At 53.9% G+C, this 43,399-nt stretch carries 43 protein-coding genes; 13 read left to right on the top strand and 30 right to left on the bottom strand.

All coding sequences use genetic code 11. The annotated features are described in order from the left end of the window. Positions 1 to 69: 69 nt before the first annotated feature. The 3 genes from ald to DEP07_RS05080 form a co-directional block, all read right to left on the bottom strand. Positions 70 to 1,194 carry an alanine dehydrogenase gene (ald, locus tag DEP07_RS05090; RefSeq protein ID WP_173596686.1) on the bottom strand — a complete coding sequence of 375 codons (1,125 nt, stop codon included), beginning with the start codon at positions 1,192 to 1,194 and terminating at the stop codon, positions 70 to 72. Between the two features lie 129 nt (positions 1,195 to 1,323). Continuing rightward, on the bottom strand, positions 1,324 to 2,568 hold the full coding sequence (locus DEP07_RS05085) for a PucR family transcriptional regulator (protein ID WP_122964378.1): 1,245 nt from the start codon (positions 2,566 to 2,568) through the stop codon (positions 1,324 to 1,326). A gap of 94 nt (positions 2,569 to 2,662) precedes the next feature. Then, a complete protein-coding gene (locus DEP07_RS05080) occupies positions 2,663 to 3,217 on the bottom strand; it encodes a helix-turn-helix domain-containing protein (RefSeq protein ID WP_122964377.1) in 555 nt (184 codons plus the stop codon). Positions 3,218 to 3,722: 505 nt separating this feature from the next. Between DEP07_RS05080 and DEP07_RS05075 the strand changes: the two genes are divergently transcribed. Then, entirely contained in the window at positions 3,723 to 4,709 is a 987-nt protein-coding gene (locus DEP07_RS05075; RefSeq protein ID WP_281868624.1) for an ornithine cyclodeaminase family protein, read from the top strand. Positions 4,710 to 4,757: 48 nt separating this feature from the next. On the opposite strand, the gene DEP07_RS05070 is transcribed toward DEP07_RS05075, so the two are convergent. Together DEP07_RS05070 and DEP07_RS05065 are read right to left on the bottom strand one after the other, a co-directional pair. Continuing rightward, positions 4,758 to 5,111, bottom strand: a complete 354-nt coding sequence (locus DEP07_RS05070) for a response regulator (RefSeq protein WP_122964375.1) — start codon at positions 5,109 to 5,111, stop codon at positions 4,758 to 4,760. Between the two features lie 122 nt (positions 5,112 to 5,233). Continuing rightward, complete coding sequence (locus DEP07_RS05065; protein ID WP_281868625.1) at positions 5,234 to 5,428, bottom strand: hypothetical protein; 195 nt, start codon at positions 5,426 to 5,428, stop codon at positions 5,234 to 5,236. A gap of 189 nt (positions 5,429 to 5,617) precedes the next feature. Between DEP07_RS05065 and DEP07_RS05060 the strand changes: the two genes are divergently transcribed. Both DEP07_RS05060 and DEP07_RS05055 read left to right on the top strand, forming a co-directional pair. Further along, entirely contained in the window at positions 5,618 to 6,628 is a 1,011-nt protein-coding gene (locus DEP07_RS05060; RefSeq protein WP_122964373.1) for a BMP family ABC transporter substrate-binding protein, read from the top strand. A gap of 5 nt (positions 6,629 to 6,633) precedes the next feature. Further along, positions 6,634 to 8,457: a sensor histidine kinase gene (locus DEP07_RS05055; protein WP_122964372.1), complete on the top strand. Its 1,824-nt coding sequence runs from the start codon at positions 6,634 to 6,636 to the stop codon at positions 8,455 to 8,457. A 10-nt stretch (positions 8,458 to 8,467) separates the two neighbouring features. Here DEP07_RS05055 and DEP07_RS05050 read toward each other — a convergent pair whose 3' ends face one another. Together DEP07_RS05050 and DEP07_RS05045 are read right to left on the bottom strand one after the other, a co-directional pair. Continuing rightward, the gene (locus tag DEP07_RS05050) at positions 8,468 to 9,295 is read right to left on the bottom strand and encodes an alpha/beta hydrolase family protein (protein ID WP_173596768.1); all 828 of its coding nucleotides are present in this window, start codon (positions 9,293 to 9,295) and stop codon (positions 8,468 to 8,470) included. 5 nt (positions 9,296 to 9,300) lie between these two features. Then, the gene (locus DEP07_RS05045; protein ID WP_173596682.1) at positions 9,301 to 10,191 is read right to left on the bottom strand and encodes a LysR family transcriptional regulator; all 891 of its coding nucleotides are present in this window, start codon (positions 10,189 to 10,191) and stop codon (positions 9,301 to 9,303) included. 118 nt (positions 10,192 to 10,309) lie between these two features. On the opposite strand from DEP07_RS05045, the gene DEP07_RS05040 reads away from it, so the two are divergent. Then, the gene (locus DEP07_RS05040; RefSeq protein ID WP_280648590.1) at positions 10,310 to 10,744 is read left to right on the top strand and encodes a rhodanese-like domain-containing protein; all 435 of its coding nucleotides are present in this window, start codon (positions 10,310 to 10,312) and stop codon (positions 10,742 to 10,744) included. Positions 10,745 to 10,900: 156 nt separating this feature from the next. Here DEP07_RS05040 and ssuE read toward each other — a convergent pair whose 3' ends face one another. From ssuE to DEP07_RS05015, 5 genes are read right to left on the bottom strand one after another with little or no spacing between them, the layout of a single operon-like run. Next, entirely contained in the window at positions 10,901 to 11,473 is a 573-nt protein-coding gene (gene ssuE, locus DEP07_RS05035) for an NADPH-dependent FMN reductase (protein WP_287102208.1), read from the bottom strand. Continuing rightward, entirely contained in the window at positions 11,458 to 11,616 is a 159-nt protein-coding gene (locus DEP07_RS05030) for a hypothetical protein (RefSeq protein WP_173596679.1), read from the bottom strand. The genes ssuE and DEP07_RS05030 overlap by 16 nt, the downstream gene beginning before the upstream one ends. 17 nt (positions 11,617 to 11,633) lie before the next feature. Further along, positions 11,634 to 12,488, bottom strand: a complete 855-nt coding sequence (locus tag DEP07_RS05025) for an ABC transporter permease (RefSeq protein ID WP_173596678.1) — start codon at positions 12,486 to 12,488, stop codon at positions 11,634 to 11,636. Between the two features lie 15 nt (positions 12,489 to 12,503). Then, positions 12,504 to 13,277: an ABC transporter ATP-binding protein gene (locus tag DEP07_RS05020; RefSeq protein WP_242774405.1), complete on the bottom strand. Its 774-nt coding sequence runs from the start codon at positions 13,275 to 13,277 to the stop codon at positions 12,504 to 12,506. Next, positions 13,274 to 14,452, bottom strand: coding sequence for an LLM class flavin-dependent oxidoreductase (locus DEP07_RS05015; RefSeq protein WP_287102207.1), 1,179 nt, complete (start codon positions 14,450 to 14,452; stop codon positions 13,274 to 13,276). The genes DEP07_RS05020 and DEP07_RS05015 overlap by 4 nt, the downstream gene beginning before the upstream one ends. A gap of 391 nt (positions 14,453 to 14,843) precedes the next feature. On the opposite strand from DEP07_RS05015, the gene DEP07_RS05010 reads away from it, so the two are divergent. Together DEP07_RS05010 and DEP07_RS05005 are read left to right on the top strand one after the other, a co-directional pair. Continuing rightward, positions 14,844 to 16,187: an LLM class flavin-dependent oxidoreductase gene (locus tag DEP07_RS05010; RefSeq protein ID WP_287102206.1), complete on the top strand. Its 1,344-nt coding sequence runs from the start codon at positions 14,844 to 14,846 to the stop codon at positions 16,185 to 16,187. A 41-nt stretch (positions 16,188 to 16,228) separates the two neighbouring features. Further along, positions 16,229 to 17,263 carry an aliphatic sulfonate ABC transporter substrate-binding protein gene (locus DEP07_RS05005; RefSeq protein ID WP_287102205.1) on the top strand — a complete coding sequence of 345 codons (1,035 nt, stop codon included), beginning with the start codon at positions 16,229 to 16,231 and terminating at the stop codon, positions 17,261 to 17,263. Positions 17,264 to 17,527: 264 nt separating this feature from the next. On the opposite strand, the gene DEP07_RS05000 is transcribed toward DEP07_RS05005, so the two are convergent. The 5 genes from DEP07_RS05000 to DEP07_RS04980 form a co-directional block, all read right to left on the bottom strand. After that, entirely contained in the window at positions 17,528 to 17,941 is a 414-nt protein-coding gene (locus DEP07_RS05000; RefSeq protein ID WP_063230894.1) for a S1 RNA-binding domain-containing protein, read from the bottom strand. Between the two features lie 128 nt (positions 17,942 to 18,069). Further along, positions 18,070 to 19,188: an acetate/propionate family kinase gene (locus DEP07_RS04995; protein ID WP_122964361.1), complete on the bottom strand. Its 1,119-nt coding sequence runs from the start codon at positions 19,186 to 19,188 to the stop codon at positions 18,070 to 18,072. A gap of 60 nt (positions 19,189 to 19,248) precedes the next feature. Next, the gene (locus tag DEP07_RS04990) at positions 19,249 to 19,755 is read right to left on the bottom strand and encodes a VanZ family protein (protein WP_122964360.1); all 507 of its coding nucleotides are present in this window, start codon (positions 19,753 to 19,755) and stop codon (positions 19,249 to 19,251) included. Positions 19,756 to 20,051: 296 nt separating this feature from the next. Beyond that, positions 20,052 to 23,309, bottom strand: coding sequence for an efflux RND transporter permease subunit (locus DEP07_RS04985; protein WP_287102204.1), 3,258 nt, complete (start codon positions 23,307 to 23,309; stop codon positions 20,052 to 20,054). Then, positions 23,302 to 24,540 carry an efflux RND transporter periplasmic adaptor subunit gene (locus tag DEP07_RS04980; protein ID WP_242774349.1) on the bottom strand — a complete coding sequence of 413 codons (1,239 nt, stop codon included), beginning with the start codon at positions 24,538 to 24,540 and terminating at the stop codon, positions 23,302 to 23,304. Before DEP07_RS04980 ends, DEP07_RS04985 begins: the two co-directional genes overlap by 8 nt. Before the next feature lie 326 nt (positions 24,541 to 24,866). Here DEP07_RS04980 and DEP07_RS04975 point away from each other — a divergent pair, with 326 nt between their 5' ends. From DEP07_RS04975 to DEP07_RS04965, 3 genes are all read left to right on the top strand, one after another. Beyond that, on the top strand, positions 24,867 to 25,559 hold the full coding sequence (locus DEP07_RS04975; protein ID WP_122964357.1) for a CoA transferase subunit A: 693 nt from the start codon (positions 24,867 to 24,869) through the stop codon (positions 25,557 to 25,559). Positions 25,560 to 25,607: 48 nt separating this feature from the next. Next, positions 25,608 to 26,264, top strand: coding sequence for a CoA transferase subunit B (locus DEP07_RS04970; protein WP_063230888.1), 657 nt, complete (start codon positions 25,608 to 25,610; stop codon positions 26,262 to 26,264). 190 nt (positions 26,265 to 26,454) lie between these two features. Beyond that, the gene (locus DEP07_RS04965) at positions 26,455 to 27,150 is read left to right on the top strand and encodes an alpha/beta hydrolase (RefSeq protein WP_122964356.1); all 696 of its coding nucleotides are present in this window, start codon (positions 26,455 to 26,457) and stop codon (positions 27,148 to 27,150) included. On the opposite strand, the gene DEP07_RS04960 is transcribed toward DEP07_RS04965, so the two are convergent. Continuing rightward, positions 27,113 to 28,333 carry an MFS transporter gene (locus DEP07_RS04960; RefSeq protein WP_122964355.1) on the bottom strand — a complete coding sequence of 407 codons (1,221 nt, stop codon included), beginning with the start codon at positions 28,331 to 28,333 and terminating at the stop codon, positions 27,113 to 27,115. The two genes, DEP07_RS04965 and DEP07_RS04960, sit on opposite strands and share 38 nt — an antisense overlap. A gap of 125 nt (positions 28,334 to 28,458) precedes the next feature. On the opposite strand from DEP07_RS04960, the gene DEP07_RS04955 reads away from it, so the two are divergent. Further along, positions 28,459 to 29,379 carry a LysR family transcriptional regulator gene (locus DEP07_RS04955; protein ID WP_281868639.1) on the top strand — a complete coding sequence of 307 codons (921 nt, stop codon included), beginning with the start codon at positions 28,459 to 28,461 and terminating at the stop codon, positions 29,377 to 29,379. An 81-nt stretch (positions 29,380 to 29,460) separates the two neighbouring features. Here DEP07_RS04955 and DEP07_RS04950 read toward each other — a convergent pair whose 3' ends face one another. Then, positions 29,461 to 29,973, bottom strand: a complete 513-nt coding sequence (locus DEP07_RS04950; RefSeq protein WP_173598541.1) for a hypothetical protein — start codon at positions 29,971 to 29,973, stop codon at positions 29,461 to 29,463. A 30-nt stretch (positions 29,974 to 30,003) separates the two neighbouring features. Beyond that, positions 30,004 to 30,393: a hypothetical protein gene (locus DEP07_RS04945; protein WP_274874375.1), complete on the bottom strand. Its 390-nt coding sequence runs from the start codon at positions 30,391 to 30,393 to the stop codon at positions 30,004 to 30,006. A gap of 321 nt (positions 30,394 to 30,714) precedes the next feature. Between DEP07_RS04945 and DEP07_RS04940 the strand changes: the two genes are divergently transcribed. From DEP07_RS04940 to DEP07_RS04930, 3 genes are all read left to right on the top strand, one after another. Beyond that, on the top strand, positions 30,715 to 31,284 hold the full coding sequence (locus DEP07_RS04940; RefSeq protein ID WP_122964351.1) for a TetR family transcriptional regulator: 570 nt from the start codon (positions 30,715 to 30,717) through the stop codon (positions 31,282 to 31,284). Positions 31,285 to 31,345: 61 nt separating this feature from the next. Further along, complete coding sequence (locus DEP07_RS04935) at positions 31,346 to 31,684, top strand: DMT family transporter (RefSeq protein WP_063230881.1); 339 nt, start codon at positions 31,346 to 31,348, stop codon at positions 31,682 to 31,684. Continuing rightward, positions 31,684 to 31,998: a DMT family transporter gene (locus DEP07_RS04930; RefSeq protein WP_122964350.1), complete on the top strand. Its 315-nt coding sequence runs from the start codon at positions 31,684 to 31,686 to the stop codon at positions 31,996 to 31,998. Before DEP07_RS04935 ends, DEP07_RS04930 begins: the two co-directional genes overlap by 1 nt. Before the next feature lie 149 nt (positions 31,999 to 32,147). Here DEP07_RS04930 and purU read toward each other — a convergent pair whose 3' ends face one another. From purU to DEP07_RS04880, 10 genes are all read right to left on the bottom strand, one after another. After that, the gene (gene purU, locus DEP07_RS04925; RefSeq protein WP_287102203.1) at positions 32,148 to 33,044 is read right to left on the bottom strand and encodes a formyltetrahydrofolate deformylase; all 897 of its coding nucleotides are present in this window, start codon (positions 33,042 to 33,044) and stop codon (positions 32,148 to 32,150) included. A gap of 112 nt (positions 33,045 to 33,156) precedes the next feature. Further along, on the bottom strand, positions 33,157 to 33,828 hold the full coding sequence (locus DEP07_RS04920) for a TetR/AcrR family transcriptional regulator (RefSeq protein ID WP_122964348.1): 672 nt from the start codon (positions 33,826 to 33,828) through the stop codon (positions 33,157 to 33,159). Positions 33,829 to 33,845: 17 nt separating this feature from the next. Beyond that, positions 33,846 to 34,985 carry an ABC transporter permease gene (locus DEP07_RS04915; RefSeq protein WP_287102202.1) on the bottom strand — a complete coding sequence of 380 codons (1,140 nt, stop codon included), beginning with the start codon at positions 34,983 to 34,985 and terminating at the stop codon, positions 33,846 to 33,848. Continuing rightward, a complete protein-coding gene (locus DEP07_RS04910) occupies positions 34,982 to 35,740 on the bottom strand; it encodes an ABC transporter ATP-binding protein (RefSeq protein WP_173596665.1) in 759 nt (252 codons plus the stop codon). The genes DEP07_RS04915 and DEP07_RS04910 overlap by 4 nt, the downstream gene beginning before the upstream one ends. After that, entirely contained in the window at positions 35,737 to 36,927 is a 1,191-nt protein-coding gene (locus DEP07_RS04905) for an HlyD family secretion protein (RefSeq protein WP_122964345.1), read from the bottom strand. The genes DEP07_RS04910 and DEP07_RS04905 overlap by 4 nt, the downstream gene beginning before the upstream one ends. A gap of 276 nt (positions 36,928 to 37,203) precedes the next feature. After that, complete coding sequence (locus DEP07_RS04900; RefSeq protein ID WP_287102201.1) at positions 37,204 to 39,402, bottom strand: DNA topoisomerase III; 2,199 nt, start codon at positions 39,400 to 39,402, stop codon at positions 37,204 to 37,206. A 287-nt stretch (positions 39,403 to 39,689) separates the two neighbouring features. Next, positions 39,690 to 40,424, bottom strand: a complete 735-nt coding sequence (gene pyrH, locus DEP07_RS04895; RefSeq protein WP_122964343.1) for a UMP kinase — start codon at positions 40,422 to 40,424, stop codon at positions 39,690 to 39,692. A 249-nt stretch (positions 40,425 to 40,673) separates the two neighbouring features. Further along, positions 40,674 to 41,192: a DUF402 domain-containing protein gene (locus DEP07_RS04890; RefSeq protein WP_122964342.1), complete on the bottom strand. Its 519-nt coding sequence runs from the start codon at positions 41,190 to 41,192 to the stop codon at positions 40,674 to 40,676. Positions 41,193 to 41,299: 107 nt separating this feature from the next. After that, a complete protein-coding gene (locus DEP07_RS04885) occupies positions 41,300 to 42,706 on the bottom strand; it encodes an amino acid permease (protein WP_173596664.1) in 1,407 nt (468 codons plus the stop codon). 110 nt (positions 42,707 to 42,816) lie between these two features. Continuing rightward, entirely contained in the window at positions 42,817 to 43,290 is a 474-nt protein-coding gene (locus DEP07_RS04880) for a DinB family protein (RefSeq protein ID WP_217022196.1), read from the bottom strand. Between the last annotated feature and the right edge of the window lie 109 nt (positions 43,291 to 43,399).

The following is a 43,399-nucleotide window of genomic DNA, read 5'->3' as shown; positions in this document are numbered from 1 at the left end:
CATGCTGGGCGCACCAAAAAAACTGCTTGCCAAAATTTCTGGCAAGCAGTTTCGTTTATGGAAGCGCGATTAGTTTTTCACCAGCAATACTTCTTCTACAGAAGCGTATGGCAGGTTGTGAGCATCTGCAACCGCTTTGTAAGCCACTTTTCCGTCGATGACGTTTACGCCTTTCGCCAGAGCGCGGTTGTCGCGGATCGCTTGTGCGTAGCCTTTGTTCGCCAGTTGAACAGCGTATGGAACCGTTACGTTCGTCAGCGCCAGAGTGGAAGTGCGAGCTACCGCACCAGGCATATTCGCTACTGCGTAATGGATCACGCCGTGTTTTTCATAAGTCGGGTTGTCATGCGTTGTGATGCGGTCGATCGTTTCGATGGAACCGCCTTGGTCGATTGCCACGTCTACGATCACGGAACCAGGCGTCATTTCTTTTACCATCGCTTCTGTTACCAGGCGAGGAGCGCGTGCGCCAGGGATCAGAACAGCGCCTACGAGCAGGTCTGCTTTTTTCACTGCGCTTGCGATGTTGAAAGAGTTGGAGATCAAAGTTTGTACGCGGCCTTGGAACAGGTCATCCAATTGGCGCAGACGATCTGCGTTCACGTCGATGATCGTTACATTTGCACCGAGACCAAGCGCCATTTTCGCAGCGTTCGTACCTACGATACCGCCACCGATGACAACGACTTCGCCTTTTGGCACGCCAGGTACGCCACCGAGCAGCACGCCTTTGCCGCCGTATTGTTTTTCCAGGAATTGCGCACCGATTTGTACGGACATGCGGCCCGCAACTTCGGACATCGGCATCAAGAGCGGCAATGCGCCGTTGTCGAGCTGGATAGTTTCGTACGCGATTGCGATTACTTTTTTATCGAGCAGCTCACGAGTCAATTCAGGCTCTGGAGCCAGGTGGAGGTACGTGAACAAGATCAGACCTTCACGGAAGTAGCCGTACTCGGCAGGAAGTGGTTCTTTTACTTTCATGACCATGTCAGCGGCCCACGCATCTGCTGCGGTCGCGACAATCTCAGCGCCTACTGCTGTGTAGTCTTCGTTGGTGAAACCGCTGCCAAGTCCTGCACCTGTCTCTACGCGAACAGAGTGTCCGTTTTGTACGAGGGCTGCTACGCCTGCTGGCGTGATGGCAACGCGATTCTCGTTATTTTTAATCTCTTTTGGAATGCCAACGATCATGATAGGTAGTCCTCCTTGGAAACGCCGATTTAATGAGAATACTAACATTGTACAGCGTTTACACGGGGCGTTTCCTTGGGGATTCCTTTAATTTTGCCATCCTTCTGTTTGTGAAAATCCACAAACGAACTACTGTTCCTGATCGAGCTTCGCCATTTTCAACTCCAGGTAGAGGGCGGCCCGCTGGTTCATGTTCTCCAGATCGACCCGCATGATCTCCTCAATCCGCCGCAATCGGTAGCTCAATGTGTTGATGTGGATGTGCAGGCGCGAGGCGGTCACGTTCACCTTGCCTGCCGCGTCCAGAAACGTCTCCAGCGTCTGCAACATCGCCGTCTGATTGTCCCGGTCGTATTGCCTGAGCTTTTCCAAGCGCTCGTTTTCATAGCCTTGCTCCGCCTCCCACTGCTTCAGTTGCAGGAGATAACGGTAAATGCCCAGCTCGTGATAGCCGTAAATGCCTTCGTTTTCCTGGGGAAACAGCTTCTTGATCTTGAGCGCGTGCAGCGCCTCCCTGTAGCTTTTCACAATCTCTGTATACGTCGACTGATAGCCGAGTCCGTAGCCTGCAATCACCTGTCGTCCTTCTGTGACATGGGCTTCCAGCTTGCCGAGCGAGTCGGCCAGAAACTGCTCGACTTTGCGGACGAGGACTTCACGCACGTCTTTTTTGACACTGCCGTCAAGGCCGATCAGCAAAATGATCTGCGAACCGTCGACAACCCACAACAGCTTGTCGCGCATGAGCAACGGGTACAAATACTGGTCGAGCCGCGCACCTGCCGCTTCAATAATGCAAATCAAATAAGCGGTCGGAAGCTGCATTTGCAGGCTGTCAGCTTTTTGCCGGATCGTGCTTTCGCTTTTGTGGTTGCCGAGCAACAGCTCCCACAAAAACTCCTTGCGCCGCTGCTCCTCCGCCTTGCGCTTCCCTTGCCGCTGCATGAGCCTTGAGACGGCTACCCGTGCCGCCTGACGCAAAATCTCGTCATCCTCGCGCGTGATCGGCCGATTCACTTCCTGCGCCCATATGTACCCGAGCACGTCACTGCCGCGCCTGATCGCGATCGCCACACGCTTGCCCAGGCCGACCTCATCCTTGGCCGGAATATGTACAGGGTCGTCTTGCGTCAACAGCTCCTGGAACACGCCGTCCTTCCACAGGCGGGTCAACACCTTTTCCGGCACCCGCCTGCCCATGATGGTCGACCAGCGCGCCTGATCGGTGCTGTCTCCGTGGGAGCTGTAGGCAATCAGTTTGTGATCCGCATCTTCAACCGTAATCGGGTTTTGCAAAAGCTCTCCAATCACATCGGCTAGTTCGTCTATATCGGCATGCTGATACTGTTGAAAATAGTTAGGCTCAACGGACACATTTCCACCTCTTTACCGCGCATTCGTACGTGTCCTTTTATTATACAAGAAAGCGTAAGCAGGGCGCACTTTTTCCGCTTGCCGGACGCTCGCGCTACTGGTCTTTTTCCGCAGCGGAATTGACGCACAAAAAACGGACGACTTCCCCGGTACGATTCAGCCAGTTGTGCGGTGTAGTCGAGTCCATGTGAATGCTGTCGCCCGGATGCAAATCGTGCTCTTCCTCTCCCAGCAACAGCGTCAATACCCCTTCCAGCACGTAGACGAACTCCTGCCCTTTGTGGACAAAAGGCGTTCCGCTGTCTTCGTGGGGCTGCAATGTGACGAGGATCGGTTCCAGCAAGCGGTTCGCCAAATCGCCAGACAAGTCCTCATACACGAAAGGAAAGCCGCTCGGCATCGCAGGCTTTTGCCCGCCTCTGCGCACGCGATCGCTCTGCGCCGAAGGCTTTTCCGAAAAGAAATAGCTCGGACTCACTTCCAACGCCTCGGAGATTTTTTTCAGCGATTCCAGCGTAATCGACGATTTTCCCCGCTCCACCTGGGACAAAAAGCTTATCGAGAGTTCCGTTTTTTCAGATATTTGTTTCAGTGTCTTTTTTTTGCCAAGCCGCAGTGACTTGATCAAGACGCCAATCGTTGGTTTCATCCGCTATACCTCAAATCTCGCAAGATAGGTCTATCATACCGCTTGCGGGAAAATGGTGCAAAACGCTGTTGCGATGAATCCTTTTATCTTTTATAATCTTTACTATTATCAGACAAAAAGCGTTTTCACTTTTTTTATGAGCGGAAATTGAAGTGACGCTTCAATTCACGAAGCGAAGGTATCCCCCGCCCGCTGCTACTCGCACTCCAACGCCATTCTGCAAAGCATCGTCATTTACACACCAAGGGAGGATCTGCAACTGATGGCACTTCAACCACAAGCGGGAGTTTCCAAACAGGTTCAAAACAAGGCGTTGATCGCCAGTTTGATGGGCAGCTCCATCGAATGGTAGCACGCTTCCTGAAGAGCAGTTTCTGGCCTGGGGCTGGCGCGTTCCGTTCATTTTGAGCGCTGCACTCGTGTTTGTGGGACTGTGGATTCGCAACGGCATTGATGAAACAAAGGATTTGGATTTTGACAAATCCTGACCGAAAGGATGAGAGTCATGCTCATTTTGAGCCGGGAAAATATCGAGCAAATCTACACGATGAAAGATTGCCTGGAAGACGTGGAACACGTTTTTCGCGAGCATATGCAAGGAAACGTAACGACTCCGGTGCGCACCGCGGTTGACCATCCCAAATACGATGCGACCAGCTTGTACATGCCGTCTTACTTGGCGAGCGATGATTACGTCGCGGTGAAAATCATCAGCATTTTTCCGCAAAACCATAAACACAACATCAAGTCTTTGCAAAGCGTCATTGTGCTGACGGAAGCCAAAACGGGGCAGCACGTCGCCATGATGGATGCCAGCCTGCTGACCGTCATGCGGACCGGGGCGAGCAGCGGTGTCGCCACCAAGTATTTAGCCGCAGAGGATGCGGACAGCTGCGCGGTGCTTGGCTGCGGTGCCCAGTCGCTCGGGCAAATCCAGGCTGTCATGGAAGTACGGGCGCTGCGCCATATTTACTTGTACAACCGGACGCGAGCCAAAGCTGATGAAATGAAACAAAGCCTGCTGGCGCTCTATCCGGATTGGCACGGAGAGATCACGGTGGTGGAAAACGCCGACGAAGCCGTCTCGCTTGCCCGGATCGTCATTTGCAGCACCAAGGCGACCGAGCCGCTGTTTGCCGCTTCCAGCCTGCGTCCTGGTACCCATATCAACGCAATCGGCGCGTTCCTGCCGCACATGCGGGAAGTCGATTCGGCCACCGTACAAACCAGCAAAGTCGTCGTCGATACGCTGGAAGGTGCCGAGCACGAAGCTGGCGATTTGCTCATTCCAATCGCGGAACAAGAGTGGAGCTTTGCTCAATTGCACGCTGAACTGGGAGAAATTTTGATCGGGCAAAAACCGGGGCGGGAAAATAACGCAGAAATCACGCTCTACAAATCGGTCGGAGTCGCTTACCTGGATACAGCGGTAGCCAAGACCGTGTACGAGCGGGCAAAAGCTGCCGGAATCGGCACTGAAGTCTCGTTGTAGAACCGTACAGCCGCCAAAGCGCTTCAAGCTTGGCGGCTGCTTTTTTGCTTACAGCAGGCGGGTGATGGCATCGAGTATTTGCTCTTTCTGAAAAGGCTTGACGACAAAGTCGCTCGCGCCAGTCTTCATGGCCTCCAAAACCTTTTGCCGATGCCCGACTGCCGAACAGATCAACACTTTGGCATCCTGATCGTAATCGAGAATCTCGCGCATGGCCTCAATTCCATGCATGTGCGGCATCGTGATGTCCATCGTCACAATGTCCGGCTTCAGTTCCTTGTATTTCTCAACAGCCTCCAAACCGTTGCACGCTTCTCCGCAAATCTCGTGTTGCTCGCCTAGCATATCTGTCAACATCCTTCTCGTGAAGGCTGCGTCGTCTACAATCAGCAATCGGGCCATGGTGTCCTATCCCCTCACATCTCGCTCGCATTTCTCTCTATTACTTTTGCAGAAATCGCAAGCCTTGTCCACGAGAGAAAATGACTTCTTTTGTCGAAATGAACATTCGGCGTTTTCGACGTTTACGGACGAAAACCGATCGGCTCCGTGGCTTCGCCTGAGCCTTGTTCACCTGTTGCTTGCCCCGCTACTACTTTCGCTGCCTGCGGACTCTCGGGCTTGGGATGAGGAGTAGTCTCTGTGATCTCTGGCAAATCGACTTGCCGTACTTCATCCGGTATATCCGGCTGCGGGATTTCCACGAAATCCTTCTCCATGCGAAAACGCCTCCCTTTTTCTCTGCTTTTTGCCTTAATAGGCTGTCCTGATCTTGCCTTTCCATGCACCCCCACTCCCGTCATTATTTTCCTCATTTTTTCATCGCGCTACTTTTCCGATATAATAGGAGTGCACTTGTTTACCGTCTCACGATCGAACGCTTGTTTTTTAAAAGGAGAAATTTTTCCATGCCAAAGCTGAAGCCTTTTTTCGCCCTGTTTACCTTCCTGGTTGTCGGGCTGCTTCTGCTCATTACCAGTCAGTTTTTTACCAGCATGAAACATTTGGACGAAGTGATCAATGACCGCGGGCCTTCTTCTGAAATATTGCGTGTTGCCTTGTTGCTGGAAGGGCCAACCTACGATCAGGGCTGGAACAGCAGCGCGATGGAAAGCATTACGGAGATGCAGAAAAGGTTCGGCTTTTCACTGGAGATTGCCAACAATATCAAAGCCGATCAAATCACGAATGTGGCGCAAAAATACGCAGCAAACGACTATGATCTCATTTTGGGGCATGGGGTGATTTTCTCCGAGCCGTTTACCAGTGTCGCACGCAAGTATCCGCAGACCCGCTTCGTCTCCTTCAACGGTGAAGCCCCGCATTCCAACCAGACGACGATTCGCTACGACATGAAGCCTGCCGGTCAGCTCGTCGGCATGCTGGCGGCGAAAATGTCCCGTACGGGCAAAGTCGGCTATATTCTGGTCGACAAGCCGCCGGAAATGGCTCAGGCGGAAGGCTTTCGCGCAGGAGTCAAAAAAGCTGCGCCCAACGCGGAAATCGTGATCGGGAAAGTATCCGACTTCAATGACATTGAAAATGCCGTACAAAAAACGCGCGAGATGATCGCTCACGGTGTCGATGTCATCTACACCACCGGAGACAGCTTCAATCTCGCCGTCATTACCGAAGCACAGCGCTCCAAGGTGTATACGATCGGCTATATCGCCGACCAGCGCTACATCGCGCCGGACTATGTGCTCGCTTCTCTGGTGCAAGACGTGCGGCAATGTTATCGCATTATTTTCGAGCAGTACATGGCAGACAGACTCCCGAGCGGCAAGGTTGTCTACGGTCTGGCCGAAGGCGTGAACCACTTCAGTCCGTTTGGCCCGATGGTGCCCCCGGAGGTTCGCGCAGATATTGAACGGGAATTGCAGCACTTTATTTCTTCCCGTGGCTCGTTTGGAGGTTAATTGGCATGTCCCTGTTCAGCAATCTTGGATTTCAGAAAAAAATGATGCTCAGCTATCTCGTCATGATGCTGCTGATCGGCTGCGTCACTACCCTGTTCAGTTACCATATGACAAAGGTTACTTCCGACGAAGTGCACCTGACTCAAAACGTTTTGCCGCAAACGAGCGCTCTTTTAGAGGTCAAAAACCAGATATACACCAAGACATTCGCCCTGAACATGTACACTTTGACCCGCGACGAGTCTTATCTCGACCAGTATTACACCAATTTGATCGACACATCCCGTTTCGCCTCGCTGACGAAAACAGAGGAAAACAGCGGCTTGTTCTCCATTATTGAATCGATTTCCAAGCTGGATTTTCTGTTTTTGAACAAAATCAATCCGCTGCTCAAGGCAAACAATGTGCCCGCTGTCAGCTACGTGCTCAGCCAGGAAGTCCAGCCGTTGATCAACCAGCTGGAACGTGAATTGTCATTCTCGCTCAATCAACTGGAGTACAAGACAAACAAAGAGTTTCAGCATACAAACGAAAGCATTCGCGTATCGCTGATTCTTACTTACACGGTTTCCGTAGCTGCGATTTTGTTCGGGTTTTTCTGCACCTTTTACTTCCGCAACGAGCTGCTTCGTCCGATCGAGTCGCTCATGAAGCAAGTACGCGAGGTGTCCAAAGGGACGTTTGGCCAGCAAATTATTTATACCCATCATGACGAATTTAGCGAGTTGGCCCAGGAGTTCAACAAAATGTCGAGCAATATCGCCAATTTGTTCGCCCAGGACGCCATGCAGCGTCAAATTTTGACGGAAGAAAAAAATATTCGCGAGCAAATTCTCAACTCGCTTCCTGTCGGGATCATCACACAGCCGCACGCCGGGGCGAGCATCCACGTCAACAAACTGGCACAGCATCTGGTCAAAGTCGACGAGGCCGGGTATCCGATGTCCAAAGCCGCTTCGTTCACGGCGTCAACAGACAGCGAGGATGCCCCCTGGTTCGTCAATCGCAAAATGACGCTGTACAAGCAGGATGACTCGCCGTTTACCGCTCTCGTCTCGTATGTGCCGCTGCACAACCAAAAGCACGATCAAGACTCGGGCTGGATGGTCGCTTTTCTCGATATTACGGAGCAAGAACAACTTCAAGAATACTTGAACCAATCGGAAAAACTGGCGATGGTCGGGCAGCTTGCAGCCGGAGCAGCGCACGAAATCCGCAACCCGCTCACCGTTATTTACGGCTTCATTCAATTGCTCGAACAGCGCTTGTCCGATCAGGAGCGGGATCGCTACTACCTGCCGCTGATCTTGCAGGAAATTGAGCGGGTCAACCGGATTGTGACGGAGCTGTTGATGCTGTCCAAGCCGTCCAAGCCGGACTATCGCGAAGTGAATCTCGCAGGTGTCGTCCACTCGATTCTGCCGCTGATGAATGCCGAAGCCATGCTGCACGGCATCCAGATTGTCGACCGCTGTGCGCCCAATATTCGCCTGCACGTCGATGTGGAGCAGCTGAAACAAATTTTGCTGAATCTGATGAAAAACAGTATTGAGGCCATGAAAGAAGGCGGCATTCTTTTGATCGAAAGCCACCTGGACGATAAAGCCGTGCATATTCATGTAAAAGATACGGGTGAAGGGATTCCGGCGGAGTTTCTCGTGCGGATTTTTGATCCGTTCTTCTCGCTGAAAGAAGACGGCACCGGACTTGGCTTGCCGATCTCGCGCCGCATGGTGGAAAACCACGGCGGCGACCTGCAAGTAAAAAGCAAGCTGGGGCAAGGAACAGAAATCATCATCACGCTGCCCCTCGACCCAAAAGTGGATTGAGTTACGCTGTTTACGCGTTAGCTGGCGCGATCCGCTCCTGACCGCGCTCGTCCAGCCAGGCGAACATGTTTCGTGTATACTTTTCGATTTCTTCTCCGACGAACAGATGGCTGGCCCCTTCCGCCAGCCATTTTTCGTGCCAGACGCCAGCCTTTTGCAACGCGGCTGCCAGCCTGTGGGCATGCTCGACGCTCACATTTTCATCTTCTGTGCCGTGGATGATCAACACCGGACAAGCGATCTCGCCTGCGCGATACAGCGGGGTGCGGTCACGGTACGCTGCTTCCTGCTTGTCGGGATGGCCAATCAGCCTGCGCAACATTCTGCGCATGTCCACCCGCTCTTCGTACGTCAAAAACATGTCGCTGACCCCGCTCCAAACGACAGCAGACAGCAAGCCTTTGCATTCCATCGCCGCAAACAAAGCCATGACCCCGCCGCGGGAAAAGCCGTACGCGCTGATCCGCCGGGAATCGACGATGTTCAGCTTGCGCAGCAGCTCGTAGGCTGAAAAGACGTCCTGCCGATCTGCCCCGCCAAATTCGTCCCGTCCCGCACAGCCTTCATTCCCCCGATAGTGCGGGGCGAGAACGACATAGCCAAAGGCAGCCATCTGGCTGATCCGCTCCGGTCTGACCCGTCCGATTCCTTTGATCCCGCCGCGGCAATAAAGCAGCGCGGGAAGCCTTGTCTCTTCCGCCAGAAAATGTTCCGGCACCGCCAAAAGCGCTTTGACCAGCAGATCGTCGCTATAATAGCTGACCGTATAGAGCGCGACCCCTGAGACGACGCTCTCTTCCGGCGCAAAAGCGACAAAGGGGGCAAAATCAACCTGCATCCTGCTCACGATTCCTCTCTCTGCTGCCCCGGCGCCAGCTTTTCCACAAGGAACTGCATGGACGGCGACAGCCATTTCTTTTTATGATGCACCACCTGAATGAAAAACGGAGGCTTGTCGCTGCGAAAAGGCACGCCAGCCAGCAAGCCTTCCGCCTGTTCTCTTTTCACAGCCATGGACGGCAAAAGCGCCACCCCCAGACCGCAGCGCACGCACTGCTTGATCGCTTCCGGGTTGCTGAACTGGCAGGCGATTCGCGGCGTTATTCCTTGCTCGCCAAGCACCTCCGTAAGCATCCCTCTGTACGTGCAGCCTTCTTCGGTGAGGATAAGCGATTCGCTCGCCAAATCGCGGGCTGTCAGCACAGGCAAGCTCGCAAGCCGATGCTCGGGAGGCATGACGATCACCAGTTCCTCCTGACGAACGACCTCTGCTACCAGCTCCTTGTCTGTACAGCGGCGATCGAAAATGATCCCGATGTCCAGGTAACCATCGCGAAGCTGCTGCAAAATCACCTCTTCACTCGCCGTCCGCAGCACGAGATCGACCGCCGGATATTGCTCACGGAAGCTTTGCAAGTACGGGGGCAAAAAGAAAGCAGCAAGCGTATCAATCGTGCCAATCGCAAGCGGGCCGCTCGCCTGACGGTTCACGATGTCTTTAGATTCCCCATATAGCCGGATCATTTCCCTCGCATACGGCAACAGTGCTTCTCCCGCCTGAGTCATGCGCAGCCTGCGTCCATAGCGCTCAAACAGCGGCACTCCATAAGATTGTTCCAGCTTTTGCATCTGGGCAGTCACTGTCGGCTGCGCATAGCCAAGCTCCTCCGCCGCCCGCGTAAAGCTGCCCCATCTGGCTACCTCGCGAAACGTATGCAAATACACCAGCTCCATCGGCACACCTCCTGTTCAATCATAGAAATCACTGATGTTTATTATCAAATAGTATAGATAACTGTGATGATTCGATCAATGCTAAGCTGAAGTCATCCCGAATCAAGGAGGAATGAACGTGTCTGTCGTATTGCAAATTCCGGCCGCGACCCCGGCGCAAGCCCATCGCCATTTTCTCGCCAAGCTCTCTTTGGAAACAGACGTATCAGATGTCTGGAATGACCTGCAAAACGGCGTGGCGGATTATATCATCGTCGATGCCCGCAGCGAAAAAGCGTATCAGGAGTGCCACGTACCTGGCGCCATCTCGTTGCCCCACGCGCTTATCAGCGGGGAAACCACTGCGTTTTTGGATCGCTCCAAGCTGTTGGTCGTCTACTGCTGGAGCCCTGCGTGCAACGGTGCGGCAAAAGCGTGCGCCAAGCTTGCGGAGCTTGGCTTTTCCGTCAAGGAGATGCTCGGCGGGATGGAATATTGGCAGCGTGAAGGGAATCGGATAGAAGGAAGCATTTTGCCGGAAAAAAATCCTCCCCGTCCGCTTTTCGCTGAATAGGCGAGCAAGCATTTGGCATCACACGCCGGGAATCGTTACCTTTGTCACCTTATCCAAGAGCTACAGGTGCAAAGCGTGGAAAGCGGACAAGTGACAGCGCAAAAGAGCCCTCCTGCACGAAGGGCTCCTTGCTTTGTTTAGGCTTTGGCTTTGGTTTTAGTTGCCGTTGGCGACGTTGGGGACTTTGCTGCGCTCCGCTTGCCAGGAAAGCTCCTGCACGAGCTGCTCCACAGAATCTTGCAGCCGCTGCGCCGCTTCTTCCTCCAACGGGTTTGCCCCGTCCTCGCCTTTTTTCACCAGCGAATCGAGGATAAAGGCACCCGCCAGCAAATGTCTTGCGCCCAGTGCGGACAAGACTGGCTTGAGAGCGTAATCGATCGCCAGCAGATGGGCGATCGTCCCGCCGATTGCCACGGGCAAAATCACCTTGTTCTCCAAAGCTTTTTGCGGCAGCAGGTCCAAATACACTTTCAGCACACCGGAATACGCCGCTTTGTAGATCGGGGTCGCGATGACGAGCGCGTCTGCCTCGGCGATCCGCTCGTTGGCCTGTACGATAGCAGGACTGTCAAAACGAACGTGCAGCAAATCGTCCGCAGGCAAGTCGCGCACATGAACCCAGTCTGTTTCGTGTCCAGCTTCCAGCAACAATCGATCTATGTAGGTCAGGACGGTGTCCAGTCTGGAGCCTGCATAGGGACTTCCTGATACAATCACGAGTTTTGCCATAGCTTGATCTCTCCTTTTTTATTTGGCAAGCAGCAATGTCCCTGCCTGCCGCGCAAGTTTGTCGATTCCCTCAGTTCCTGTGCCGCATCGGGCGTTTGGCCCGCTTCCTTTTCCCCGATCCGTTCTTGTTGCGCTGAATCCATGCCAGCCCTGCGGCTTTTTACCCGCTGTAATGATCCCGCCATTTGAGCCATTTTTTCTCCAGGTAGCGCACCAGCGAATCCGTCGCCTTGCCGACCAGCGCAAAAATCACGATTCCTACAAACACAATGGACGTTTGCGAAAACTGGCGCGCATCCATAATCAGATAGCCGACCCCTTCGCTCGAACCCATCAATTCTGCCACGACCAGTCCCAGCCAGGCAGCACCCAGAGACAGCCGGACACCGAGCAAAATATTCGGCAGCGCCGCCGGGATAATCAGCTTGGTAATTTGCTTCCAGCGGCTGAACTGCAACACTCGGGCGACGTCAAACAACTTGGCGTCAACACTGCGTATCCCGAGAAATGTATTTACGTAGAGCGGAAAAAATGCTCCTTTGGCAATCAACAGCACCTTGGACAGCTCGCCGAAGCCAAACCACAAAATAAACAGCGGAATCACCGCCAGATGCGGAATCGTCCTGAGCATTTGCACCGATGGATCGAGCGAATGCTCCACCCGATTGGAAAAGCCTACCGCCAGTCCTGCCAGCAGTCCGATTGCTCCGCCGAGCAAAAAGCCTGTCGCCGCCCGCATGATGCTGATTTGCAAATGTCCAAGCAGCTCCCCGCTCGCCAAAAGCTCGCCCGCCGCAGTCAAAATTTGCAGCGGCGTCGGCAGCATGGTCGCCGACACCATTCCCAATTCGCCTGCCGTCTGCCAGACGATCAGGACAACGACGGGCAGGATCAAGCCTTTTAACCAGATCGCCAGTTTGGTGCTGTTGCCTGCCCTAGCTTTTGCTTTCGTCGGCAGGACGGGTTTGGCCGAAGCGGTCGCGGCGACCGAGATTCCCTCTGCTTGATTGCTCATTCTCTTTCACCTCCGTCAAATCCCTGAGCTATCGACCAATTCCAGTTCGTCCACCTTTTCGAACTCGTTCAAGACGAGATGGCGCAGCTCCTGAAAGGAACGGTTTGCCTTTTTCCGGGGAAAAGGCAGATCGACAGGAACGATGCGCTTGATGGAGCCCGGGTGTGCGTTCATGATCACGACCCGGTTGGCCAAGTAGATCGCTTCGTCGATATCGTGTGTCACGAAGATCATCGTCGTCTTGTTTTCCTGCCAAATGTCGAGCAGGACTTCCTGCATGTGTGAGCGGGTAAAGGCATCCAGCGCTCCGAACGGTTCGTCCAGCAAAAGCACCCGGGGATTGCGCAAGAGCGCACGGGCGATCGCCACCCGCTGCGCCATGCCGCCAGACAGCTCGCGCGGATACGACTTGGCAAATCCTCCGAGTCGGACGAGCTGGATCAGCTCATCTACGCGCTCGCGAATCGCCGGATTTTTGAGCGACAGGTTGGCGGCGATGTTTTTTTCCACCGTCAGCCAGGGAAAAAGCCGCGGCTCCTGAAAAATGAAGCCTTTGTCGATACCGGGACCGCTCACTGGCTGTCCGGCAAGCCTGACGCTCCCGGCGTATTCCGTGTCCAGCCCCGCGACGATTTTCAGCAGTGTGCTCTTCCCGCAGCCGCTCGGCCCGATGACGGTGAGGAACTCGCCTTCCTTTACAGTCAGCCGGATGTCGCGGAGCGCCTGCGTCGCTCCTTTGGACGTCTCGAATGTCTTGTCGAGTCGGGTGATCTCCAGCAGCGCGGTCATACGCCGACTCCTTTTGCCTGCTGTCGTTGCTCCAGCTTCTGTTTGACGACAGGCAGCAACAGCTCGCCAGTGATCGCCGCTTCCTCCAGATGGGGGTACCCGGACAAAATAAAAGACGAGATGCCCAGATCGATGTATTCCAAAATGCGGTCGGACACTTGCTCAGGGGTACCTACCAGCAGGACGGCACCGCCGCCGCGCACGGTCGACAAGCCAGACCACAGATTGGGACCAATCACGTAGTTGTCTTTTTTGGAGCCTTCCCGCAGCTCGTTTTGCCGTTTTTGTCCGATGGCATCGGTGTGGCTGAACCGCTGGCCGGACTGCTGGAGCGCCTGCGGATCTACCTTGCTGATGATTTCCCACGCTTCTTTCCACGCCTCTTCCTCCGTCTTGCGCACCAGCACCTGGGCGCGAAGTCCGTAGCGCAGCTCGCGGTCGCGGCCAAGCTCTCGCTTCAGCTCCTCCACCTCGGCAATCTGCTGGCGAATCCACTCCAGCGGTTCCGCCCACATCAAGTAGACATCGGCTGTCTGGACCGCAACCCGTTTGCCTGTGGGCGAGCTTCCCCCGTAGTAGAGCGGCGGGTGCGGCTGCTGCACGGGAGCAGGCAAGCTCGCCCCTCCCTTGATCTCATAAAAGCGACCGGAATAGTGAAGCGGCTGCGCTCCCTGCTGAGCGGTCTGGTTGCTCGCCAAAAACCGCTCCGGCTGGGCGTGCGAATTTGTCCAGACGCTTTTGACAATCTCCAGAAACTCCCGCGTGCGCTCATAGCGGCCGTCGTGATCGTGGGCGAGCGGGTCACCCGTGGCGAGCAAATCTTGCGGGCTGCCGCCTGTCACGACATTAATCAGTGCCCTGCCGCCCGACACCTGATCGAGCGAAGCAGCCATCCGCGCAGCCAACACAGGGGCGATCAGCCCGGGACGCATGGCGACCAGCGGCTTGAGCACCTGTGTATTGGCAGCGATCGTAGCCCCGACGATCCAGGAATCGATGCAAGCTCCGCCAGTCGGAATCAAGGCAAAAGTAAAGCCTGCCCGCTCGGCTGTTTGCGCCACCTGAACCATGTAGTCAGCAGTCGACTCGCGCTCCGGCTCGACGCCGATATACTTGCCGTCTCCCGTCGTTGGAATAAACCAGCCAAATTCGACTTGTTGCTTTGATTTCCCCATCTGCTCCACTCCTTTGAATTGATTTGGAATGAAAAAGAAGGCACAGTCGCGGTCATCTCCGCAACTGTGCCTCCAGTTTTCTGGTTGGCAAAACTCAATAATTCACACTTGATTAGTCGGTATTGTGCGCAATCGTATCATCGGCTTCCAGCGGCTGTCAATAGGGTCAACAAGAAATTTGCTCCGCTATTCCGGCTATTCTTACTATATTGCATATTGGGATTGACTCTTCTCCCATTTGTTGCTATCATCCATTTCATACTTTGCAACTCGGAATTATCCTTTTACCGACCAGACCACTGGAGGTCTCCTTCCAACAGCGAACGATTGCTGTTTGGGACGAGGCCTTTTGTGCGTCCTGCACTCCCAATTTTTTTATGAGGTGATACACATGGGCAATCAAAAACGCACGCTCCACCTGAACTTGTTTTTGTCGAGCTTGGGTCATCATGAGGCGGCATGGCGCCATCCTTCCTCCCGCGTGGAGGACATCATCGACTTTTCCCACTTTCAGCGGCTGGCGCAAAAAGCGGAGCAAGCCAAGCTGGATTCCCTCTTTTTGGCCGACCGCTACGCCACCTCGCGCAAAGCCGTCAAGTACGGGGCGATCAGCGGACTGGAACCGCTCACCCTCCTGTCCGCTCTCGCCGTTGTGACCAGCCGGATCGGGTTGATCGCTACGGTCTCCACGAGCTTCAACGAACCGTTCAACCTCGCCCGCCGCTTTGCTTCCCTCGACCATCTCAGCAAAGGCCGGGCGGGCTGGAACATCATCACGTCCGGAACAGATGGCGAGGCGCAAAATTTCAACTGCGAGCGAATCCCCGAGCATCACCTTCGCTACGAACGGGCGGCAGAATTTCTCGATGTCACTCTCAAGCTGTGGGACAGCTGGGAGACAGACGCGCTAATCCAGGACAAAGCCTCGGGCATTTACGCAGACAACAGCAAGGTGCACGAGTTCAACCACAAAGGCAAGCATTTTGCCGTGCGCGGCCCGCTGAACTTGCCGCGCTCTCCCCAGGGACGGCCACTGCTCGTCCAGGCCGGATCTTCCGAGGACGGAAAAGACTTCGCCGCCCGGTATGCCGAAGCCATTTTCACCGCACAGCAATCGCTGGCGGACGCCCAGGCGTTTTACGCCGACGTCAAATCGCGCGTCGCCCGCTACGGACGCTCCCCTGAACAAGTCGTCATCCTGCCTGGCATTTGCCCGATCATCGGCGAGAGCGAGGCAGAGGCAAAAGAAAAAGAGGCGCAGTTGCACGAGTTGACGCATCCCGCCTACAGCCTGCTGCAACTATCCAATCGCATCGGCTACGATCTGTCCTCCTACCCATTGGACGGCCCGCTGCCCGAGCTTCCCGCAACGGAACAAATCGCCGGGCATCAGAGCCGCGCCCAGCTGATCCGCGATTTGGCCGAGCGGGAAAGCTTGACGCTTCGCCAACTGCTGCTTCGTCTCGCCGGAGGTCGCGGCCATCGGACAATCGCAGGCACTGCCGAGCAAGTGGCGGACGAGTTGGAGGCGTGGTTTACCCAAGGCGCGGCAGACGGCTTCAACATCATGCCGCAGTTGACGAACGGAGGGCTGGAGGACTTCATCGACCAGGTCGTGCCGAAGCTGCAACAGAGGGGGCTGTTCCGCACAGAGTACACCGGGCACACCTTGCGCGAGCATTACGGGCTGGATGTTCCAGCCAATCAGTTTGCCAGTGCGCCACAAGTCCATTAGGACACCCATAGACCCACAGAAAAGAAAGGATGAACAAACATATGCAGTCTTCCCCGAAAACAATCGGCTGGCTCCGCCTGATCGTCGTCCTGTCCCTGCTGTTGTTGAGCGCTTGCGGCAAAACAGCAGCACCCGAGCAACAGCAGACCGTTGCCGCCAGTGCAGAGGCAAAAGAAAAAGTCGTCGTAAACATCGGCATTCAAGGCAGCACCGGGATTTTCTCCTACGCCAGGGACAAGGGCATTTTTGAAAAAGCTTTTGCCCAAGCCGGAGCCGAAGTAAAGTGGCATGAATTTGCCAGCGGTCCTCCCCATTTCGAAGCGATTGCCTCCGGGCGGCTCGACTTCGGCGCGACAGGCGGCACTCCGGTCGTCTCTGCACAAACCGGAGGTGTCGATTTCAAAGCGATCGCCGTAACGAGCGACGGCAAGCGCAACAACGCGATCGTCATTCCGAAAGGCAGCCCGATCACCGATATCAAACAGCTCAAGGGCAAGAAGATCGCCGTCGCCAAAGGCAGCAGCGCCTACAACTTCCTGTACATGGTGCTGAATCGGGCCGGGCTGAACGACAAGGACGTGGAAATCATTCACCTTCAGCCGGATGAAGCGCGGCCCGCCCTTGACACCGGAGCTATCGATGCGTGGTCGACTTGGGAGCCTTACGTGACGACCGCTGTCGTGCAGACGCAGGCCAAGACGCTCGTGACAGGCGACGATCTGAACATTTTCGCTCCCGGATTTTTGATCGCGCGCACTGGCTTTACCGCAGACCACCCCGAGCTGACGGTCCTGTTTCTCAAAACGTACGAAGAAGTGCGCCGCTACTACGTCAGCCACCTCGACGAAGTAACGGACGAATTTGTCAAAACCAAGAAGCTGGAGCGGGAGATCATCAGCAAGGTTTTGCAAAATTCAAGTCCCATCCTCTCCCCGATCACGCCGGAATTTGCCAAAGCGCATCAGGAGCAGGCCGATTTTCTCTTCTCCGTGGGCGCGATCAAAAAGAAGCTCGACACTTCCCAAGTATTGGAGAGCAAATTCGTCGAGCAGGCGTTGAAGGAAGTCGGGAACTAACCCTGCTGCCGTGCAATGCTAGGCGAGATTGGAGTTCCAAACACGTTACGATGCAAAATGACTTTAGGGATTTTCAGCGGGAAGGGAGATAAGACGGAGGCACTTCGTCATCGAGCGTGGTGATGCGCATAAGATGAATCTCTCGCAATTTGTTCGTTCAAAAATGCGCAAAAAAGACAGGGAAGCTCCCTGTCTTTTTGCTTTAGTGTCAACCTCGTAAAAAAAAGGACGGGATGTCCCGTCCTTTTTCTGTTATCACAAGGCTTAGTAGCCACGTTTTGCGTTCTTTTTGTTGATAGTCGCAAGGTTCTCTTCGCTGTGCTTCAACCATTTTTTCAATTTGTCCTCGAAGGAAGCTGCGTTGTCGCGTTTTGCATTTCCTCCGCGATCGCCTCCACGATATCCACCACCACGGCGCTCTTCACGCTCCGGACGCTCAGGCGCTGGGAGTGCGGCGCGAACCGAAAGCGAGATTTTACCTGCATCATCAATGGAGAGAACTTTTACCTTTACTTGTGCCCCCACGGTAAAGTGATCATTGATATCTTTTACAAAACCGTTTGCTACTTGGGAAATGTGGACCAGCCCCTGCTCGGTTTCGCTGACTGCTACGAACATCCCAAACGGTTTAATCGCTGTCACTTTTCCTTCGATGATGCTTCCCACTTGTACTGCCATCCAGTTTGCACTCCTTTTATTATTTCAGAAAAATGGTGAGAACCTCAAACCAGAAGCCTCATTCTCCTAGTATAGCAGAGAAATTCCAATACTGAAAAGCCTATTCTTTCTAGATGACGCACTTCATGCTAGTGAAAAGACAGCTGGTACGCGTCTGTAGCCATTACAAGCTCTTCGTTGGTAGGAATTACCATGACTTTGACCGGAGAATATTCCGTACTGATAAATGCTTCACCTTTGCTGCTGCGATTGGCTTCGCGATCCAGATTGACCCCGGCAAATTCCAGTCCGGTGCAAACCATTTCGCGTACGGTAGAACTATTTTCTCCAACACCTGCTGTAAAAATAATCCCGTCTACGCCATTCAGTCGCGCCAAATACAGCCCAATATGTTTATGCAAAATCGTTGTGAACAATTCCAGGGCAAGCTGGCTGCGATAATGTCCCGCTTCTGCCTTTTCCATAACGTCGCGCAAATCGTTGGACACGCCCGATACGCCCATCAATCCGCTCTTGTTGTTCAAAATCGTAATCGCCCCGGCTGTATCCGTTTTTTCGATTTCTTCAATATACGGAATGATCCCCGGATCGATGTTGCCGCTGCGGGTTCCCATGGACAGTCCCGCCAAAGGCGTCATTCCCATCGACGTATCAAACGATTCTCCGTAGCGAATCGCGGTAATGCTGACCCCGCTGCCGATGTGGCAACTGATCAGCCGCAGCTGTTCTTTCGGACGGTTCAACATCTCTTCGGCGCGGCTCATGACATAGCGGTGAGACGTGCCGTGGAAGCCGTACTTGCGGATTCCGTAATGCTCGTAATACTCGTATGGCAGCGCGTATAGATAGGAGGATGGAGGCATGGTCTGGTGGAACGCTGTATCGAAAACAGCTACGTGTTTCACGTCGGGATAGATGCTTTGGGCGACTTCGATCCCGAGCAGGTTGATCGGATTGTGCAACGGTGCAAAGCGGGACAGGCTGCGAATCTCCGCTTTCACGCGATCGTCCACGACGACAGACTGTTTAAATGCTTCTCCGCCGTGCACGACCCGGTGGGAGATAATATCAATTTGATGTTGCTTTAATGTTTCAAACACGCTGCGAATCGCATCCTCGTATTCGTCGCGTTGGATTTGCTGCAAGTAATCCTGGGCAATCAGTTCTTTGCCCGGCATGGAGTAAAGCTTGTACTTAACCGAGGAGCTGCCGCAGTTCAGTACGAGCACGTTCTTTTTGTCTGACACGAATCTCATCCACTCCCTAATCGTTCAATAAGCAGCTGCCCCGGTCAGGATGGCTGCCGCTCACTTCATTTTATAATGATATGTTCTTCGTGAATACATGTAATTGAGAAGAATTATCAACAACATCGTGACAGATCCGGCTAAATCCAGCAAGACGTCATTCACCATACCTGTCCGATCCGGGGTAAAAGTCTGATGCCACTCGTCCAGAACAGCCACAAGCAGGCTGCAAAAGGCGCTCCATGGCAGGGCGACCGCAAACGAAAGACGGTGGGAAAAAACGCGATAGAAGCTGAAAGCCAACAGCGCGAACACGGTAAAATGCGTTCCCTTGCGAATAAAAAACTCGATAAAGCCCGCCGCTCCCTTGTTCTCGACGCTGATTTCCTTGCCGGCATACGGAACGGATACCCCTTCCATCCGCTCATTCCAGCTTTGTTCATCGACTACCTTGGATATCGTACCCCGCAAATCTTGTTTGTAGTATGGCTGGGAGGACGACAGGAACAGTCCCACCAAAATCGCAGCCAACAGCAGATAATCCAAAAGCTTTTTCAATCGGCGCAAGCCAGGTTTCCCTCCTACACTCGGTTCTCCTCTCATCTTACCCGAGATTTCCCGAAAAGTCCTTGCCGAGCCTGTGAACAAAACCGTCGCGGCGGTTTTTCCTCTTTTCAGGAGCAAAAGCGTTGGGCGCAGTCGGTCGCGGCGGCTTTCCCTCTCTTCGGTAACAAAAGCGTTGACCGCAAGCAGACGCGGCGGCTTTCCCTCTCTTCGGTAGCAAAAGCGTTGACCGCAAGCAGACGCAGCTGCTTTACGAATGCCGCTGAGCTGTTTTCACAGCAAAAAAAAGACGCCAGCCGTTACGGCTTGACGTCGTCTGTTCCCGTTGGCAACGGCAAGAAGTCCTCTTTTGCCAACTCTCTTTTCTTGTTTGCGGAACCATCCTGCGCTTCCTTGCGCATTTCTTGCGCCAGTTGCTGCTGTCTCTTTTTCCTGGCTCGTGCGTCACTGCGGCGAATCCGCTCATTTTCCTGCCAGTCCCGAATGCGGCGCACCAGGACGGGAATCGACACATCCGACTGGGCGGCCTCTCGCCATTCAGCCGCATGCTGCATGCCAGGCACAAGCACAAGAGTGGCAAACAGCGCGAACACTGTCCCGAACAACAAGGCACTGGCGAACGATACGAATGTTTGCCCATCCGCGAGCGAGCCTGCGGCAATCGGCAAGCTTGCCAGCACGATGGCGATCGCTATCGCTGCGGATGTGGCCCACGAGCGCTGCATGCCGCTGCGCACTCCGTTCCAAATACTCGACTGCTCGCTGCTTGCTGCAAACATGTCATCGAGCTGAACCAAGGCCAGCGAGAGAAGCACAGCGCAAGCGGCAGCCACTCCGTAAAAGCCCATCAAATTCATCGGATGATCCAGCAAAAGCAGTCCCAGCGTGACGCCGCCCGACAACACAGGCAGCAAGAGGAGAGCAAACCAGCCATCCCGCGCCCGTCGTTGCACCAGAAGGCTGGTCAAGAGCACAAGCGCGACCATGGCGAGCATGACGATCAGACGTCCGCTCCAGTCTTTGTCATCGGACTGCTCTTCACGCAGTTTCTTCAGCTCATCCTCGTTCAGTATGGTGTAGCCTTTTGGAACCGTGATTTTTTCTTGCATGGCCAGCGGCAGATTGTACGCCATGCTGTCAATCCATCTTGCATCTGCGATGGCGCTGCTGACCTTGAACACGTACATGCCATCCTCCCGCTGATAAACCTGCGGCTGCTCCCCGCTCGACCAGTCGACCAGATCAGACAGACGAACCGCCCCTTGCTGCGTGCGAATCAAAATATGTCTGACTTGTTCGGAATGGTCCATCCACTTGTCGGGAAAGCGGGCAACGACTGAAATATTGCGGTCGTTGACGAAAATGCTGCCCGCCTGTTTTTCTCCGAGATAGCTTTGCAGCTGGCGTTTGATTTCTTCCTCACTCACACGATAGCGCGCCAGCATGTCCGGTTTCGGGCGAATATCGATAAACGCGGTATTTTGCGCCGGACCGATCCGCTCATCTGTGACGATTTCCCGATTGTCTCTGTCCCGCCAGCTCATTTTTTGCAAGTAAACGAGAATTTCCTTGGCAATATGCTGCGTCGTCTCCATGGAAGGTCCCTTGACCGTGAACTCCAGGCGTGTCTTTTGCTCGCTGTTGACGACGAGCGCGAACGGGTCTGTCTGCGGAATGTCGCGGAGCTGCTTGTCCAGCTCCTTTTCCAGATCGTATACAGAGCGAGTCCACTTGGATTTGTCTGTCAGCTTGACATGCATGGTCAAGCGCTCGCGGGAGGCATCCGTATACAGATCAGCTACTTCCGGCAGTTGGCGCAGCCGTTCCTCCGCACTTTTCGCCGCTTTGATGGCATCGTCGATGTTGCTTTCCTGAACCATCGGCAGCGACAGTGTCTTCTCTTTTGGCGCTACTTGGGCAAAAGGATCGACTAGCACAAACGATTGCAAAAGCAAAACAAAAACAACCGATGCGACGAGTGTGAGTCCAAACGGCAAGTAGCCTTGCTGCACCATTTTCTCCCAACGGACCGTCAGAGCACGCGTCACTTTTCCCGGCGTTCGAGGGATGTTCTCTCCTGCGTCAGCTGGCTCCGGTTCCGCCAGCCATGTCGCTGTCAGTACCGGGATGATCCAGCCATACACCAGGGCAAAGCTCGCTGCGCCGAGAACGATGACGGGCCAGGCGTCAAACAGGACGGCTTTATCCTCCGCTTTGAGCATGTCTGTCATGACGATGGTGAACCAGGCCGCTGCCATCACCACGAGCGCGAGCAGCAGCGGCTTCACGACCGTCCAGGCTGTTTTCAGGCTTCCCGGGAGCGAATAGGCGCCAAGCCTGTCCAGGCGGGAAAAGAAAGTCGCGCCTGCGACGAGGTAAACAAGCACAAACACAAGCAGCGGCCCCAACGCGGAAAAGGTAAACTTCATTCCAAAGAGCCACAGCGCCCCCAAAACGGTTCCGCTTGCCATGAATACAGCCAAAAGCGACAAGGCGGCAGGGCCGATCCTTTTCAAGGAAGCGAGCAGATAAAGCGCGATGAGAACAGCCGCCACGCCAACAAGCAATGTCAGCTGAGCAATCGCCGCAGAGATCGGCTGCGCCCGATCGTCGAACAATGTCAGCTCGTATTTGCCGCCTGCATCGGTATTCAGCTCCGCCATCATCTTCGCAGTCTCTTGCCGGATGGCAGGAACTTGCCCCACTTCCGAAGCGTAAACCGATATGCCGACTGCCGGAGAACCTTGATAAACGCTTATCTCCTCGCCTTTGCTTCCTCTTGTGTCGCGAATATCAGCGAGCGTTTTCAGCGGCACATACCCTTTGCCTGTAGAAATCAGTTGCTTGCCCAGCCCCTGCGGCCCTTCTGTCTGGCTCGTCCAGGTAAAAGCTGTGCGATCCGCCGTCTTGCCAACCGTCCCGATTTGTTCGCGAATCACATCCTGCGGAAGCTGGCCCAGCACATCCTCAGGAGTCAAACCGTACGCCAGCAGCATCGACGGGCGAAAAACGATCTCGATCTGCTCCCGGACGGCTTGACCGTCGATCTCGACGCGAGCAATGCCCTGCGCCTGGATTAACTTTTCATAGACGGTATACCGCGCCACATCGGAGAGCGTCTGAACATCGCTGCCGTGAAGCAAGTAAAACCCGACCAAATTGTCTCCGAGCTTCTCCTGGCTAATGCTGTATTCCTTGACAGGCAGTGTCTTCATGATCTCGGACACCTTCTGCTCCAGGCGGTCCTTGTAGTCAGAGCCGAGATTTTCTGTCGTTTTGACCGTAATCGTTCCCGATCCGGCACGAGAATCAGAGGAAATCTGCACAGCACTGCCCAGCGCGCGTACCGCCTCCTCTACCTTCCGCGTTACGGATGACTCTACCTGATCCGCTGTCAGTCCTGACGCAGTCAGGTGAATCGTATACTCCGGCAATCCCCTGTCGGGAAACGTCGCCACATCCAGTCTGAACAAGGCGCCAATCGCGAGCAGACAGAGAAGCACGGCCTTCCAGCGGGCCAGAGCAGGCGCAATGGCTAAAAACGTTTTGTTATTCATCCGCCACCTTCACCGCCTCGCCGTCCACCACATAGGAAAGACCCGCCCCTACAATTTGGTCGCCCGGCTCAAGTCCCTCCAGAACTTCATAAAACGTACCGTGCAGCGCCCCTACTTTTACAGGCGTCTTTTCCACTGTGTTTTCCTTGATTTTCATTACGTAATATTCTTCATCGGAGATGCCGATGCTTGCGACCGGAACGATCGGCGCATTTTTTCCGGCTACCGGGTAGTGGCAAGTCACGGTCATGCCGCCTTTCCAGTTCACAGCGCTTCCGTCGACGGTCACTTCAACCGGATAAGCCCCCACATTTTGATCCATGACAGGTGAAACAAAAGTCACTTTCCCTTCCGCCTCGCTGCCATCTGCCGATTTGACCTGCACCGTTGCTCCGGTTTGCCACAAGCCGATCTGCTCGCTGTCTACCTGAAGCTTGACGATCCAACTGCTCGTATCGACGAGGCGAATAACCTCGCTGCCCGGTCCGGTTTGTTCGGACGAAAGCTGCGAGACGGCTGCGACGACACCGGAAAAAGGCGCTTTCAGTACAGCATCGGCAGCCTCTTGCTTCGCGCGGCTGAGCTGAACGTTGGCCTGGCTCACACCGACCTGTGCCTCTTCGACATCCAGTCGGTCTGCGCCCTTCATCAGTTTGTTGTACGCGATCTCCTCTTCCTCCAGGCTGAGCTTGGCTTGCTTCTGTGCCAGAGCCAGCCTGTCCAGCTCGTCTTTGGCGATCGCCCCGTTTGCAAACAGAACAGTCGCTTGCGCATACTCCCGCTCCGCCTTCGCCGCAAGCTCCTTCGCCTTTTCCACCTGGAGCTTTCTCGTCTGAATCTCGTGGCTCTCCGGGCCTGACAGTGCCTTGCTGCGCCGGATATTCGCACTGGCTACTTGCCCGGCTGCCGCCTGAATCCCCGCTTGCAAACTGGATTGATCCAAGGTCGCCAAAGTTTGGCCCGCTTTCACGCTCGCCCCTTTCTGGACGAGAATGCTCGCGATTTTCCCGGAGGTGCCAAACGAAAGCCCCAGCTCCTGCTTCGGCATGACCACGCCTGCTGTCTCCAGCATTCGCGCTTCCTGGTTCTCTACCACTGTGTAAGCACTTACCGTTTTCACCTTGATTACAGTCTCTTCTTCCATCCGTTTAAGTTCTCCGGTTCTTTGATCCAGCTTTTCGCAGCCTGTCAAAAGCAGGACAATGATCGAGAGGCTAATCCATTTTTTCATACTTTCACTCCTGCACCCTTGCGTAATGCGCCTCCTGGTGGCAGCGTAGCCCCTGCTGACCCTTCGGCAAAAATCAACGGTTCTGAGCAATCATTAAGAAAAATAATTGACAAAATATATTTTACAGAAAATAAAAACAGTTGTATCACTTTTCTGTCATTTTTTATATTTTTTTATTATCGGCCGAACTTTCGTCACTTGTTTGTAACTCGTATCCTGTATGATGAAAGGGCGGAAATATTCAAGCAACTGTCCACTTGCTTGTGAGCGCTTACAAAATCTTTTTCTCGCGTCAACGACATTTTTTCATGGTGGGAGTGATCGTCATGGCAAAAATTTACTCTTCTTATGCGGACATCGTGGCTGATATTCACGATGGAGCTACACTGCTGGTAGGCGGCTTCGGGCTGGTCGGCATTCCAGAAAATCTGATCATCGCGCTTCGCGACAAGGCCGTTAAAAATTTGACTGTCGTCTCCAACAACTGCGGCGTGGATGATTGGGGCCTCGGCCTGCTCCTGCGCGAAAAGCAAATCAAAAAAATGGTTTCCTCCTACGTCGGGGAAAACAAGGAATTTGAGCGTCAATTCCTCTCGGGAGAGCTTGAAGTAGAACTGACCCCGCAAGGCACGCTGGCAGAGCGCATCCGGGCTGGCGGCGCAGGCATCCCTGCTTTCTACACTCCTGCTGGCGTCGGCACCCCGATTGCCGAAGGACGGGAAACGCGTTCCTTCAACGGCAAGGAGTATTTGCTTGAGCATGGGATTACGGGCGATTTTGCGCTGATCAAAGCGTGGAAAGCTGACAAGATGGGGAATCTCGTCTTCCGCAAAACGGCGCAAAACTTCAATCCGATGATGGCTGCCGCCGGAAAAATCACGATTGTCGAAGTGGAAGAAATCGTGGAAACAGGCGAGCTGGACCCGGATCACATCCATACGCCAAGCGTGTACGTCCAGCGTCTGATTCTCGCTCCTTCGTTTGAAAAACGGATCGAGCGCCGCACGGTCCGCTCCTGACCTGACGATCGGATCACATACAAGCTCATTTTTAGGGAGGAAACCATTATGTCGCTTACTCGTGAGCAAATCGCCACTCGTGCTGCACAAGAAATCGAGGATGGCTTTTACGTAAACTTGGGAATCGGGATGCCTACACTGGTTGCCAACTACATCCCGGAAGGAAAAACTGTCGTCCTGCAATCGGAAAACGGGTTGCTCGGCATCGGGCCTTATCCGACCGAAGACGAACTTGATCCTGATCTGATCAATGCCGGAAAAGAAACCGTTACGGCGATACCGGGCGCTGCTTACTTTTCCAGCGCGGAATCTTTTGCGATGATCCGCGGCGGCCACATCGACCTCGCCATTTTGGGAGCGATGGAAGTTTCCGCCGAGGGTGACCTGGCAAACTGGATGATTCCGGGCAAAATGGTCAAGGGCATGGGCGGAGCCATGGATCTGGTGCATGGGGCGAAAAAAATCGTCGTCATCATGGACCATGTCAACAAGCATGGCGAGACAAAAATTTTGAACCAATGCGCGCTCCCGCTTACAGGCAAAAAAGTGATCAACCGCATCATCACGGACAGAGCCGTCCTCGATGTCACACCGGATGGACTCGTTCTGGTCGAAGTCGCGGAAGGCTACACCGCGGAAGACATCCAGGCATGCACCGAGCCGAAGCTGATCATCTCGCCTGAGCTGAAAACGATCGGTCTGTAACTTTGTCTGCTCTCCTGCGCCGAAAAATGAAGCGCAGATGCATCATCGCCATACCCTCGGCCCCGGCTACCGCACAGGTGACGGGGTCTTTTCTTTGAGAGCTGCACCCGCGCAGTCGCTTCCTTCCCTCATTCGGTATATAATACGTACACAAAACCAAATTCCCAACATTTGAGAGGAAGAGATCAAGATGTCAGGAACAGTCGGTTGTCTTCTCATCCACGGATTCGCAGGAGACATCAACGACATTTTGCCGCTCGCCAAAGTGCTGCGCGAGGCTGGCTACCAGGTGGAATGCCCTACTCTGGAAGGACACGGGACGACTCGCCGCCAAATGGCACGGAGCACGCGAAACGACTGGCTTCGCTCTGCCGAAGAAGGCTACAAGCGCCTGTCCATGCGCGCCGAGACGATCGTCATCATCGGCTTTTCCATGGGCGGCCTGCTCGCTTTTCATCTGACGACCCGCTACCCTGTCGAGCTGTTAATCACCATCAACACGCCATATAAATACTGGGATGTAAAAGAAGCCTTGCACTATTTGCGCGAAGACTTCCCCACCCATTCGCGCCGCTACATAAGAAGCATCGGCCGCATCCCGGTCAGCAGCATGCTCCAGTTTCGCCGACTGTTGTCCGAAACAAAGCCGCTTTTGCGCCAGGTGAAGACGCCGTATTACTTGTTGCAAGCGATGCGCGACGATACGGTCCACGCCGTCAGCGCGCAACTGCTCGCAACCAGCGTGGACCAATCCGCTTCGCCGCAAATCACCTGGTACGAGCATTCGAATCACATGCTTTTGCACGGCCCGGACAAGGAAGCGGCGATTCACGATGTGCTCGCGACGCTCAAGGAACGCTTCCCTGACTCCCCTGCCCTCGTCTGACGCTCCAAGACAGCGCGATCAGGAAGAGCGCAATCGAGAGTCCGAGGTACATGACGGGCAGGCCCGCGTGCTCATCCAGCCAAAACGCAATCAGCGGGCCCAACGCCGCTCCGAGATCGGTAATGACGGAGTAGCAGGTCATCACGGCCGTGCTGTTTGTCTGTCCGGCTGCTTCGTCGGCCGCCAGCGTATCCATTACGGTCGTGATGATCGTCGCCGTCAACTGGATGCCGAGCAAAACCGCGAGCCACGCCTCCAGAGGCAGACCGCCCTGAATGCAGGCAAACAGGAGCGAGCCTGTCAAAAGGGTCGCGACGAACATTTTTCTCCGGCCGTATCGGTCCGCCAGCCTGCCGACTACCGGGGCTGCCCACGGTTCCCAGCACCAGCGAACGCCTTGGGCCAGACTGGAAAGAACAGCGGCTCCCAGTACCAAGCCCCCAAGCACAAGCAGCGGTGTTCGCTGCTCGATGAGCCTGCTCAATGTCGAGGCAAACATCCCTTGATACACCATGGTGACCAAAAGCGCGGTCAGCATGGTCTTTTGTATGCTTGCCTGCCGCCACAAACTTCGTGACGGTGACGCCCCTGTCTCCTCCACATCTACCGCCGTTTGGTTGGTGAAGCTCGGGCGAATAAACAGGAAGACGAGCACAAGGGCAACAAGCGAACAGCAGGCGAGCACGAGCGCAGCAGGCAACAGGCCGTACCAGGTGGCGAACAGCGCTCCGGCGAGCATCCCGCCAAGGCTGCCCAGACGATACAAGCCGTTGTACAACCCCATCAGTTGTCCACGGTTATGTCTTTCCGCCACCGTCACAATCAACGAGTAAGCCCCCAGCCGCAAAAACGTCCAGGCGACACCCCACAAGGAGCGCATCGCCAGCCACAGCCAAAAACCTTGAAAGCCGTACGACAAAGTCGTCACAAAAGCCAAAATGACCGCCACCACCAGCCCGGCACGCCCGCCTGTCCGTTCGTACCATTTTCCGACCAGCGGGCCGAGCGGAACACGGATCAAGCGGTTGATCGACAACAGCACGCCTACTTCCCACAGCGAGTCCAGCCCGGCCTCCTTCCAATAGAGCGGCAAAACCACGTACAGCATGGAATCCCCCAGCATGCAAAGCGCTGTGATCAAAGCCACAGCGATGACTTGCCTTCTCCCGCTGATTTCTCTCATCTTTTGTTTGCTCCTTTACTCCTTGCCTTCTATCGCTTACCATACAAGGAATCATTCATCCGATCTAATACATATTCATACACGATTCATAAGTAATGATTATGAATGAAGGAGCGAGCAGCCAAATGAACCTGCATGCCTTGCGCATTTTTGTCGAAGTCGCCTCACGCCAAAGTGTCACTGCCGCGGCAGAAGCGCTCGCGATCAGCCAGCCTGCCGTAAGCGCCCAAATCCGCAAACTGGAGAACGAGCTGGGCTTATCGCTGCTCGCTCCCGACGGGCGGGGAATTTCGCTCACCGATGAAGGGCGGTTTCTGTTTGAAAAAGCGCGCCGCATCTACGACTGGGAACGGGAAATCGAATCCCAGCTGGCCGAGATCAGACAGGGCGAAAAAGGCAAGCTGCGCATCGCTTCCACCTACTTGCCCTCGAACTACCTCGTCCCGAAGTGGCTGGCTGAATTTAAACAGCACTACGAGCATGTCGACGTGGAAATCCGCACCCGCAATTCGCTGCAATCGATTGAGCTACTGCTGAGCTGCCAGGTCGACCTCGCCATCGTCATCAAAGAAGCGTGGGAGGATGATCTGCCCATCGATCGCGTCCACATGACAGATGTGCTCTACTGGTTCATCCTCCCCGCAGCCCATCCGTTGGCAGGCAAAGAAATCAGCATCGAGCAGCTCGTCCAGGAACCTTTTTTGCTCCGCGAACAAGGCAGTTCCACGCGCGAATGGCTGTTCTCCCTCTGCCGCGAGCACGGCGTCAGACGCCCGCGGGTCGGGCTGCAATACCACGGACTGATCGAGTCGATCCAATCTGTACGTGCAGGGTACGGAACGATGCTGGCCCCGGCGCTTGCTGTCGAGGAAATGGTCGAGCGCAACGAAATCGGGCGCGTAACCGTGCCCGGCGTCGAGATCAAGCGCCCGGTCTACATCTGCACGCGTGCAGGGGAAAGCAGCCATCGTCCTGTGGTGGAGCGGTTTTTGGAGAGGGTATTGGGGAAGGGCGCCGTTTCAAATAAAAAAGCTGATCCTCAGTAAAAAGCTACTGTAATGGATCAGCTTTTGATTGGATTAAGGCTATTGCTGTGGCTTAAACGTTCCTTTATTGAGGATGCTGGTCTACTTTTCCTCCACAGATGTTAAAGCCCAAGATCGCTGCTGTTCACTTTCTGACCTCAGGCTTTTATTTTTATTGCTGTCCTGCTCTTTCAAGACTAATTCAACAGAAGTTCCCGTTCCATCTTTTCGTTGAAAGACGATAATCGTTTCGCTTAAATCATCTTTAACTAGAAGCATGGGCATCAAGTCGCCTTCTTTTCGCACACTGTTAACAGCTTGGAGAATAGCATCAGAGTAACTCATTCTCTCTTCTGCCGGTAATTGCTCTAAAATGACTTTTCTATCGAAATAATCGTAAGCAGTATATTGGTCGGTATCAATATCAAACTTGTTAATCGATACTTCCCATGATTTCTGAAGTTTTTCATTCAATTCAGCAGGTCGGGTGCTTTCTGCAGCTACAAATTTTTGCGGCTTGCTGGGAGTAGCTTTTTCACCAGCCAGAGCAAAAGATCCAAGAGCGCCAGCAATCCCCGCCACAACTAACAAAGAAACAATTGCTTTTCTTTTCATTTCGTATCATCACCTTTTTTCAAAATTTTATTAATGCGGATAGTAATCCCGAGTGTCAAGTTGATCGAATGCTCCTTCAGTTTTAGATCTATACCATTTATGCGTGGTATATCCTTCGATAAAGTTTTCACCTTTGGAAGATTTCGCTGCTTCAACCATTGCCTCAGCTTCGTTTCCATATTTCATGCTAACTTTCGCTGAAGAGTCATTGTCAATATATTTCCCATCACGATAAACTTCAATATATGATTTCCCCCACAAATCATCGTCTTCAGAGTCAGTTATTCCCTTGCAATAAAATTCTGGGTATCCACCTGTCTTTCCACACTTTGTTCTAGTGTCACTTCCCCACGAAGCAAAAGCTGAAGTAGCTGAGAAAATAAAAACTAAACTCAATACCCAAGCTGCTATCTTTTTCATTAGACTTCACACCTCTTATTGTTACAAAAATGGTTTTATATGTAAATTTTATTGTCAATTTAGCATCAAATCAATAAAAATATTAATTTTGTATTTTTCAATCTTTTCCCAGATTTAAATACTCCTTCTAAATTAGTTGACGCCCTTTTTTAAAATTTTGTTTCATCAAATACTTAACTAATATTGAAAATTAGAGAGTAGCTTACTTCTTTATGATTAGGTTCTTTCTCCCGATTATCTGTTTTCAGATACTTGACTTTCAAAAAGCACTTCCGCTAAAATGAATGATAATCAGTCATTTTCGATTGGAGAGTCGGACTCATGGATAAAAAGGAAAAGATCATTCAAGCGTCCATCGAAGCGTTCAAGGAAAAAGGCATCGAAAAAACCAAGATCGCCGACATTGCCCAAAAAGCGGGCATCGCGCATGGAACGTTTTATCTTTACTTCCCTTCCAAACTGTCTGTCATGCCTGCCATCGCCGAGCAGATGGTCGTGCAATTCATGAAAAAGATCGAGGCGGCGATTGCTCCCGAAGCTCCCTTGCAAGAGCAGCTGAGCCAACTCGTAGATGCCATTTTCCAGGTTACCGCTGAATACCGCGACGTTTCCGTCCTAATTTACGCGGGCCTGTCTACGACGGAACACATCAGCCAGTGGGAGACGATCTACACTCCCCTGTACGATCTGGTGGCTTCCATGCTGGAAGCGGACAAAAAGCGCAAGCTTGTCCGCGACACGCTGAATCCGGCTCTTGCCGCGAAGCTGCTGATCGGACTGATCGAGTCTGCGGCCGAGCAAGTCTACCTGTACGCGGGGTACGACGCTGATAACGAGGCCAAACAAAAAGCTGAATTGCTGACCCTCCTGGAACATGCTTTGCGGCCGTAAAGTATGTTTTCTTTTGAGGGAAAATGACTGAATATCATTCATTTTTCGAGGTGTATAGAAGATGAGAAAATACTGGATGTATGTGATGATGACGTGTTTGCTGGAAATGGTCTGGGTGTACGGCTTCAGTACCGCCCAGTTTTTGTGGCAGTGGGCACTGCTGGTGGCCGTGATTATTGTCGACTTCTACTTTTTGACCAAGTCGTGTGAAGGCTTGCCGACAGGTACCGTATACGCGATCTTTGCAGGCGCTGGCTCTGTCGGAACCGTGCTCATGGACTTCTTTTTGTTCGGCGGCAGCATGAACGTGCTGAAACTGCTCTTCATCGCGCTGCTCGTGCTGGGAGTCATCGGCTTGAAGCTGGCTGACAATCGAGGAGAAAAAGAGGTGCATCAATAATGGGTTGGCTGTTTGTCTTTCTCGCTGCTAGTTGTGAAATCGTCGGAGTGGTAGGCTTGAAGCTGTTCAGTCAAAAGAAGAACGCGCTCCATACCGCTTTGTTTGCAGGCGGGTTCGCCCTGTCCTTCGCTTTTCTGTACCAGGCGTTCAACTACCTGCAACTGAGCGTGGCCTATGCCGTCTGGATCGGGATCGGTACGGCGGGCGCTGTTTTGCTCAATATGATTTTCTTCGGCGAGTCGCGAAGCGTGGCCCGTATCGCCAGTTTGCTCCTGATTATCGTGGGCGTGACTGGTTTGAAGCTTGTTTCCTGACCTAAGCCCTAAGCCTAAAAGAAACGGTCGTCGAAGCGAGACTTCTTCCCCCTTTGGACATCGCCTTTAACGCGCCAAACAAAAAAGCTTCCCTGCCTGGGGAAGCTTTTTCCTGTTGATCCTGCTGAATAACTGATTGATTCAACCTGTTACGGGAAAACGATCGTCTTGTTGCCGTAAACCAGTACGCGATCTTCCAGATGCCAGCGGACAGCCCGCGCCAATACGGTGCGCTCTACCTGGCGTCCGAGCTGCTTCAACGCTTCTACATCTTCCTGGTGCGATACGCGTTGCACGTCCTGCTCGATAATCGGCCCCGCATCCAGCTCCTCGGTGACGTAATGCGCCGTCGCCCCGATCAGCTTCACGCCGCGGCGGTACGCCTGCTCGTACGGCTTCGCTCCCACGAAGGCCGGGAGGAACGAATGATGGATGTTGATGATCCGCATCGCGTAGTCTGTGAGAAAACGCGGAGACAAGATCTGCATATAGCGGGCCAGGACGATCAGATCGACGCCCTCCGCCGCCTCAAGCTGCTCTTGCTCAGCCTGCGGCTTGTTGTCCTTCGTCACCGGGATGCAGCGGTACGGGATGCCAAAAGACTCCACCGTCTCCTGCATGTCCGGGTGATTGCTGACAACCACCGAAATGTCTGCGTGCAGCTCGCCGGACTTCCAGCGCCAGAGCAGCTCCAGCAAACAGTGATCTTCCTTGGAAACAAACAGCGCGACTTTTTTGCGCTTGTTCGCTTCCACCAGCGACCAGTCCATGCTGAAGCTTTCCGCTACTTGACTGAACTCGGCCTTGATCGCTTCAAAGCGCTCCTCCAGGTTGATCAGATCAAATTCGATCCGCATGAAAAAGCGGCCTGTTTCCGGGTCTGTCGTGTACTGGTCAGACTGAACGATATTCGCGCCTTGCTGAAACAAAAAGTTCGATACAGCCGCCACGATTCCCGCGCGGTCCGGGCAGGAAATGAGCGTGCGCGCACGGTCTTTGTTTTTTTCCCGATACGCGAGCCAGTCTCTCTCTGATAACAAATGCATGGTTTCTCTCTCCTCCAAAAGCAAACAGCAAAAAGTTGTTTGCAATTATACCACTTTGCGGCCTTTCTGTTACAGCCAATTAGAGAGAAAACGTTCCCTTATCGATAAAATCTCATTTGCCAATTCCGTTCAACAAAATATCTACGGTCAAAGCGATCTGTTCTTCATCGCTATAATAGGCGTAATCTTCCTTGTCCAGCACCTGGCGGAACAGCACCATTCCGATCAAGGAAGACAGCACGACCCGAAACACAGCCTGGCTCGGCAGTGGACGCAGCTCGCCCGCGTCGATTTTGGCTTCGATCAGCTTTTGCACCATTGCTTTTGCGTCTTCAAATACGGTCGCGATCAGCGCTTCCCGAATCTCCGGATGGAAAAACGCCTCCTGCAGCAAGATGCGGATGTGCTTCTCGTTGGCACCGACCAGATTCAAGCGATTGCGGTACAGCTCCGCCACGATTTCTCCGAACGGCTTTTGCGCCTGCTCCCGGAAAATCTCGCGCAAGTCCTTCAAGATGAACGGTGCCGCGAACTTCACCAGGACAGGGGCGACAACCGCAAGCAAGATGTCTTTTTTCGATTTGTAATGACGGAAAATCGTTCCTTCGGCCACTCCTGCCTCTTTGGCGATCTCCGCGGTTGAGCTGGCGTGAAATCCTTTTTCCGCAAACAGCTTGACAGAGGCTCGCAAAATATTGCGCTGCTTCTCCGTCATCTCGCTCTCGTCCTTCAGCTCCTCCACATATTGCAACAGGCCCTCTTCAAACGATGGCGGCTTGTTCATACGTCACGTACGCTCCTCTATTCAATCTTCTTGCGGAACCTTCCGATGGCGACAGCCAAAATCAGCAGACTGAATGCTCCCATCCCGACGATGTCTTTCCAGAGCGCCTCGGCGCCCACGCCTTTCAAAAAGATTCCGCGCAGAATTTCCAGAAAATAAGTCAACGGGACCAGCCCGCCCAACCATTGTATCACGACAGGCATCGAATCGCGCGGGAACATGAAGCCGGACAAAAGCACGCTGGGCAGAATGAATGCGAAAGCCATCTGCATCGCTTGCAGCTGTGTCTTCGCTACCGTAGAGATAAAAATCCCAAGGAGCAGCGTCGTCACGAGAAACAGGACTGACAAGGCCACCAACAAGCCGATGCTGCCTTTGACAGGCACCCCGAACCAGGCTGTTCCGACCAGGAGCACGAGACAAAAGGAGAACAGGCCGACACCGACGTACGGCGTAATTTTGCCCAGCATCAGCTCCAACGGACGAATCGGCGTCACCACGAGCTGCTCCATCGTTCCCCGTTCTTTTTCGCGCACGAGTGAAAAGGCGGTCAAGATCATCGTGACATTTTGCATAATCAGCCCGATCAAGCCCGGGATGTTGAAGACGATGCTTTCCATATTCGGGTTGAACAGCACCCGTGTATCCAGCTCAAGCGGCAGTTGCAGCTCGCCCAGCCCTTGTTTTTGCAGATTTTTTTCCTGGAGCGCGATCGCCTGATGCTGCACGATCAGTTGGGCGTTGGACATGGCGGTGCGCGCGATATTCGGATCAGAGCCGTTAATGAGCAGCTGGATGTGGGCTGGCTCGCCCCGATCTTTTTTGCGCGTGTAGTCCGGCCCGATCACCAAGCCTACGTCCACCGTGCCTTCGTCGAGCATCGCTTCCAGCTCGCGGTACCCGCTGACACTGGCTGTTGCCTGAAAAATTTCCGTGTGGACAAACTGCTCGACCAACTCCCGGCTTGCCGCAGAAGGACTTTGATTCCAGACTGCCATCTTGATGTCGCTCACGTCTGTATTGACGGCGTAGCCGAACAAAAACAGCAGCATTAGCGGCATGACCAGGGCAATCGCCAGACTGGGCCGATCGCGCTTGATCTGGATCACTTCTTTTTTGACGACGGACCAGTAGCGCTCCCAGACGAACCGCTTCATCGCGCTCCCCCCTCTGCTGCCTGCCTCGCTTCCTCCCGCCGTACCAGCTCGATAAACACGTCCTCCAGATTGTTCGCTTCCATGCGCTCAATCAATTCCCCGGGAGTTCCTTCGGCAAGCAAATTGCCAAAGAAAATGAAGCCGATCCAGTCGCACGTCTGGGCCTCATCCATGTAGTGCGTGGTCACAAGCACAGTAATTCCTTGCTTCGCCAGCTCGTGAATGACGTCCCAAAAAATGCGCCGGGACACCGGATCGACTCCCGCGGTCGGCTCATCCAAAATCAACAGCTCCGGCTTGTGCAGCAAAGCGCAGGACAAGGCAAGACGCTGCTTCCAGCCGCCGGACAACGAGCCTGCCAGTTGCTTCTCGCGTCCCGTCAAACCAGCCATCTCGATCAGCTCGGCTTTTCGCTGCTTGCGCTCTGCTGCGCCAAGCTGATACACGCCCGCGTAAAAATCGAGATTTTCTTCCACTGTCAAATCTTCATACAGGCTGAACTTTTGCGACATGTAGCCGATTCGCTGCTTGATCTCCTCGCTCTGTGTCATCACGTCGTAGCCGAGCACCGTGCCGCTGCCAGTCGTGGGCGTCATCAGCCCGCACAGCATGCGAATCGTCGTCGACTTGCCCGAGCCGTTCGGGCCGAGGAAGCCGTAGATCGAACCTTTTGGCACTGTCAAAGTCAGCTGGTTGACGGCGATGCGCTCTCCGAAACGCTTCGTCAGTTGCTGGCACTCAATGGCGACGTTCATTGGGCGTTCTCTCCTTCTGGCAACAGCACGTCTGCTGGCATCCCCGGCTTGATTTTCTCCTGCCCTTTTGCCACGTCAATCGTCACCGCAAAAACGAGCTTCGTCCGCTCATCTTGCGTCTGCACATTTTTCGGGGTAAATTCCGCCTTTTCCGAAATCCGGCTGATCGTCCCTTTAAACGTCTCGTTCGGATACGCGTCCACCTGTATGCCGACTTCCTGCCCTTTTTGCACGCGATTCAGCTGCGCTTCCGGGATGTAGACGACAAGTTTGAGCTGATCGGCCTTCATCATCGTGAACAGCGTAGCTCCGGTTTTCGCCACTTCGCCCTGCTCGACGGAGGACCGCAACAACACGCCGTCCTCTGCTGCGACTACCCGGGTCTTGTCCAGTTGCAGCATCGCCTGGTCGAGCCTGGCCTGAGCCTGCTCCTGCGCGGCAAGCAAAGCGCGGATCGTATAGACCGTGCTGCCTTCCCGGGCCAAATCAAGCTCTGCCTGCGCCCCTTGCTCCTGCGCCTTGGCTGTGCCGATCTGGGCTGCCGCCGCAGCTGCCTCCTCCTCTGCCGAGCTGTACGCCGCTTTGACTTGCGCCACTTGTGCCGTCCACTGGTTCAGCTGCGTCGTCGCCTGGTTCACCGCTTCTTTTTGCATGTCCAGGTCTTTTTGCGAGATCGCGCCTTTTTCGTACAGAGCCGTCACTTCCTGAAGCCGTTTTTGCTGAAAATGCAGCGTCTCCTCTGCTCCCTCGCGCTGCGCCTCGACCTGCGCCAACTGCTGTCTCGCTCTGGCAATCCCCGCTTCGGCCTGGCTGCTTCTGGCCTGTGCCAAGCGGATGTTGGCGTTCGCTTGCTGGACGGCTGCCACTCCCTTCTGAATCGTCTGGTCGCGGGAGCCTGCCTTCGCTTCCTCCAGTTTGGCTTTCGCCTGTTCCAATGCTGCTTTCGCTTCTGCGACGCTGATCTGGTAGCTGCGCTGATCGATTTCCGCCAGCACTTCGCCTTTTTTCACCGTGCTTCCTTCCTCGGCGATCACCCTCGTCACCGTCCCGCCTACTTCTGCCACGACAGGCCATTCGTCTGCTTCAATCGTTCCGGACAAAGACGGCTGCTTTTCGCCGAACAGCCCGCAACCAGACAAGGCAAGAGCCAGACTGCCGATCCATACCGTGCGCAAAATACGCTTCATGCAACATCTCCTCGTTTCGTATAATAGTGAGCGCTCACTTTTACTGATGTGTAAAAAAAGAGCGCGTTTTCGCTTGCTTTTGCATGTTCATGGGGGATTCGTTTATCCATGATGGCTGGTTATCATTTTGCAAAACATAAAAGCGAGTGATTACTCACTTTTATACTCTGAGTATATGCCCCTTCCGCCCGACATGCAATCGCTTTTTTTCGCTACTCAAAGAAAAAACGCCCCGGTCCATGAATGCGACCTGGGCGTTTGCGAGTTGTGCTGCGATTACTCGAACTTGAATTTGGACAAAGCGTCTTTCAGCGCAGAGTTGATGCCATCGTCGTCGGTATGCTCCTGCTTTTTCAAGTAGTTGGCCACTTCCTTTTTGGACAGCTTGCTGCCCTTTTCCTTGTCCCGGCGTTCCTTGAAAGTAGACAGCTTCTCTTTGTGCCCGCACGCGCATACAAACATTTGCCCTTCTCCCTCGCCGCGCATCTCCAGCCGCTTGTGGCATTTCGGGCATCTCGCGTTTGTCTGCTTGGAAATGTTTTTGCGATAGCCGCACTCCCTGTCCTGGCAGACGAGCATTTTGCCGCGCTTTCCGTTGACTTCCAGCAAAAGCTTGCTGCACTCCGGGCATTTGCTTCTCGTCAGGTTGTCGTGGCGGAAGGCTTTGTCGCTGTTTTTGATTTCCTGCACCACTTCTTTGGCGTACGTTCGCATTTCCTCGATAAACGCTCGCTTGTTCAAGCTGCCTTTGGCGATTGCGGCAAGCTTTTGCTCCCACTGGGCGGTCAAAGTAGGCGATTGCATCTCGTCGGGAACAAGCTCCAGTAGCTGCTTGGCTTTCGCCGTCACAAACACATGCTTGCCCCGCTTTTCCAACAGGAAGCTGTTAAACAGCTTTTCGATAATATCTGCGCGCGTGGCGACCGTACCAAGCCCGCCCGTTTCTCCGATCGTCTTGATCAGCTCTTTGCTCTCGTTTGCCATGTATTTGGCCGGATTTTCCATCGCGGACAGCAGGCTTGCCTCTGTGAACGGCTCCGGCGGCTTCGTCTCGCCTTTTGTTTGCGCCACATTTTGAATCTGAAAGCGATCGCCTTTTTCTATCTTGGGCAGCCATTGCTCTTTCAGTTCATCCTGACCTTCTTCGTCTGCCACATCGTGGTCGTACGCTTCTTTCCAGCCTTGGGCCAGCACCGTTTTGCCTTTGGCGACAAACCACTCTCCGCCGATTTTTGCCTGGATCGTGGTTTGTTCGTATTCAAACGGCGGCAAAAGCACGGCAAGGAAGCGCTTGACGACCAGGTCGAAAATTTTGCGCTCCTTGTCGCTCAAATCCCCGAGAAACACCGCTTGCTCTGTCGGGATGATCGCATGGTGGTCAGATACTTTGCTGTCATCGACAAACGACTTCGCCGCTTTGATCGGCGACCGCAAAATTCTGGCTGCGAGTGGCGCGTACGGCTTCATCTGCACCGCCTTGACTCTGTCTGGCAGCGTCTCTACGATATCTGCCGAGAGATAGCGGGAATCGGTGCGCGGATAAGTGACGGCTTTATGATGCTCATAAAGGCTCTGCATGATGGACAGCGTCTCTTTTGGCGAATAGCCGAACATCCGGTTGGCGTCCCTTTGCAGTTCAGTCAAATCGTACAACTGTGGAGCGTACGTCTTTTTGTGTGCGCGGGTGACTTCGCTTACTTCCGCGCTTTTTTCCTGCTTCAAGGAGGCGAGCAGCTGGTCTGCCTTCTCTTTGGAAAACGTTTTGATGTCTTTCGTCTTCTGATCTTGCCATTGGAGCGAGATCGCCTGGTCTGTTACAGCTCTCAGGCCGTAAAAAGGCTTGGGCGTAAAGCGGCGAATTTCTTCCTCTCGGGAAGCCACGATCGCAAGCGTAGGCGTCTGGACGCGGCCGCACGACAGTTGGGCGTTGTGCTTGGTTGTCAAGGCGCGGGTCGCATTGATGCCGACGAGCCAGTCCGCTTCTGCGCGAGCGGCTGCGGAGGCGTACAGATTTTCATACTGCTTGCCGTCCTTCAGATTGCGAAACCCATCGCGAATCGCCTTGTCGGTCACGGAAGAAATCCACAGACGCTTGATCGGCTTTTGCACATGGGCCATCTCGATGATCCAGCGGGCGACAAGCTCGCCTTCGCGCCCGGCATCGGTTGCAATGACGATTTGCGAGACGTCGCTGCGCCGCATTTGCTGCTTCACAGTCTGGAACTGCTTGTTGCTCTCCCTGATGACGACAAGCTTCAAAGGCGACGGCATGATCGGCAAATCTTCGATGCGCCAGGAGCTGAACTGCTGCCCGTAAACCTCCGGATCGGCCAGCGTCACCAGATGCCCCAACGCCCACGTCACAATATATTTATCACCTTCCAGAAAACCGTTCCCTTTTTTCTGGCATTGCAATACTTTCGCGATATCTCGCCCGACGGACGGCTTTTCCGCCAGCACAAGTGTTTTGCTCATCTGTGACACCCTTTCAATCAGTCGCTATCTTTCCATTCTAAACAAAAAACCGGCGCGGGAGGACTTTATCTGCTGGTTATTTTTCCTAAGGGGGTCATTTCCGGTGCTTTCTTCTTCATCTGATAGTTCGCTAAGCTCAATTTTCAGTGGTAAAAAGTGCTTTTCTCCACGTCATCACCTTCCATGCTTCCTGTTCATTCGCAAAACAAAAGAAACTGCCTCACTAAAAAAAGCCGCCCTTTTTTAAAAAGGAGCGGCCTTACTTCGTTTTGCCCTATATTGTCTTATCACTTGTAAACGGCTCTGCCGTCTTTGCTGATAAACGTTCCGACCTGCTCTCCGCGACAGATTTGCGCCATCGCTCCAGGCTCGTTGAAATTGAAGACGTGCAGCGGCAAGCCGTAATCTCTCGCCAAAATCATCGCGGACTGGTCCATGACGCGCAGGTCTTCCCGGACTACCTCGTCAAACGATACTTCCACATATTGGCGTGCGGTCGCATCTTTGCGCGGATCGGCCGTGTACACGCCATCTACTCCATGCTTTGCCACCAGCAGCGCATCTGCTTCCACCTCCAGGGCGCGTTGCACCGCTGGATAGTCTGTCGTTACGTACGGCTGACCGTTTCCGCCAGCAAAAATGATTACGTAGCCCTTTTCCAGATGATGCACGGCGCGCAGGCGGATATACGGTTCCGCGACCGCATTGATTGGCACAGCTGTCATGACCCGGACTTCCGTATTGACGCGAGCCTTTAACACCCCGCGAAGCATCAGGCTGTTGATCACGGTTGCCAACGTTCCGATGTTGTCTGCCTCGACCCGCTCGATCCCCCACTGGTCCGCCATGTTTCCCCGGAAAATGTTGCCGCCGCCAATGACGATTGCGACCTCGACGCCCATGTCCAGCAAAGAATAAATTTCCCCCGCGATATGCTCCAACTGAACCGGATCAAATCCAAACCCGTTCTCCTGCGCAACCGCTCCACCGCTCAATTTGACCAACACCCGCTTATACCTCATGGCGTCTCCTCCTCAATCCGCTTTTTCTTTTGCTTCCAAACAAGCGATAGCGATAGATGCCCTGCTCGCCTCCATCCCCTTTTACGGCTCAAAAAAAGAACGAAAGCAATGACAGCCTTCGTTCTTCACAAAATACAGGGGAATTGGACTTGCTTGCTTTGCATTGGCATTGTCATTCGGATTCCCCCTCCTTCATCTTCATCGTAAAATGGTCTGGAACTCATCCTCATTTTATGCACGTCTTGCCCATTATGCAAAGAAATTCGGAAAATCAAAAGCATCTCGCTTACCAGCCAAAATATCCCGCAGGAGCTGATCGGCAACCTCGGTAGCGAAGCTGTGCTCGTCGCTGTCAATCACACCTTTTTGCAGCGCTTCATCCAGTTCATCCTGGTCGAGCAAATACACTTCGCCCTGCGGCAGCACCACAATGTCGAGGTAAAGATCGTCATACCAGATATGACCGCTCTCATCCTTGCCATGCGCCTTGCAGATGTCGATGTACCACTGGACGGTATTTCCCAGCTCGTCCATCATCTTCGTGACGGCATAAGGCTTTTCATGTGGAAAGTATTGCAGGTACACATACCCTCTGTCGCCTACGCACAGCAGCTTTTCCCCAACAGGCATGTAGGCAGGCTCCGTTACTTCGTCCAGAGTCAAACGAACAGCATACCCGGAAAAAGACAAAGCCTCTACCCACTTTTCCTGATAGCCCATTCGCTTGACGCGTCTCCATCCAGGTCGGTCTGCTCGTTTTCGCTTCATGGCCAGTGCTCCTCGTCATTTTGGTTCCTTTTACTCTACCACGAATTGGATGGTTTTGTCAGATGCAAACAAAGACATGTTCCCGCAAGAACATGCCTCATCTGTCGCTATTTGCCATCCCGCAAATGGCTGTGCCTGCGTCCGTACAAAAAATAGACGATCGCGCCAGCAATCAGCCAGGCGATGAAGCCGATTTTGGTAATAGACGGCAAGCTATACACCAAATAGCCGCAGAACAGCACTGCCAAAATCGGAACGAGCGGAACAAGCGGCGTGCGAAACGAGCGCCGCAATTCCGGATTCGTCCTCCGCAGCACAACCACACCGATGGAAACGAGAATAAACGCGAACAGCGTTCCGATGTTCGTCAGTTCAGCCAGCTTGTTAAGCGGCAACAATCCGCTGAAAATGGCGACGAGAATGCCGACGATGATTGTGCTCTTTTGCGGCACTTGCGTCTCTGGGTTCACCCGTGAAAACACAGCGGGCAACAAGCCGTCACGGCTCATGGCAAAAAACAGCCGGGTCTGTCCGTACATCATCACCAGCAGTACCGTCGTAATGCCGACAATCGCCCCGAGTGAAATGAAGCCAGCCACCCAGTCCTGCTTGACGTAATTCAAAGCAAAAGCTACCGGATTTTTCACGTTCAGCATGTCATAAGGCACGATGCCTGTCAGCGTCAGGGAGACGGCGATATAGAGCAAGGTGCACACCAGAAGCGAAGTAATGATTCCGATCGGCATGTCGCGCTGCGGGTTGCGCACTTCCTCGGCAGCCGTAGAAACTGCGTCGAATCCGATAAAAGCAAAGAAGACAGTAGCAGCGCCCGTCGCTACCCCGGCAAAGCCAAACGGCATGAACGGACTCCAGTTTTCCGGCTTGACGTAGCCGATCCCGACAATGAGAAACAGGAGAATGACCGCCACCTTGATCAGCACCATGACCGTGTTGAACTTGGCTGACTCTCGCGTCCCCTTCATAAGCAAAAGCGTAATGACAAAAATAATGATGACCGCTGGCAAATCAATGATCGTGCCTTTGGAAGTGTCGAATGCATTGGTCAAGGCTACAGGCAAATGAATGCCAAAACCGGCAAGCAGTCCTTGCGCATATCCCGACCAGCCGCTCGCCACCGCAGCCGAAGCTACCCCGTACTCCAAGATCAGGTCCCAGCCGATCATCCAGGCTACCAGTTCGCCAAAAGCCGTATAGCTGTAAGTATAGGCGCTCCCCGATACAGGAACCGTCGAGGCGAACTCGGCGTAGCACAAAGCGGCAAACACGCAGGCAAGCCCGGACAAGACAAAGGACAAAACCAGTGCAGGGCCAGCGTGCTCAGCCGCCGCCACTCCTGTAAGCACAAAAATGCCTGTACCGACAATCGCCCCGATGCCAAGCATGGTCAAATCAAACGCGCCCAGCGATTTTTTCAGCGCTCCATGCTTGCTCTCTACCTGCGCGAGCAAGCTTTCAATCGACTTTTTCCTCAATAACTGTTCTTTTAACGCCATATTGTGCGTACCTCCCGCCCGGACATTCCAGCTGCAATCGAAACAGTTGGAGTATGAGCAGGCAGGAGGAAAATTATGCATGCTTTCCCAAGCGGGATTGCGCTCAGCGCTTAGCCGTTGCTCCGCATAAGCCCTCTGCCGATGAAATTGGCAGAGACGGGAGGACGTCCAAGCTCTCTTGCCCAAACAGACAGCTGCCCCATATGGTGAATTTCGTGAGCGATCACATGGCGCAAGATTTCACCTTTGACGTATTCCTCCGTGCTCCATTCCACACGCACAGGCTCCGTCTCGCTGGCTTGTGTCCAACTGTCCAGAAACTCGCGCAGCTCTTCTCGCCACTCGTCTGACAGCGCTTTGATTTGCCCAAGCGATTGATGCTCCTCGTAGGACAACTGGACATCGGGCTTCCCCTGTACACCGCGCAGCCAGCTATACTCCACATCAGCTACATGAAACAGCGTGTACAGGATGCTCCCCGCTCCGCCGACTCTTTTTTGCAGCAATTCTTCGTCCGGCAGCTTGGCACACCATGCAAACCATTCATCCCGCACCAGCCAGTTATAGGCAAACAGCTCTTTCATCCCCGATACCTCCCGCAAGAAAAGTTTCCCATTCCTTTTATATTAGCACATATGTTCGCATTCGTGCTATCGGTAACGGATAAACCTGATCGGGTAGGAGGCTACCCAT

It is taken from the genome of Brevibacillus sp. (genome assembly GCF_003521185.1).
Taxonomy (GTDB): Bacteria; Bacillota; Bacilli; order Brevibacillales; family Brevibacillaceae; genus Brevibacillus; species Brevibacillus parabrevis.
The sequence above is the reverse complement of the archived record's forward strand: the minus strand, read 5'-3'. Positions and strand labels throughout refer to the sequence as shown.

Excerpts from the sequence above, each read along its gene's own strand:
- DEP07_RS04960 (WP_122964355.1), bottom strand. The coding sequence starts at position 28,333 with ATGAGAGAAATCAGCGGGAGAAGGCAAGTCATCGCTGTGGCTTTGATC.
- DEP07_RS05060 (WP_122964373.1), top strand. The coding sequence starts at position 5,618 with ATGCCAAAGCTGAAGCCTTTTTTCGCCCTGTTTACCTTCCTGGTTGTC.
- DEP07_RS05015 (WP_287102207.1), bottom strand. The coding sequence starts at position 14,452 with ATGGGGAAATCAAAGCAACAAGTCGAATTTGGCTGGTTTATTCCAACG.
- DEP07_RS04920 (WP_122964348.1), bottom strand. The coding sequence starts at position 33,828 with ATGAACAAGCCGCCATCGTTTGAAGAGGGCCTGTTGCAATATGTGGAG.
- DEP07_RS04940 (WP_122964351.1), top strand. The coding sequence starts at position 30,715 with ATGGATAAAAAGGAAAAGATCATTCAAGCGTCCATCGAAGCGTTCAAG.
- DEP07_RS05050 (WP_173596768.1), bottom strand. The coding sequence starts at position 9,295 with ATGCAGGTTGATTTTGCCCCCTTTGTCGCTTTTGCGCCGGAAGAGAGC.
- DEP07_RS04970 (WP_063230888.1), top strand. The coding sequence starts at position 25,608 with ATGTCGCTTACTCGTGAGCAAATCGCCACTCGTGCTGCACAAGAAATC.
- DEP07_RS04915 (WP_287102202.1), bottom strand. The coding sequence starts at position 34,985 with ATGAAGCGGTTCGTCTGGGAGCGCTACTGGTCCGTCGTCAAAAAAGAA.
- DEP07_RS04930 (WP_122964350.1), top strand. The coding sequence starts at position 31,684 with ATGGGTTGGCTGTTTGTCTTTCTCGCTGCTAGTTGTGAAATCGTCGGA.
- DEP07_RS04945 (WP_274874375.1), bottom strand. The coding sequence starts at position 30,393 with ATGAAAAAGATAGCAGCTTGGGTATTGAGTTTAGTTTTTATTTTCTCA.
- DEP07_RS05080 (WP_122964377.1), bottom strand. The coding sequence starts at position 3,217 with ATGAAACCAACGATTGGCGTCTTGATCAAGTCACTGCGGCTTGGCAAA.
- DEP07_RS04980 (WP_242774349.1), bottom strand. The coding sequence starts at position 24,540 with ATGAAAAAATGGATTAGCCTCTCGATCATTGTCCTGCTTTTGACAGGC.
- DEP07_RS04985 (WP_287102204.1), bottom strand. The coding sequence starts at position 23,309 with ATGAATAACAAAACGTTTTTAGCCATTGCGCCTGCTCTGGCCCGCTGG.
- DEP07_RS05010 (WP_287102206.1), top strand. The coding sequence starts at position 14,844 with ATGGGCAATCAAAAACGCACGCTCCACCTGAACTTGTTTTTGTCGAGC.
- DEP07_RS04905 (WP_122964345.1), bottom strand. The coding sequence starts at position 36,927 with ATGAAGCGTATTTTGCGCACGGTATGGATCGGCAGTCTGGCTCTTGCC.
- ssuE (WP_287102208.1), bottom strand. The coding sequence starts at position 11,473 with ATGGCAAAACTCGTGATTGTATCAGGAAGTCCCTATGCAGGCTCCAGA.
- ald (WP_173596686.1), bottom strand. The coding sequence starts at position 1,194 with ATGATCGTTGGCATTCCAAAAGAGATTAAAAATAACGAGAATCGCGTT.
- DEP07_RS04935 (WP_063230881.1), top strand. The coding sequence starts at position 31,346 with ATGAGAAAATACTGGATGTATGTGATGATGACGTGTTTGCTGGAAATG.
- DEP07_RS04975 (WP_122964357.1), top strand. The coding sequence starts at position 24,867 with ATGGCAAAAATTTACTCTTCTTATGCGGACATCGTGGCTGATATTCAC.
- DEP07_RS05000 (WP_063230894.1), bottom strand. The coding sequence starts at position 17,941 with ATGGCAGTACAAGTGGGAAGCATCATCGAAGGAAAAGTGACAGCGATT.
- DEP07_RS04885 (WP_173596664.1), bottom strand. The coding sequence starts at position 42,706 with ATGGCGTTAAAAGAACAGTTATTGAGGAAAAAGTCGATTGAAAGCTTG.
- DEP07_RS05075 (WP_281868624.1), top strand. The coding sequence starts at position 3,723 with ATGCTCATTTTGAGCCGGGAAAATATCGAGCAAATCTACACGATGAAA.
- DEP07_RS04965 (WP_122964356.1), top strand. The coding sequence starts at position 26,455 with ATGTCAGGAACAGTCGGTTGTCTTCTCATCCACGGATTCGCAGGAGAC.
- DEP07_RS05025 (WP_173596678.1), bottom strand. The coding sequence starts at position 12,488 with ATGAGCAATCAAGCAGAGGGAATCTCGGTCGCCGCGACCGCTTCGGCC.
- DEP07_RS05045 (WP_173596682.1), bottom strand. The coding sequence starts at position 10,191 with ATGGAGCTGGTGTATTTGCATACGTTTCGCGAGGTAGCCAGATGGGGC.
- DEP07_RS04890 (WP_122964342.1), bottom strand. The coding sequence starts at position 41,192 with ATGAAGCGAAAACGAGCAGACCGACCTGGATGGAGACGCGTCAAGCGA.
- purU (WP_287102203.1), bottom strand. The coding sequence starts at position 33,044 with ATGCATTTGTTATCAGAGAGAGACTGGCTCGCGTATCGGGAAAAAAAC.
- DEP07_RS05030 (WP_173596679.1), bottom strand. The coding sequence starts at position 11,616 with ATGGATTCAGCGCAACAAGAACGGATCGGGGAAAAGGAAGCGGGCCAA.
- pyrH (WP_122964343.1), bottom strand. The coding sequence starts at position 40,424 with ATGAGGTATAAGCGGGTGTTGGTCAAATTGAGCGGTGGAGCGGTTGCG.
- DEP07_RS04950 (WP_173598541.1), bottom strand. The coding sequence starts at position 29,973 with ATGAAAAGAAAAGCAATTGTTTCTTTGTTAGTTGTGGCGGGGATTGCT.
- DEP07_RS05070 (WP_122964375.1), bottom strand. The coding sequence starts at position 5,111 with ATGGCCCGATTGCTGATTGTAGACGACGCAGCCTTCACGAGAAGGATG.
- DEP07_RS04880 (WP_217022196.1), bottom strand. The coding sequence starts at position 43,290 with ATGAAAGAGCTGTTTGCCTATAACTGGCTGGTGCGGGATGAATGGTTT.
- DEP07_RS05020 (WP_242774405.1), bottom strand. The coding sequence starts at position 13,277 with ATGACCGCGCTGCTGGAGATCACCCGACTCGACAAGACATTCGAGACG.
- DEP07_RS04910 (WP_173596665.1), bottom strand. The coding sequence starts at position 35,740 with ATGAACGTCGCCATTGAGTGCCAGCAACTGACGAAGCGTTTCGGAGAG.
- DEP07_RS05055 (WP_122964372.1), top strand. The coding sequence starts at position 6,634 with ATGTCCCTGTTCAGCAATCTTGGATTTCAGAAAAAAATGATGCTCAGC.
- DEP07_RS05065 (WP_281868625.1), bottom strand. The coding sequence starts at position 5,428 with ATGGAGAAGGATTTCGTGGAAATCCCGCAGCCGGATATACCGGATGAA.
- DEP07_RS04955 (WP_281868639.1), top strand. The coding sequence starts at position 28,459 with ATGAACCTGCATGCCTTGCGCATTTTTGTCGAAGTCGCCTCACGCCAA.
- DEP07_RS05005 (WP_287102205.1), top strand. The coding sequence starts at position 16,229 with ATGCAGTCTTCCCCGAAAACAATCGGCTGGCTCCGCCTGATCGTCGTC.
- DEP07_RS04900 (WP_287102201.1), bottom strand. The coding sequence starts at position 39,402 with ATGAGCAAAACACTTGTGCTGGCGGAAAAGCCGTCCGTCGGGCGAGAT.